The following is a 57,671-nucleotide window of genomic DNA, read 5'->3' on the forward strand; positions in this document are numbered from 1 at the left end:
CCATAAAAAACGGGAACTCTCCTTTTGAGTGGATACAAAAAGGGGGGCACGTCAGAAGTCGCATGGTCCGGGAAAAGTGGAAACAAGACCCTTATTGTACATGGGTATATTCTGGACAAAGACGGAAATAAAAAAGAATGTGATGATCTTGCAAAAAAGTCGATGTTAATGCCGGACAGCAAATATTATAGGGATTGGATCAATGTCTATAATTCAAAACTGACCTGGAAATCTTCTCCCAGTAAAGAAGCGCAATCTCTGATACGGTACGCAAACTGGAACGAACATTGCGTTTATAGTTTCAATAACATTCCGGCTGGAAATTGGATGGTCATTGTTAACATGCAACATTACGTCAAGCCCTACAGGACGTATTACGGAACGACAGTCACGGGCAAAAGCACCTTCGGTCCATTTATTATAAAATTTGCTTTTATTAAAATAAACGAAGACGATTTGATCGTTAAAAAAGATGTTGTCTTCAATGTCGATAAAATTAAAAGTGACGGCAATATCATTTCAAGCGATCATACATCCATAGCGGAGGCTTATGATTCACCAGAAAAATAGAGGAATACAAATTATTTTTCAGTAGTGAAGTCCAGCGCTTCAGGGAAGACATATGGAAGGCGCTGGACGACGATGTTATATTGCACAGTTACCCGGCGGGCATTCCAGGATTTGAAAAAGCTCTTATGAGCAGCTTGCGGCCATGCAAGATATCGTTGCGTGCTGCATTCTCGCAGTCAAATGCCGCACAAGACGGTGCATGCAGACGAAAATCGACGCTAAGCTTAACACGCCGCCGACTGTTCACATGATTATGCTGCCGAAGGGGAGGCTGGTCGAGAGCCGCGTCCATGTCGAGACACGATCGGTCAGGAGAACGGGCATCGTCCGGCAATGGGCCTGGCGAGGGATGAGATCCCGCCTGCTGGCCGACCAGCGCTACGATCATGCACGGCTGTGCGGAGCGATACGAGGCAGGGTGTCCGGTCTGGCGTGGCCCGCCACCGGCACGCTCAGCATGCAATTGCACATTGAGCAAATTTCCCGCTGCGTCGCCCATGGTGCCCATGTCGTCATGCGCGCCCGTTCAGGCGGGGTCGGGTCTGTTCAGGGGCGGGGTGGGGATCTGTTCGGCCAGCCACAGGCGGAACAGTTCCAGCGGCTTGTACTGGGTCTTGTCCTGCGGCCATACCAGATAGTAGGCGGCCTCGCTCTGTTCTTCATAGCTGGGGCCGATCCGTACCAGTGTTCCCGCGTGCAGTTCGGGCTGGATCAGGATTTCGGGCAGTAGCCCAAGCCCGCCGCCAGCGACGGCAATCTGGGTCATGGTATAGAACTGGTCGCACAGCATGCCGTGTATGCGGTCCGCATCCAGCCCCTGGGCGTTGAACCAGCGTTCCCACGCATCGGGGCGGGAGACAAGGTGCAGCAGTGGGGCATCCAGCAGGTCGGCCGGGGTCTGGAACCGGTGGCGGGCGGCAAGGGCCGGTGCGCAGACGGGCGCGATCGTCTCGCCGCAGATGGCGGTGGATTCCGTGCCGGGCCAGTCGGGTATGCCAAAATGGATGGCGGCGTCCATGGGTTCGCTGGCAAAGTCGAACGGGGTGGCGCGGGTAAACAGGTTGACCGTTATATCGGGATAACGGCTTTTGAAGTCAGGGAGTTTTGGCGCCAGCCACAGGCTGCCGAAGGTGGGCACGATGCTCAGGTTCAGCGTGCCGCCCGCAGGTGCGGCCCGCAGCCCCAGCGTGGCGGCGGCAATCTGCTTGAGGGCGGCCCGCACCTCCCGCGCATAGGATTCCCCCGCTATGGTCAGCCGCACGGTCTGGCGTTCGCGCACGAACAGCAGCGCGCCTAGCTGTTCTTCCAGCAGGCGGATATGCCGGCTGATGGCACTTTGCGTCAGGTGCAGTTCCTTGGCGGCGGTGGTGAAGTTCTGGTGACGGGCCGCAGCCTCGAACGAGCACAGCAGCGATATGGGCGGCAGAAAACGTCGTGCGAAGGCCATCGGTTATTACTCTGCGGGTTGGCGGTGCATGTGCCTGGTTGCGGGCACCGCAACACCCCCGTCCATGATCGCTGGTGCGGTCCGGCAAGCCGGGGGTGTGCAGGACCGGGGGGCAGGGGGGGACGCCCCGGGTGCCGTCACGCTGTGTGCGTGATCGCCCCCACACCTGCCAGACCCTGCCGGGGCTGAAAGCTGTTGTGCAAAAAACCCTTTTTACACAATACGGTTTGTCATGGGGGTGTCGGTTGCAAGGGCTTTCAGGTTCTCCAGCAGGATGTTGACGACATTGCGTTCGTAATGTTCGGTCTCCCCCGCGATATGGCTGGTCAGCACCAGATTGGGCACGGACCAGAGCGGGCTTTGCGGGGGCAGGGGTTCCTGATCGAACGTGTCCAGTGCCGCGGCGGCCAGCGCGCCGGAGTTCAGGGCTGCGATCAGGGCGTTTTCGTCCACAACCGGCCCGCGTGCGACGTTGATCAGGGTGGCGCCGGGTTTCATGAGCGCGAATGTGCGCGCGTTCATCAGGTGGCGGGTCTGCTCGGTCAGCGGGCAGGTCAGAATAACGTGATCGGCTGCGGCCAGCCCGGTGGCGATCTCGTCTGCTGCAATTTGCGTGACGCCGGGTACGTCCAGCGGGCGGGGGCTGTGGCGTGTGCCCAGCACCGTCATGCCCAGAACCTGACACAGCCGGGCAATTTCATCGCCAATGGTGCCCATGCCGATCACATACACAACCTTGCCTGCCAGTTCGGTCAGGCGGGGGCGGGGGTCCGTGCCGGTGGTGGCCCAGCGCTGCCGGGCCTGGTTGTCGCGCGCTTCGTACAGGCGGCGGGACAGCGAGAACAGCAGCGCCAGCGCGTGTTCCGCCACGGCGCGGGAATTCACGCCCCGTGCGTTGCACAGCCGCACCCCGCGCGCTTTCAGCGCATCAAGATCGAACTGGTCCACCCCGGAGCTGATGGACTGGATATAGCGCAGCTTGGGGGCCAGATCGAGAAAACGGTTCTGCCACAGCATGGATATGACCAGCACCTCGGTGTCGGGCAGCAGGGGCTCGAGACCGGCGGCGGTGTTGACCTGCCGGCAGGCCGGGGCCTGCGGTCTGCAGGCAAGTTCGGCGCCGATATCGTAATAGACATGGGCGGCCGTAATGGGGGTGCTGAGCGGGGCCATGGGCGTTCTATCCGGTTTTTTAACGTATTTGCCAAAACCTTAGCAGGCTCACGGTCACGGGGCTACCCGGCGCGGATGAGTGCGCGCCACAGACCCGCCCTGCGGCGGGGTCCATTACACCGGGTTTGTGTTACGGTTATAAGATAAGGCAGACCATGCAAGCAGCGGAGCAGGCAGGACATGACACCACGCGCGCGCGTCCATTCCGGCCCCGGTCCGATCATGCGGGCTGGGCAGAGTGCTTACGCCGCAAGCATGTGTCCGGTGCGTGGCGGGACCGCTGTGGCGCGTGGCGGCGCGGCGGTGCCGGGCCGGTTGGGCCTGTTCTGCCTTTTGGCGGGTCTGTTGGCCGGGATCGCCGCTGGCCCGGCGCGGGCCGCAACCCCCTATGACAAGCCCGCTCTGGCACAGGCCGAACTGGGGCACGACACCCATGCCAGTGTTACGGCCGGCGGCCTGTCCGCCGTGGTGGATGTCATGGCGTGGCGGCAGTGCGGGGCGGCCATGGTCTGGCGCCGGCCCGACCCGCAGGCCCCGCCAGCCTGTACCGTCGCGCGGTTGCGCCTGTTCGACCTCAACCACCCCAATACGTTACCCGTCACCTATCTGCTGACCCCCTACGGGGCCGATAGCGGGCTCACAGGGCTGCGGCTTTCGCTCTACCGGCTCGACAACGCATCTCCCCTGCCGCAGGTCATGGTTTCGGCCTATTCCGGCGGAGCGCATTGCTGCGAGATCACCTCCATTTTCGGGCAGAGCGCGGGGGGGCGCTGGAGCACCACCCCGCTGGGCGAGGTCGATGGCGATGCCCCGCCCCGGGTGGTGGATATCGCCCATGACGGCACGGCCCAGCTTGTGGGGCTGGACCAGTCGTTTTTCTACCGTTTCGCGCCATATTCCAATTCCTACACGCCGCTGGTGCTGCAACGTTACCATGACGGGGCGTTGCAGACCGTGACCCGTGACCCGCTTTACAGCGCCTTTATCGCGCAGGATCTGGTGGCGCAGCGGGCGGACTGGGTGCGGGGCGGGCGGGCGGACCCCAACGGGTTTCTGGCCTATCTGGTGGGCACGCGCGCCAATCTGGGCCAGTTGCCACAGGGCTGGCGCGACATGCTCGACCACGCCGCACCATCCCCGCCCATGTTCGGCCTGTCCTTGTGCGATCTGCGCGCGGCCCAGGGCAGGACCGGCCCCGAACCCTGCCCGGAAAAGGAACGCCAGATCCTGCCTTTTCCGCAGGCACTGGCGGGTTTTCTGGTGGCCAATCATTACCTGACCTCCGACCAGGCGGCCATTCTGCCCGTGGTTCTACCCCCTGCTGCCCCGCCGCAGGGTAACGCGTCGGCACTCCCGGCGGGTCAATTCCCTGCTGGCCAACCTCCTGTGGGGCAGTCTCCCGTTGATCAGTCTCCCGTTGGTCATTCCCCCGTTGGTCATTCCCTTGTCGGGCAGTCTCTTGCCGGGCAGGATCAGGCGGCCTTTTCGGGGGCGGATGGGCGGGGGCATGCACGTTACTGGCCCGATTTTTCCTGCAAGCTGCCCCCATGGAACGACGCCATCGCCACCATGCTGTGCCAGAGCAGCGAGGCAGCGCGGCACGAACTCATGTTCGATCAGGTCTATTACGCCCTGCGCCAGACCATGGGGTCGGGGGCGCTGGGCAGTCTGACGCAGGATGTGCTGGCCAATGAAAACGCGGCCTATCAGCGGTGCGGGCTGCCCCTGCCCGGTCAGCCCAGCCGGAGCCTGCCCGCCAATGCCGTGCCCTGCTACGCCGCCGCCATGGACAGGCTGGCCGAGCATTATCGCCAGAGGCTGAGCGGCCCCGCCCGGGAGGAAAGCGCCCGCCCGCTGGAGACGCATATCGCCGTGCAGCACAAGCTGGTGGCGCTGGGCTACCTGCCTGCCGCCATGGTGGAAGATGGCGTTTACGGAGCACCTACCCGCCATGCGATCATGACCTGGCAGCGCATACGCCAGAGCCCCCGTGTGGATGGCCTTCTGTCCGACACGGAGGCGGCGCTGCTGCTGTCCGCCCCCATGGCCCTGCCCCCGCCGTCCGAAATGCTGGCGGACGCCGCCGCCCCGGGCGGCGCTGCGGATACTGCGTCCGATGGTGCCCCGAATGGTGCTCCGAATGGTGGCTCGAATGCTGCTTCCAACGGTGCCCCGGGGAGCACCCGGCAGGCCGCGCAGATGGTGGATAATGCTGCTCCTGAAAGCGGGCCTGAAAGCGTGGAGGAGCAGGGGGAAGATGCCGCCGGGTCCAGCGGTGGGGGCCAGCCTTCGCCGGTGGGGGGCGTTCAGGCGGCGGCAGGGTCGGGGCTGGCGACGGCTTCCGCCACCGGTGCGGTCGGTGGGCCAGAGACAATCCCCGATAGCGGATTTGACGATGCGGCGCAGGACGACGCCACCCCACCCGTATCAGGCCTGTCATCCCTGTCCGGGCCATCCCTGTCCGTATCCGCCCCTTCCGGCGCGGGTCGGCATGCACCGTTCCGGCAGGCGCTGGTTCTTGTGGTGTCGGCCCTGGGCCTGTGTCTCTATTTTGCACCTTTTGCCGTGGCCTGCCGCCGCGATATCGACAGAAAAGGCATGGTGCTGGGTGTCAACCTGCTGCTGGGCTGGAGCGTGATCGGCTGGGCGGTGGCGCTGGCCATGGCACTGTCGGGGCAGAGGCGGCGCAGATCGGGGCAGATCATTCTACCCTAGCGCGTTCGCGCCTGCCTGCGTAAGTGCCAGAGCGGGGTGCCGGAGCGGGGTACAGGGGTGGGTTCCAGTTGGGCTGTCTGGCCGGATCGTCTGGCCGGATCGTCTGGCCAGATCGTTTGGCCGGCCTGTCTGGCAAGGCCGTTCGGTTGGGCCGGCTGGCCATACCGTCCGGCCCCATACCGTCCTGCCGGGCTATCGGGCTGGATTGCCCTGCCGGTGTGTTGTGCCGCCCAGCCTCGTTGGGGCAGCCCTGCGGGGCCGTTCCACTGGGCTGCCTTGCTGGCCGCCTTATGGGGCGGGCAGATCGTGCCGCCTGTTTTTCAGGCCCCACCCTTCAGCAGCGTTTTGCGGAACAGGAACGCCATAAGGGCTACAAAGCCAAGCAGCAGCCCTATGCCTGCCAGTGCTGCCGGCAGGCCTGCCGCCCCGGCCACGAAGCCGACAGCCGCCGGGCCTGCCAGAATGCCCGAATACCCCAGAACGGTAATGGCGGAAACCGCCATATGTTCAGGCATGATCCGCTGCCTGCCCACCGCCGAATACAGCACGGGCACGATATTGGCGCAGCCCGCGCCCAGCAGGACATAACCGGTCAGTGTTGCCTGCCAGAAAGGCGTGAACACCGCCAGCAGCATACCCGCCGCCGCCAGCAGGCTGCCCCCCACGACCAGAACCCGTTCCCCCAGGCGCTCGGTCAGCCTGTTTCCCAGCAGTCGGCCCGCCGTCATGGTGCAGGCAAAGGCAACATACCCCATGCCGGAATACCGCACGGACATATGGCGCACGGTGGCCAGGAAAACCGCACTCCAGTCAGTGGCGGCCCCTTCGGCCAGGAACACCACACAGCACATCAGCCCGATCAGCAGCACCGGCCCACGGGGCAGGACAAGGGCTGACGACTGACCGGTGGCGGATGCGGGGCTGGCCAGCAGGCCGGGCAGTGTCCGCACGCCGATCAGCAGAATTGCCCCAACCCCGACCCACGCGGCACAGGTCGGGGAAAACCCCATGCCCAGCAGGATACTGACCCCTGTGGCCCCCAGCAGGCCGCCCACGCTGAACAGGCCGTGGAATCCCGACATCATGATCCGCCCCGAGGCGCGTTCCACCATGACGGCCTGAATATTGATCGTGCAGTCGATCGCCCCCACACCAGCACCGAACAGGGCAAGAGTGACCGCCAGAACGCCGATTGCGTGAGACGACGCAACAACCGGCAGGCAGCAGCAGACCAGCACCCCCGCGAGCGCGATGATCCACCGGCAGCCCAGCCGGCCGGCCAGCGCGCCGGAGAGCGGCATGGCCAGAACCGAGCCAATGCCGGGGCACAGCAGCAGCAGGCCCAGTTGCGTGTCCGTCAGGCCGCAGCGCAACTGCACGTAGGGAATAATGGGCGCCCACGACGCCCCGGCCAGCCCCGCGATCAGAAACGCGAGCCGTGTCGAACGCTGTGCGAGGGCTGACGCGGGGGAGAGGGTCATGCCCGCGCCCGCAATGCCCCGATCTGCCTGAGCATGGTGGTTGCAACCTCAACCCCGGCAGTCCGGGACCGTGCGCGGGCGCGGTAACGCCGTTCCGACGGCAGGCGTACACCGGGCTGGGACAGGGCGGCGGCAAAAATATCTTCCGCCTGGGTGGTGCCCGTTCCAAACGCCGCCGGGTCGAGGGCAATGAACAGTTCCCCGCCGGGTGGCGGTCCGCCGTCGGTTATGCCAAGGCCCGCCACGGCCTGGCTGCTCAGTTCCCCGATCAGGGGGCCGGCGATCAGTTCCACCATGAGCGACAGGGCAGACCCCTTGTGGCCGCCGAACGGCAACAGCGCGCCGCCAAGGGCCGCCGCCGGGTCCGTGGTGGGCTGGCCTGCCGCGTCCAGCGCCCAGCCCGCGGGTATGTCCTGCCCGGCCAGGGCGCGCAGTTCCACCTCGCCGCGGGCGGTGGCGCTGGTGGCGAAATCGAACACGAACGGCTCGGTACCCGGGCGGGGCCAGCCAAACGCCAGCGGGTTGGTGCCCATAAGGGGGCGGGTGCCGCCATGCGGGGCAACGCTGTTCTGCCCCACCACATAGGCCCATACCACTAGGCCTGCGGCCACGAACGGTTCCACATCCGCCCAGAGCGCGGAAAAATGGTGGCATCTGCCCACCGCCATGGCGGCAATGCCGTTGCGCCGCGTGGCGTCGGTCAGGGCCTGCGTGCCGCACCGCACGGCCTCGGGCGCAAAGCCGCCATCACCGTCAACGCTGATCAGTGCCGGGGCCACCTGCCGCACGCTGGGGCGCGCCGCCGGGTTTACCCGGCCGCTGCGCAGGGCCGCGACATAACCCGGCACACGGTACAGCCCGTGCGACCGGCAGCCATCGGCCTCGGCCCGGGTTACGGTGTCCGCAACGGCACGGGCCTGTGCGGGGTCCAGTCCGTTTTCAACCAGCACCGCCAGTACAAGGGCTTCGATCTCGGGCAGGCTGAGCACGCTGAAAGACATTCCTGTTTCCCTGTCTGCGTTCGGGTCTGCTTCCGGGCTGGCGTCCGGGCCTGTTTTCACGCCTGTTTTCACGCCTGTTTCCGGGTCTGTTTCCGGGGCCGCCGTGCTGTCTGGCGCTGTCATTGCAGCCAGTGGGGCAGGTCCCGCGCCGCCCGGCCGGTTACCGCTGCGTCGGCACACTGCGCGATCGCCCCAAAGCGCACGGCACAGCCTGAAAGCCCCGGCCCGTAATGGGCGTATTTGCCGGAATTGGTCATGACGGTCTGTGTATTGCCCGGAAAAAGCGGGGCCGCAATGGAGCACCAGCACAGGTCGCGGTAGATCTGCACGCCATTGGCCTGCAGGCGGGCGATGGTGCCGTCTGTCGCAAGACCGTCAAAAACATGGCGGCTGGTGGTCAGGATAACCGGCACCCCCGCCCTGCGCGTGCCCAGGGCGTCGGCCAGGGCATGGCATTCCCCGGCGGAGGCATGGGGGCTGCCCACCGCCACAAGCTGGATGTCCTCGCTGCCTTCGTTCAGGCCTGTCCAGGCGGCGCGCATGTCGGCCGGGCCAAGGGTCACGTGGTCGGCGGCGGGGTCGATATGTCCTGCTTCGGGCGTGACCCCTTCGATATGCAGCATGGGGGCTGCCGACGTTGTGCCAAAGGCCGCGCACAGGGCCTTAAGGTCATCCTGTGTGGGGCTGGCCGCCGCCACACCGCGAATGAGCGGAATACGATCGGGTGAGAGCCTGCCCGCCATATAGCCCAGCAGCGGCCAGAATGCGTCGTCCACCCCCTGCGGAACCTCTACTGTAATAATGCGCCGCGCCTGCCGGTTTGCGTCAAGATACACCCCCGCATACGGGGCGCGGCCTGTCAGCGCCATGAACAGGTCCAGATAATCCGCATGTTTGGGTGTGCGGGCCCCCAGAACCGTGTTGGCGAAAATGACCGCGTTCGATTCGGCCCAGGCAATGGCCTCGCCCTGTGCGGGGGCGGTGTCCAGCAGGTAGGGCGCGCAGGTAAAGCTTGCCGTGCAGCCCATGCGCACATAGGCGTCCGCCAGCCGTTGCCCCAGATTGCCGAACTCGGGCGATACGCCCTGGCGCTGCCAGTTGCCATGTTCGACCGAAATTGCGTTGATGGTGGTGGGAATGGCGACATGCGCCCCCATCTCGGCCATGCGCTCGGCAAACGCCAGATTGGCCGGGCCGTTATAGATACAGCCGTCAATATGGCCCTGCACCACGTCCACCAGCTGTTCCGCGCCCTGCTGCTCCGCCATGGTGCAGATGATTTTCATGGCCAGGGCGGCGGCTGTGCCTTTTTCCCCCGCAAGGATCGACCGGTCCCCGGCGTCCAGCGTCAGCGGCACGGCCTGGCGCGGGGTAAAGGGGACGACAAGCCCGTCGGCTTCCACCCCCATTTCCGTAATTCGCGCCTGGTCCGCCTGCGCCAGCATCGCGAATGTGTCCTCCGACACCTGCAGGACGGGAATGGGCCGGTCGAACATCTCGCCCGCGATCATTGCCCCCAGCGTAGCTATGGCTTCGTCCTCGATAAAGACGAGGGCGGCGGGCGCGTTGTCCAGCAGCGCGAGGTCGAGCACCACCCCCGACCCCGTGCAGGACCCGCGTGTCTGGGGCAGCAGCACGATGGCGTCGCGGATGGACGTGCCATGCAGGGGGTGGTGCACATCGATCACCACGCCGCGATGCGGGTCGATCCCGCCCCAGAAGCTCAGTGGCTCCCGCGAGGCTACGATCCGGCCAGAGGCCGTGCCACCAAGAATCCGATGCGCGCGATGGGTCATGGGGGTCATGTATCCGAAAATATATGCGTTTCTGCCAGCGGTCACGATAGGGCCCACACAGCCCGGCCTGCCCCGATGCGGGCGATGCTGCGGGTTCGATCGATCCGGTACCGACACATATATAGCCCGGCCGCCGATAAAAATACAAATATTATGCAAGATGAATGCAAGGCAGGCCCGGTTCGGGGCGGGCATGCCAGTCGGGACCAGTCAAGGTCAGTCGGAGCCGGTCAGGACCAGTCAGGGAAGGAGAGCGGGCAGGAGCGGGGGAGCCCGGATCGTCAGCCCGGCGTCGGACTGGTGTCTGGCTGGCATCTGGCAGGGTGTCTGGCGCAACGTCTGGCAGGGCTGGGCCGTACTGGCGTGTGTCCGGTCGCGCGGCAGGGCTGTGCCGCGTATTTCTGCTATGTGCGGATCTGCGTCGGGCGTTCTGTTCGGCAAGGTTCAGCAACTGGCGCAGATCGTCCGGGTCGATGTCGAACGTGTCGTCCATGGCGGCAAGGGCTGCCTCGATATCCGCCAGTGTCAGGGGTGCGGGGGCGGCTGGCCCTGAGATGGTTCCGCCCGAGGTGCTTCCCCCCAAGGTGCTTCCCCCTGAGATGGCAGCCCTTGAGGTGGCTGCCCCTGGGGTGGCCGCGATCGGGGCAGGTGCCGCTGAAGGGGGTGCCAATGGAGCGGTTGCCACACTGCTTGCCGGTCGGGCAACTGGCGGGGGCGCGCCATGCGGGTAGCGTCGCCGCGTAAGCGTGTGGAAAAGCAGGCCAACCGCGACCAGAACCACGGAGTTCAGCGCCACGGGCAGGAACGGGAACAGCAGCCCGGCCGACAGCCCGGCCGAGGACGGATGAACCAGAACGGCGGTCAGCGCCGCCGCCCCGCCGGGCGGGTGCAGTGAACGGGTCAGAACCATGACGGCAATGGCCAGCGCCACGGCCATGCCCGCCGCAAGTGCCACGTTCGGCACCAGCATGGACACCCCCACCCCCACCAGTGCAGACACGGTGTTGCCGCCCACGATCGACCAGGGCTGGGCAAGGGGGCTGGCCGGCACCGCGAACAGCAGCACCGCAGACGCCCCTATGGGGGCCACAATCAGCGGAAAAGCGGCGCGTGCGACCAGTCCGCTCAGCAGCGCGGTCACGACAATGCCGATCAGCGCCCCGGTGGCGGCCAGCAGTTCCAGCCGCCACGCATGTCGGGCAGGCAGGGAAAGACGCCCCGCCAGACTTTCCATCCACCCTGTCATGCTCGATAACCCTGCATGGTTTTCAGCGCCGGTTGTGGTCTTCCAGCCAGGCGGCCAGCACCACGGCCTCGTTATGCTGCGTGTCCCGCGCCCCGTAAAGCAGCGTTACGGGGCCTTGTGCGGCCAGTGCCATGATCTGGGCCACGGCGGCCGGGTTTGCCTCCAGTTCCGCCCTGTAACGGTCCTGGAAGCCGCCCCATTTTGCGGGGTCGTGGTCGAACCATTCACGCAATGCGGTGGATGGCGCGATATCCTTCAGCCACAGGGTCAGGTGCGCGCGGTCCTTGCTGACACCGCGCGGCCACAGGCGGTCCACCAGAACCCGCGCTCCGTCATCGGGGTGGGGCGGGTCGTACACCCGCCTTACCCGCAGGGTGGGAGCCCCTGTCACGTTACCAGATCCGCATCGCTGGCCGAGCCGAAGAATTCGTAACGGATCTGCTCTTTGGGCAGGCCGCTGGCCTTGAGCACGCCCACCATGTCCCGCATGAACCCGTCGGGACCGCAGATATAATAGGTAGCCTGCGTGTCGACCTGGCCTTTCAGCCAGTCGGGCGTGATCCGGCCTGCATGCCGTGCCAGCGTGGCCGTGGTGTCGGCGGGGGACTGCCGGCTGTAGAACACGTCACCCCGCACACGCCCGGCCCGCGCCAGAGTGCCGACATAATCGCCAAAGGCTTCGGTTCCGGGGGAGCGGGTGGCATGGATATAGCGGATATCGGCCAGCGGCGCCTGCGGCTGGGTCAGCGCGCCCAGCAGCGAGATCATGGGGGTAAGCCCCACCCCGGCACTGAGCAGCACCACCGATGCGGGCACCGGGTCGGCCAGAGTGAAATCCCCCGCCGGGGCCGAAACCTGCAATTCCGTACCGGGCTGCACGCTGTCATGCAGCCATTCCGACACCACGCCGCCGGGCATGCGCCGCACGCTGATCCGGTAGCCGTCCCCGCCAGGGGCGGAGGAAATGCTGTAGTTGCGGCGCTGCGTGCCATGGCCGGGAATGTCGAGCCTGAAGCTCAGATACTGGCCGGGCTGGTGGCGCATGACGGGCTTTGCGTCGGCGGGCACCAGTTCGAACGATGTCACGGTTTCGCTCTCGCGCACCTTGTCGCGCACGGTAAAGGTACGCCAGCCGGTCCAGCCGCCGGGGGCGGTTTCATGCGCGTGGTAGATCTGCCCTTCGCGCCCGATCAGGATATCGGCCAGGAACCAGTAGGCCTTGCCCCAGGCTTCCAGCACTTCGGGCGTTGCCGCATCACCCAGCACATGGGCGATCGCACCCAGCAGCGCGTCAGCCACAAAGGGGTAATGTTCGGGCAGGATGTTCAGCCCCACATGCTTTTCGGCAATGCGTTCGACCATCCCGCCCAGGGCGCCCAGATTGTCGATATGGCGGGCATAGGCCAGCACGGCCAGCGCCAGCGCCTTGGGCTGCTCGCCATCCTTCTGGTGCGACATGTTGAACAGGTCGCGGATTTCCGGTGTTGCCAGAAGGCGCTTGTACATTTCCTGCGTGATGGTGAGGCCGTGGGCCTCCAGCGCGGGAACACAGGCTTTGACGATTGCGCGGGTTGCGTCGTCGAGGGGAGCAGCCATGGTCTTGCCTCTTAAGATGTAAATTACACACACCTTTTATCGCGCTGGAAAAAGATGTCAATAAGATATATCTATTCCCCATGCGCCTGACCCTGCATACCGACTATGCCCTGCGAACCCTGATCTATCTGGGGCTCCACACCGATCGCCTTGTCTCCATCCGCGAGGTGTCGAAGGCGTACGGCATTTCCGAGAACCATCTGGTCAAGATTGTTCACCGGCTGGGCCAGGGCGGGTTTATCGATACCCTGCGCGGGCGCAACGGGGGGCTCAGGCTCGCGCGGCCGGCCGACCAGATCCAGATTGGCGATGTGGTCCGCTACACGGAAGAAGACATGGGCCTGGTGGCCTGCATGCAGGCGGCCCAGCCGGGCGAACAGGGCTGTATTCTGGCCAGGGCCTGCCGCTTGCGTGGCACGCTGGGGGAGGCCCTGGGGGCTTTCATGCAGGTGCTGGACCGCTACACCCTGGCGGACATGATTACCAGCAACGAGCGGCAGAGCCTTGGTGCTGTCCACCATCCCGAACAGGCCCGGAGCATTGTATAAAACAAAAGTGCCTGAATGGATTTTTCTGTTCAGCCTGATGTTTCATGCAAAAACCACCGCCCGTCCGTCTGCCCGCCCGCCCGCGAGCGCGTAAGCGGCATCGGGTCTGTGCCGTAACCGGGGCGTCCGCATAAAATCATCTGGGCGGTTTGTCCCCGGGCCATGCGTGAGCACATCCATGAAGCACAGACGCGGATGGGCGGCTTTCGGGCGGCTTCAAGGGGGAGGTGTTTTATCAATCCGGGCGGAAAGCGGGCATGTCATGAGAATTCGTAGGAATTGAGTTTCCGCATGATAGTTTTATTCCGGATATATTGTCTTTTAAAATATTCCTGTCTTTTATAGATATTTGAACAGGCTTCATTCATTTCCGCGGAGAGTTCATTTTTTCTTTTCCGGGGAAGGCTGCTATCCCATTCTCCCGCCAGATACTGACACATCTTTGCATCATGGAAAAAGGCAGCCACATCAGCAGGAAAACTTTTTTCAGCGTGGGCAATGGCGGGTGGCACATTGACACACTCCAGTATGACAGAAACAAGTATTCCAATGATCGTCCGGCGGGCAGTGCGGTTCCTCTTTCTGCCTAACACCGATTTTAATAACCCCGCATGATTTTGCAGCATTCTGCAGCTCCCGGCCCCGGCTTTATTGAACGTCGATATAAAATCTTCAGCGTTTCTGCGGGCCACAGGTTTTGGTGTATGCGTCATATGCATCGGATAACGGGCCCCGAAACATCGGGCGACGGGTCTTCCATTCCGCTGTCTGTCCGCACGGCTTCAGGCCCATGGGGCAAAGGGCTGGTCATGCACCCTGACGATGTATAAACCCGAAGAGGAAACGGATCGTCAGCTTTTGCTCCAGGCGCATGAAGAGAAAGGTGGGGGAAAAGTTCAGCCTGTTGGGCGTCGTGTGCCTGGTCCGGCACAAGCGGCGTCAGAATCGACCTGCCACCCCGAAGCCAGCCCCACAAACGCCTCACAACGGCTCATATGTCCAACCTGTCTCACATTCTTTTCCTCATAATGTTGTCTGTGACGGCGCTGGTGCCGGTGGCGTGGCTGCCGATCTGGCTTCAGGACCGGCAGCACAAGGCCGTTTTCTGGAGCATGCTCGCCGCCCTGACATTTGTTGTCAGCATGACCTGCCGTGTAACGCTGCCGTTTTTGCCAGCCATTGCCATAGCCAATGCCGGACTGCTGGTTGCCCATAGCCTGATATGGGTCGCCTGCCGCTCCCTGCGCAAAGGGCTGCCGGCGTTCGGTCTGATCGTCGCACCCGCGCTTATCTGGATCGGCCTTTGCCTGCTGCCCTCTTTCCAGGCTGACGTGAACCTGCGCATGTGCGTTTTCGGCCTGGTTGCCGCCAGCCTGAACGGACTGGCGATGCGTGAAGTCTGGCTGATCAGGCGCGGCAATCCCGTCGTCAAAAACTGGCTTCTGGGGGTGCTGGGTATTGAAGGGGCGGTAAAACTGGCCTGGGCGGTGTGGGCTCTGACCCAGCCGGTCGGCAAGGGCCTGATCTTCTCGACCATTCCCGGTTTCATACCCATGCTGGCGGGTATTACCGGGTTTATCATGCTTGTCGGCCCTGCGCTCGTGGCGCTGGACAAAGAACTGTCCGACCTCCATCAGCATGACGCGGCCAGAAAAGACTTCATGACCGGTATTGGCAACCGCCGTTACCTGGAAGAAACGCTCGAAGAGTATTTTGAGCGGGCGGCCCAGAGTGGGCTGCCGCTGTCGCTTGTCATGGTCGATGCAGACCGGTTCAAGGAATACAACGACCTTTATGGCCACCCTGCCGGCGACCGGTGCCTTCAGGCCCTGGTCGGGGTGCTCAAGCTCTGTTGCCGGTCGGGTGATATCGTCGGCCGGTATGGTGGTGAGGAGTTCGCGGTACTGCTTCCCGAAACCGACGCCAACGGCGCTCTGGCAGCCGCGCAGAGAATGCTCCTTGAAGTCCGCGCCTTACGGCTTGAGCATGCCATGGCCCCCACAGGGATTGTTACGATCAGCCTTGGCGTGGCTTCGACAAACGACAATATCGCGCAGATGACGCCAGCCGAGCTGATCAAAATGGCAGACCTGGCGCTGTACAGCGCCAAGCATGACGGCCGCGACAGGGTCGGCATGACCGTGCCGGAGGGCAGTGTGCCAGAAGGGGGCATGCCAGAAGCAACCACGCCAGCGAACACGCCAGAAGCGACCACGCCAGAAGGCCCCGTGTCAGAGGGCAACCTGCCACAAAAATTTCATGACGACGTGTCCGGGAGCGACACAAGACCCTGCACTGCTACAGATCGCGGCCACTAGAACAGAACCAGCGTATTCCAGTGACACACAGCAAATACCCGCGTGGGGCCGTGTTGTCTGTGCTGTCCGGAGTTGGTCGGGTAAGAGTGCACCCAGATGATCAGGCGGTCACACGCGCGCTGCGTTCCTCGGAAAAGGGGCGAACCGGCCTTTGCCATGGACCGTTCCCCGGAGCGCAGGCGTCAGTCTTTCTTGGCCCGCTTCCCGGTCAGGGCGAGGGGGTCTGAAGCCGACAGCGTCATTGAAAAAATTGTTCTGGCCCGAGCACTCGAGGCCTCATGGCGCCAGGCGCGTCTTCAGTCTCGCGACCAGAGACGGAATTACCGTGCGTCTGCCGCCATTGACGTCATTGCCACCCATCCGGTCGACGACGTCGCTGGCCGCCCGGCTTTCGACGTCGATCAAGGCCGCCCGCCTGCTGCTCGAGCGCTTCCTGGAGCGCGGCCTGATCGTGGAAGTGACGCACAGATCCGCGCGCCGGCTTTTCGCGCTCCGGGACATGGAACCGCTCCACGAGGTTGTCCAACCGCGCCAGAAAACAACACCCGGGCGGAAACGTGGTAGGCCCCGCGCCACCGATATGCTCGAACTGCCCCCGGTGGGGGACAGTTCAGTCCGGCGGGCTTTTCAGCCGCTTGAGCGTTAAAGAAGGGTTTTGAAAGGCACTCTCATCAATGGGATTTGAGCCCGGTGACCGAGCTATGCGCGCCGTAAAATAGGCCAAACGAGCATGAGAAATCCCATTATATTATTGATTCACCTAGTGAATCATTAATATTCTATTTATTTAGTTTTTGAATTATTTGAATTCAATTGCTTATCACGCCGAATAATGTCAGCATCAAAATGATCCAGTATATAAGCTACAAGAAGCGTAGGGACATTTACCGATGGCCAAAAAATACGATGACGATGATAGTGGAATACAGCCCCTTCACAGTCCATATAATCTCTTAGCCTTAGCTGTAAATTTAGCAGCTATGGAATTGGCCACAGACAAATTAGAAAATGTCCGACACTATCTTGTTGCTCTTTCTAAGAGTACCAATCAAGACTGTAGCAGCGTGCTAAATCTTCTTGATATTTAACTATACTCCACATGACCCACCCCCTCTTGATATCCACTCAAAAGGAGAGTTCCCTTTTGTATGGTTTGAGGGTGATGGGATGACAAGGAGCCCGGGTGCATCCTTCTCGATCGGACTCTATTTTTCATTGGTTATACTTGAGCATTATTGTGAATAGCACGTTTGGCTTCTTCCTTCGACGTGCAGAATGAAACAACAGGGTGTTTTTCCTTCGCAAACCGGAATTCGGTATATTCGTCGGTTAGATCGACGTGTTTGCATAGCACATGGTCGCCCACCTTGCGATTATGTGGGGGCGTTTCATGATGGTTGAGATCAAACTGCTTCTGTCGATGGGGTGAGAAAAAATTCTGGTTGGTGGGCGTTCTTGTCGGTTGGGGTGTGTATGGTGAAGCCCGGTGGAAGTGCTCCGTCGTGATATCGGCATGCCGGAAGGTCAGTCGGTTTGCATCCGCCGATGCGACGCGAATGGTCCGGGTAGCTGCGAAAGACCCGGCCGCATGCAGCAGGCCGCCCGGAATCAGGGCGTCTGCGGCCGCACCTGCCAGCCCCGCAACAGCGGGGAATGCATGCGCCTTCAGGGTCGCGCTACGAACCGCACGTTCCGTCCGGGTTTGGGGGTGTGTGCCGGTGCTCCATGCACGCTGTCGGGCGGTCATCATGTCAACGCTGTGAACAGCAAGGGCAATAGCGGTCATTTTACTGATTGCCGACCCAAATGTCGAAATGATGCCGACATCTTTATAGCCATCTCAATGGCAAGTGGAATTTGTAATGGTCATGTCTGCTATATGGAAAGCGATTTGACCAACTGTATGACCGAGATGAGGGCGGAAGCCGCCTGTCTGTTCCACTATCGAGAAGCAGACAGGTCGCTATGGCCGGGAAAGCAGAGGGTCGGTTTTGGGAGATAAACGGTGTCTGGAGACTTTCCACTGAACTCAGGTTCAGCAGAAAGACTCTGTTTGCTTGGTTTTTGCAAACATCTTTACCCATTCTGATGGGATCATCTGCACGGGGTCTGCTCTGGTAGACCCGCCGCGCGTTATGTTTCCGGGCGGATCGCCTGGCGCAAAGATCGTCACTTGCGATGATGCCGTTTCGGGTCGCACGATAGGACTGTGACAGCAGCCGTATCTTCAAAATCGTCCGGATGCGCCGTGAGAGGCATGGACACGACATCGTCGCTCCGATGGTCGGCATAGACGAACGTCAAATAATAAGACTGAGCCTCGATCCGAGGATCGCCATTAAACATCTTGTCCCATTCCAGCAGGTCGCGCCGCAGCGGCGATCCGACGTCGCCGCTGCGGGTCCAGACCGCCGACACACAGGTCGAAACACGCTCGACGCGCACGATCAGCCGCCCATTGAGAAACGCTTTTCCATCAAGCTCCTCGTTGAACATCGTGTTGAGATTGTAGGTCAGCTCCTCCAGGGACTCCGGCCTTGCGCCTGCAAGGGCGGTCCCGCCGACACAGACGACGCAAATGAGATACAGGATGGCGCGGATCATCAATTATGCCTTTAAAGTATAAAAAACGCATTATTCTTTATTTGTTCCGAATTCTGCACTCAGTATCAACGATGCATCCTGTGTGCGGTGATGTCTGCTTTATCAAAAATATCCGATAAGAGCGAGCGTCCGACATGTAGGCGGAAGCCGCCTGTCTGTTCCACTATCGAGAAGCAGACAGGTGGGAAAGCGGAAGGTCGGTTTTGGGAGATAAACGGTGTCTGGAGACTTTCCACTGAACTCAGGTTCAGCAGAAAGACTCTGTTTGCTTGGTTTTTGCAAACATCTTTACCCATTCTGATGGGATCATCTGCACGGGGTCTGCTCTGGTAGACCCGCCGCGCGTTATGTTTCCGGGCGGATCGCCTGGCGCAAAGATCGTCACTTGCGATGATGCCGTTTCGGGTCGCACGATAGGACTGTGACAGCAGCCGTATCTTCAAAATCGTCCGGATGCGCCGTGAGAGGCATGGACACGACATCGTCGCTCCGATGGTCGGCATAGACGAACGTCAAATAATAAGACTGAGCCTCGATCCGAGGATCGCCATCAAACATCTTGTCCCATTCCAGAAGGTCGCGCCGCAGCGGCGATCCGACACCGTCACTTCGGGTCCAGACTGCCGACACACAGGTCGAAACACGCTCGACGCGCACGATCAACCGCCCATTGAGAAACGCTTTTCCATCAAGCTCCTCGTTGAACATCGTATTGCCGTTGTAAGACTGTTCCTCCAAAGACTCCGGCTTGGTGCCCGCGTGTGCGGTGCCGCCGATACAGACAGCACAAATCAGGCTCAGGATAGCGCGGATCATCAATATCGTCCTTTCAGCAGAAGCATGGCCTCGTCGTGCCGTCTCCGGACCAGACCACGCAAGACCTTGCCTTTCGAGCGCACCTGCTCCTCAATGATCATGGCGGCCTTGCGTTTGTCGCCGCTGTTGATCGCAGCACGGACACCCGGCCAACCTCTGCCTGGATTGTAGACGAACGAGACGAGGGCATCGAACTCGTTTTGTGTCAGATAAGCTAAAAAGTTAATCAGAACGTAGCCAGAGAGAGACGCGTGACCCCGGCAATTTCCGCAGATCTGAAGCCGATCCGTAGCCGCACTTTTGGCCCGGTTAAGGGTTTTCTGGCTTGGCAGATAGCGTTTGACGACGCTGACGAGTTGGTGTTCGCTCATGACACAGTCAGGGCGGGATGCTGGTTGGTATGCGACATGACGTGTCCTGAAATGCAGACACAAAAAAGTCGCCGGGTCAGGGTGGGTTTTGCGTGTGGCAGGGGTAATCCGCGCCATGGTCTATGCCATGGTGCTTTCGGGAGGATCATGCTTTTGTGGAAAAGTCCAGATCAGTGAACATCACTATCGGAACTGTATCTGATATGTGGCAAAAACCGCGCGCATATACCAGATAGAAAACAGGCTGACCGGATTGCACCCCTATCCGATTTTACGAAATTTTCAGTTACCCGCAAATGTCTGACATGAGGCGGAGGTCGCCTGCCCGCTGTTGTCTCGCTCAGCAGAGTTCTAAACGGGGGAGGTGGAGTGTCCGTTTTCGCACATTAAACGGAATAGACAGCGGATACCGGGAACATCTTTTGTGTATCATACTTCAAATTATCGTTTGTTGAGTATTCTCCCGGCTCGCTGGCCCTTATGATCCTGCCAGTCCTGCAATGAGAAATGGAGAATTCGTCTCATGACTACTCTTGGCCTGGTCGACAGAGAACAGCGTGACATGGTGGCGGCGTTTCCATCATTCGGTTCCGGACGGGGGGATCTGGCGGCATTTCGTCAGACGCTGGTCGAGGGTACGACAGCGCTTCTGAACTCCGCATCGGCCAGGTTTGAAGAACAGTCCGTTCCCGGTCCTGACGGGGCTGCTGTTCGTGTCATCGTGTTCCGCCCATCGGGCACTGCCGGCACGACGCCTGCCATTCTCTATGTCCATGGTGGCGGGATGATTGCCGGCACCCCCGACATGCAGGCCGGTACGCTTGCGCGGCTGGCATCGGAAACAGGCAGCCTGATCGTGTCGGTTGATTACCGGCTGGCACCGGAGGTGCCTTTTCCCGGTGGGCTGGAGGATGTCTATGCCGCACTGGTATGGCTGCATGGCCATGCAGGGGCGCTGGGGGTCGACCCGGATCGTATTACGGTCATGGGGGATAGTGGCGGCGGGTGCCTGGCTGCTGCTACCGCCCTGCTGGCGCGTGATCGCGGGCAGGTACCGTTGCGCGCGCAGGTCTTGATTTACCCTATGCTGGACCTGCGTACCGGTGGGGCGGATGCGCCATCGGACGATCCCACAACGGGGGAATTCGTATGGACACGGGAGCAGAACCAGTATGCATGGTCTGCCGTGCGGGGGGACCTTGCGGCGGATGACCCGGGCCTGGGCTACCTGTCGCCCGCCCTCATGCCCGATCTTGCGGGGCTGCCCGCAACATTGATTGTGACAGGCGCGCTCGACCTGTTTCGGGATGAAGATGTCACGTTCGCGCAGCGCCTGTGGCAGGCAGCGGTTCCGACGGAACTTGTTGTCTATGCCAATGCGGTGCACGCGTTTGACCTGCTGCCGACATCCCTTGGCGCGCGTGTCCGTCGTGATGTGCTGGAAGGCCTGCGCCGCCTGCTCTAGCACCCGCGCCTCATCCGCGTGGATGAGCGGTCTGGAAAATGCACGTTTGTATAGTCTGTTTTTAGAGAATGTTGATTATTGTCCGGTCGAGGGGGCACCTCTTGGGTGGGTTGGTTTCCAGCCCGCCGCCCGCGACCGATGGTGGAAGGTGGTTTACCCGCCCGCAAGCCCAGACATGGCGGATCGTTCCGCCGTTGTGCTGCGGAATAGTCTGGCTTGGTGGGAATAATCCGATTTTCGGATTGGAATCATAAATAAATGCCGTTGGAAAGATTGATCTCCTTCCCGTATCAAGCGGGGGAGGGGATTGCCGATGACACTTGACCAGCTTCGCATTTTTGTCGCCGTTGCCGAGCGCCAGCATGTTACGCGCGCGGCGGAGGCGCTCAATATTACCCAGTCCGCCGCCAGTAACGCCATTGCCGCGCTGGAGGCACGCTACGGGGTGGCTCTTTTCCACCGTGTCGGGCGTGGTATCGAACTGACCGAAGCCGGCGCCCTGTTCCTGCCCGAAGCGCGTTCCGTGCTGGGGCGGGCGTCGGCGGCGGAGCTTGCTCTGGCCGAATACGGCGAACTCAGGCATGGCACGCTGCGTGTCGTGGCCAGCCAGACGGTTGCCAGTTACTGGCTGCCCGCAAGGCTTGCCGCGTTCCACCTGCGCCATCCCGGCATTGCGATCGAACTCAGCATCGACAACAGCGAAGGTGCGGCCCGCCGCGTGCTGGACGGGACAGCCGAACTGGGCGTGGTGGAAGGAACGATCGACGCGCCCGCCCTGGCGTCCTGGCCGGTGGGGGAGGACAGGATGTGTCTTGTCGCGTCGTCCCCCATCGGCCCGGTCGATGACGACTGGCTGCGCGCCGCGCGCTGGATTGTCCGGGAACAGGGATCGGGCACGCGTTCGACGTTCGAGGCGGTGCTGCGTGCGCGTGGTTTCGACCCGCGCGATCTGCGGATCGCGATGGTCATGCCCTCCAACGAGGCGGTGCGCGGCGCGGTCGAGGCCGGGGCCGGCGTTGCCGTTCTGTCCGAATTTGTCGTGCGTCGGGCGCTGGTCGCAGGCGACCTGTACGGGCGTGACTGGGCTATGCCTGCCCGGCCCTTTTATGCCCTGCGGCACAGGGAGCGCTATCGCAGCCGCGCGGCCGATGCGATGGTCGCCATTCTTGAAGAGCAGCACACATGATATGCCCCGATAACGCGCAAAAGCCCGCCAACCCTTTCAGGCCGTTTGCCGGGCTTGCCCACCCGCGCGAGGTCATACGCCAGTTCACGCCGAACTGGTTCGCCGCAACCATGGGCACCGGCATTCTGGCGCTGACCCTGCCCCAGATGTCGGGTATCGGCCCGGCACTTACGCCCGTGGGGCAGGGGCTGTGGTTTCTGGCCATCGGGCTTTTCGTGCTGTTCAGCGGGCTTTACGCGGCGCGCTGGCTCCTGTTCGGGCAGGAGGCGCGGCGTATTTTCGGGCATAATGTCGTCTCGATGTTCATCGGCACCATCCCCATGGGCCTTGCAACCATCGTGAACGGTTGCATCATGTTCGGCATCGGGCTTTTCGGCCCGGGCATGATTATATGCGCGCAAGCCCTGTGGTGGGTGAGTGTCGCCATGTCGCTGGCCTGCGGGGTGGGCGTGCCCTACCTGATGTTCACCCGCCACCGGATCAGCCTGGACGGCATGACGGCGGTATGGCTGCTGCCTGTGGTCGCGGCCGAGGTGGCCGGGGCGTCGGGCGGGCTGCTCGCCCCGCATCTGGCCGATGCCCATGCCCGGCTTGTGGTGCTGGTGGTGTCCTATGTGCTGTGGGGCTATTCCGTGCCGGTTGCGCTCGGCATTCTCGTCATTCTCGTGTTGCGGATGGCGCTGTACAAGCTCCCGCATGAAAGCATGGCCGCATCGTCCTGGCTGGCGCTGGGGCCGATTGGAACGGGGGCGCTGGGCATGCTGGTGCTGGGGGGCGATGCGCCGGCGGTTTTTGCCGCCAATGGCCTTGCGCCGATCGGGCAGGCCGCATGGGGGATCGGGGCCTTGGCCGGTCTTGCCCTGTGGGGGCTGGGGCTGTGGTGGCTGGCATTGGCTCTGTTCATTACCGTGCGCTACTGGCGCGACGGTATTCCGTTCAATCTGGGCTGGTGGGCCTATACCTTTCCCCTTGGGGTGTATACTGCCGCGACCTATCGCCTGGGGGCCACCCTTCACCTGGGTTTTTTCGGCGCCGTCGCCACGGTGCTGACGGCAGCGCTCGCGCTCATGTGGGTGGTTGTGGCGTCCAGAACGCTTGCAGGCGCATGGAAAGGGCATCTGTTCGTATCGCCCTGCCTGGCAACACCGCAATAACCGGCGACACCCGGTCTCATGCGCCGCAAAGGCCGGGACCGGGTGCCGATCAGCTCCCCCGATCTGCCGATCCGATCTGTCTGACCGGTCTGCCAACCCGGTCATAACTGCGCAATCCGCGCCTGCCCAAGCTGCACCGTCCAGTCCGCCCCGCCCAGTGCGTAATGTTCGATCAGAACTGCCCGATCAGCACTGTCCGGTCTGGCTACCCCCAGCCTGCCCGCCTTGACCGGCTGCCCGCACAGCCTGCCCGTTCATGCCCGCCGCGCCGGTGTCAGGCGCGCGATTTGCGGGCTTTGACAACCAGCGTGTCCAGGTTTGAAAGAAAGCGGGAGCGGTCGGCTTTTCCAAATCCGGCGGCACCGGGGGTCGTGACACCGGCCGAGCGCAGGTCCGTCATCAGGTTTCGCATCGCCAGCGCCATCCCGATCGTGTCGCTGTCGAGAAGGCGGCCCTTGGGTTCCAGAACATAAGCGCCTTTGCCCACGCAGCGGGCCGCCAGGGGAATGTCCGAGGTAATGACGATATCTTTCTCCCCCGCACGTTCGGCAATCCAGTCATCCGCGATGTCGGGCCCGGCTTCCACCACGACGCGCTCGATCAGTGCGGAGGCGGGGACTGCGATCATCCTGTTGGAGACAACAAAAACATGCAGGCTGTAACGCCCCGCCACACGATACACTTCGTCTTTGACGGGGCAGGCATCAGAATCAATAAAAATCCGGGTCATGTTTCCTAATCTGCATTGGCGCGCACGGCATTGCAAACCACCCCTGACCTGCGCTGCCGGGCCGGTCTGCATGGTGGCCGCAGGTCCGGTCATGAAGTGTCGGCCCGGCTTCGGGCCCGCAAAGACCTTGTGCGTCTGTTCGCGGCGGTTTTTCCCGCCCCCCGCGTGCGTGCGTCTGGGTCGGCCAGTCCGTGCGGGCTCAGGGGGGTACTGGTCAGGTGCTGCCGTTTTGCATGCGGGGAAAGAACGGACACCCTGCTCCGGCCTGGATGGAAGCGGCACGGATATCTGCCCGGACAGCGGCGGGCTGGCCCGGAGCGATAGCGGGTGCCGGGCAGGGTGCCTGCCGTACCAGGCGGGGTCACACCGGCAGGGCCGTGCCGGGTTGTGCTGGGCAGGGCCGTACCAGGCAGGGCCGGGGCGGCGGGGTTGGCCGGGTGGAGCAACGCGCCATCCCGGCCTTGGTGTTTCAGGCCGTGCCGGCGCCGTATTCGGCGTCGTGGTCGACCAGGGCAATGGGGTAGTCGCCGGTAAAGCAGGCGTCGCAATAGCGTTCGCGACAGTTGCTGCGGCTTTCATGGCCCATGGCGCGATACAGCCCGTCGAGCGAGATAAAGGCCAGGCTGTCCACACCGATCAGTTCGGCCATGGTTTTCAGGTCATGCTGGGCGGCCAGCAGCTTGCTGCGTTCGGGCGTGTCGATGCCGTAAAAGCAGGAATGCTTGGTGGGCGGGGATGAAATGCGCATATGCACCTCCGTCGCCCCGGCGGCGCGCACCATGTCCACGATCTTGCGCGACGTGGTGCCGCGCACGATGGAGTCGTCCACCAGAATCACGCGCTTGCCGTCCAGCGTGGGGCGGTTGGGCGAATGCTTCATTTTTACGCCCAGATGGCGGATCTGGTCGGTGGGTTCGATAAAGGTGCGGCCCACGTAATGGTTGCGGATAATGCCCAGTTCGAACGGTATGCCGCTGGCTTCGGCATATCCGATGGCCGATGGCACGCCGGAATCGGGCACCGGCACCACCACGTCGGCTTCGACATGGCTTTCCTGGGCCAGTTCGCGGCCGATCTGCTTGCGCACGTTGTAGACCGGCAACCCTTCGAGAATGGAGTCGGGGCGCGCGAAGTAGATGTATTCGAACACGCAGAAATGCGGCTTGGTGTCCCCGAACGGGCGCAGGGAGCGAATGCCGCTGTCGTTGATGATGACAAGTTCGCCCGGTTCCACATCGCGCACGAACTCGGCCCCGATGATATCGAGCCCGCATGTCTCGGACGCCAGAACCCATGCACCTTCCCGGCCGTCTTCCCCGGGCAGGCGGCCCAGCACCAGCGGGCGCACGCCCATGGGGTCGCGCACGCCGATCAGCCCTTCCTGCGACAGCACCACCAGCGAGTAGGCGCCCGTCACGCGCTTGAGCGCGTCCATCAGCCGGTCTTCCACCGTGGCGTACAGCGAAATGGCAATAAGGTGGACGAACACTTCCGTGTCCATGGTGGACTGGAACAGGCAGCCCCGGCGGATCAGTTCGCGGCGCAGCATGGCGCTGTTGGTCAGGTTGCCGTTATGGGCCACGGCCAGACCGCCAAAGGCGAATTCCGCGAACAGGGGCTGCACGTTGCGCAACTGCGTGGCCCCGGTTGTGGCGTAGCGGTTGTGGCCGATGGCGCGCGTGCCCTGCAGGCTGGCCATGACACGCGGGTCGCTGAACACGTCGCTGACAAGGCCCAGACCCCGGTGGGAACAGAAGCGCTGCTCTTCCGTGTCGTAGGAGACAATGCCCGCCGCTTCCTGCCCGCGATGTTGCAGGGCGTGCAGGCCAAGCGTTGTCAGGGTGGCGGCGTCACGCGCGTTCCACACGCCAAATACCGCGCATTCCTCGTGCGGGTGGTCGTCATCCGCTGAAAAAGGGGCGGGCAGTCCGCTCAGCATGGCAGCCGACGGCTCGGCCGGGGTTCCGGCCATGGTGTCATGCGGGGTTGCGGATGGGGTTCCGGGCAGGCGGGAATGGAGCGACATAGCTGAGCAGGGGCCTCCGCAATGGGCTGGCTAGGGCCGAAAGGAGCTTACAGGCTGGCGTCATGGCCTGTTGAAAGGTTTGGCGCAACCCTTTTCACGCCAAAATCGGGCAGATAGGGCTGAACCTGGGCGACACCGGACTGGATATAGGGAGTAAGCCTGCTTCCGTCCACCAGGGCCTGCAAATCCTGCGGTTGCAGCAGCCACTCGGCCGCCAGGAACCCCACCACCACGAACAGCGCGCCCCGCACCACCCCGAACGCGGCGCCCAGCAGGCGGTCCGGCCCGTCCAGCGGGGTTGCGCGGACAACGCGCACGATCATGGCGGACACAAGGCCACCCGCCAGCACCACGCCCAGCAGTACCAGCACAAAGGCCACAACCTGCGCACCCAGCGGGGATGCGACATACTGCCCCACCCACCCCGTGAAAACCGTGTGGAAACGCAACGCCGCCATGAAGGCCACCACCCACATGCTCAGCCCCAGGGCCAGGCGCGTAAAGCCACGCCAGAACCCGTGCACTACGGAACAGGCCATAATGGCCAGGGAAATACCATCGAGCAGCGCCATAGCTGCGCCTTATAGCCCACACCGGTCGAAGGAAAGAGAAAAATGACGCAGCCCGGCCCTGCTGCCCGCCCGGCCCCGGTCGGGTTATTCACCCGGCGCGCCCGTCCTGCCCCTTCGGCCTGCCCGTCTGGCTCATCCCGTCTGGCCTACCCCTCCCGGCCCGCCGGTCTGGTCTCTTGTCCGGCCTCTTTGTCCGCACGCCTGTCGTCAGGCTGGTTCCTTTCAGGTCATTTACCTGCCATGCGGCGGTCGGGCGGTGGGGGCGCGTCCAGTCGGTGGCCGATCAGGGCAGCTTGCTGGTGGTAATGCGCCACGGCCGGGGCACCTTGCCACGGGACTTCTTGCGGTGGGGGGGCTGGTTGAGCTGGTGGAGCAGTTCGGCCACTTCAAGACGGCGCAGCAGTTCTGTCCAGACATCGGACGGTTCCACCGCTTCATGCGCCCAGAGCTGTTCCAGCGCGTGCAGGAACGCAGCACTTTCGCGGACGATATCGGCGTGCCTGCCCGCGATCAGGGCCGCCGTGCAGTTGGTGGCATGCAGCCCCACTTTCTGGCTCAGGCGCATCAGGGCGGTATCGACCGTTCTGGCGGTTGTCTCCGGTGCGGGCGGTGCTCCTGCGTGCGTGCCCTTGCCCGCGTTCAGGGTTTTGGCCGGGGCTGGCCCGACGTTCGCGGCGGCTTTGGAGGGCGTAACCTGTGCGGCGGCGGTGCTTACGGCGGCTGCGCGTTTGCGCTGGCCGTTTTTGCCCGTTTGTGGCTTACGGCTGGCTTTGGTGGCAGACCAATGCGCGGGCGGGCGGGACAAGACCATTCCAGCATGATGCGTCGCTTTTCCGCCCGGGGTCAATGTTGCGCTTGCGGATCACTGTTGCGCAAGTGCGCCGCCCCGCCCGCTCTCTCACCCGCAAAGCGGGTGGACGGAATGCGGGGCGCAGGAGTTTGCCAGAGGTGGCTTGCCAGTGGGCTTGCAAAGGGAGCTTACAGTGGGCTGACGGCCCGGGGTTCGGCAGCAGGGATCCTCCGCCAGTATGGAGCCGGCCAGCAGGCTGCTACCGGGGCCTGTCGTCGGGCTTGCCAGAGGGGTCTGCTGGTCGGCTTGCACGTGACCCTGCAAGTGGGTGCCCGATGGGGTTTTTCCATTGGGATGTCTCCAGTGGAATTTCCAGCGCGGTTCCCGGTGGCCCCTGTGGAAGCCCACCGGGTTTCCCCGGCGGGGCGGGGAAACCGCAAGGGCTTGTCAGATGGTGAAATACTTGGCGTGCCTGTTCAGGATGACCAGGGCCGAGGTGGACTGTTCGGGGTGGAGCTGGTCGCCATCGGTCAGCGATACGCCAATGCGTTCGGCGTCGAGCAGGCGCAGTAGGGGGGCCTGGTCTTCCAGCCGGGGGCAGGCAGGGTAGCCGAAGGAATAGCGTGACCCCCGGTAGCCCTGTTGCAGCAGGGCGTCGAGTTCGCGCGCGTCCTCTCCCGCAAAACCCAGTTCCGCGCGGATACGCTTGTGCGTGTATTCCGCCATGGCCTCGGCCATTTCCACCGACAGGCCGTGCAGGTACAGGTAGTCCTGGTAACGGTTTTCCTCAAACCAGTCGCGTGCGATGTCGGAGGCTTTCTGCCCCACCGTGACCACCTGCAACCCGATTACGTCGCGTTCGGGGTCGTTGATGTCGCGCACGAAATCGGCAATGCATTCGCCGTCCGCGCGGGGCTGGCGCGGCAGGGCGAAGCGCGCGGCCTCGGTCACGCCGTCGGGTTCGAACAGCACCAGGTCGTTGCCGTCGCCCGCCGCTTTCCAGTATCCGTAGCTTGCACGCGGGGTCAGGATGTTGTCCTGTTTTGCCAGGTCGAGCATGCGCCGCAGGATGGGGCGCAGTTCCTGCCGGGCCCAGACCAGAAAATCATCCAGCGAGCGGCCCTGTTTGCGAAAACCCCACTGGAACTGGTACAGCGCGCGCTCGTTCAGGAACGGCAGCACCGCCTCGGGTGTGGCTTCCAGCACCCTGGCCCCCCAGAACGGCGGGGTGGGCGTGGTGTCGGTGTTCAGGCGGGCACGGCGTGCGCGGGCTTCGGCCACGTCTACCGGGGCGTAGCCGCGTGTTTCAGCCGCCTCGGGCGTGCGGGCGGTGCGGCGGGACGCCTTGCCTTCGCGCCGTTTCTGGATCGCGGCCAGATAGCCGTCGAAGCCGTTTTGCGCGATCTGGTCCATCAGGGTCAGGCCGTCGAACGCGTCACGGGCATAGGCCACGCGCCCGGTGGGGCCGTAGGCGGCCACGCAGTCTTCTTCCACGTAGTTGCGGGTCAGGGCGGCACCCCCCAGCAGCACGGGCGTTTCCAGCCCCGCGCGGGTGATTTCCTCAAGGTTTTCGCGCATGACCACGGTGGATTTTACCAGAAGGCCGGACATGCCGATGGCATCCGCCTTTTCGCGGCGGGCGGCCTCGATCATGTCGGCCACCGGCACCTTGATGCCAAGGTTGACCACACGGTAGCCGTTGTTGGTGAGAATGATATCCACCAGGTTCTTGCCGATATCGTGTACGTCGCCCTTGACCGTGGCCAGAACGATGGTGCCGCGCTGCTGGCCTTCCACCCGTTCCATATGCGGTTCCAGCCAGGCGACGGCGGCTTTCATGGTTTCGGCCGATTGCAGCACGAAGGGAAGCTGCATCTTGCCCGCGCCGAACAGTTCGCCCACCACCTTCATGCCGTCCAGCAGCACGGTGTTGATGATGTCGATGGGCGCCATGGTCTGCATGGCTTCCTCAAGGTCGGCTTCCAGCCCCTTGCGGTCGCCGTCCACAATGCGGTCCTTCAGGCGTTCGGGCGCGGTTTCGGCCCGCTTGCGCGCCACCGCCTCGGACGCCTTGCGGTCCGCGAACATGGCCAGCAGCGTCTGGAGCGGGTCGTAGCCTTCCGTGCGGCGGTCGAAGATCAGGTCTTCGGCCACCTTGACTTCTTCGGGGGCGATCAGGTGCAGCGGGCGGATCTTGGAGACATGGACGATGGCCGCCGTCATGCCCGCCTTGACCGCATGGTCGAGATAGACCGAGTTCAGCACCGCGCGTGCGGCCGGGTTCAGCCCGAAGGAGATGTTGGACAGCCCCAGCACGATCTGGATATCGGGAAAGGCGTCGCGGATCATGCGGATGCCCTCAAGCGTCCACTGTCCCAGCTTGCGGTCGTCCTCCGCGCCGGTGGCGATGGTGAAGGTCAGCGGGTCGATCATCAGGTCCGACTGGGCCAGACCGTGTGTGGTGCAGGCAAAGTCCACCAGCCGCGCGGCAATGCGCAGCTTGTCCTCGGGCTTGCGGGCCATGCCCACTTCATCGATCGTCAGCGCCACCACGGCGGCTCCGAACTTGCGGGCGAGCACAAGCCGGTCATGGGCCGGGCCTTCCCCGTCCTCGAAGTTGATGGAGTTGATGATCGGCTTGCCGCCATGCAGCTTGAGGGCGGCCTCGATGACCGGGGTTTCGGTCGAATCGATCACCAGCGGCGCATTGACGGAGGAGGTGAAGCGCGTGACCACCTCATCCATTTCCGCGCGCTCGTCGCGGCCGACAAAGGCGGTGCAGATATCCAGCGCGTTCGAGCCTTCGCGCAGCTGGTCACGCCCCAGGGCCACGCAGCCGTCCCAGTCGTGGCTTTCCTGCAGTTCGCGCCATTTTTTGGAACCGTTGGCGTTGCAGCGTTCCCCGATGGAGAAATAGGCGTTTTCCTGGCGCAGCGGCACCTGGCTGTACAGGCTGGCCACGGCGGGCACCCAGTGTACGCTGCGGGGCACGGGAGCGGGGCGGATGCGGCCGCTGTCCTGCGCGCGGTTGCGCAGCATGGCGTCAAGGGCTGCGATATGCGGGGTGGAGGTGCCGCAGCACCCGCCGATCAGGTTCAGCCCGTCCTCGCGGATGAAGCGTTCGACCCAGGTGGCCATCTCCTGGGGGGAAAGGGGGTAGCTGGTCTTGCCGTCCACCAGTTCGGGCAGGCCCGCATTGGGCTGCACGGAAATAAGGCGCGGCCAGTTTTCGGCCAGCCAACGCACGTGCTCGGCCATTTCCTGCGGGCCGGTGGCGCAGTTCAGGCCCATCAGGTCCACATCCAGCGCGTGAATGACCGTGGCGGCCGCCGCAATGTCCGGGCCAACCAGCAGCGTGCCCGTGGTTTCCACCGTAACCTGCACGAACACGGGCAGGGCCACGCCTGCTTCGGCCCTGGCGATCTTGACCCCGTTCACCGCCGCCTTGATCTGGAGCGTGTCCTGGCAGGTTTCGATCAGCACCGCATCCACCCCGCCTTCGATCAGGCCGCGGGTCTGTTCGGCCAGTGCGGCCTCCAGCGTGTCGTAATCGATATTGCCAAGGGATGGCAGCTTGGTGCCCGGCCCCATGGACCCCACCACGTAGCGGGCCCGGCCGTCGGCAAAGCTGTCCGCCGCCTCACGCGCCAGAATGGCGGAATTGCGGTTGATTTCGCGCGTGCGGTCGGTCAGCCCGAATTCGCCCAGCGTAATGGGCGACGCGCCGAAAGTGTTGGTTTCCACCATGTCGGCCCCGGCCTCGAAATACCCGCGATGGATTTCGCGGATCAGTTCGGGGCGCGACAGGGTCAGGATTTCGGTGCAGTTTTCCTGCCCCCAGTAATCGCGCTGCACGTCCAGATCCAGCATCTGGATACGTGAGCCCATGCCCCCGTCGCAGAGCAGAACCTGGTCACGCAGGGCATCGAGTAGGGCGGGGCGAGTGGACATGACAGCACGGAACCAGACAGAAGGGGAAAACGGCAAGGTTGCGGCCAGCGCACGCCATGGTGCGGACCGCAACCCGGATCGGGCGCGCAGCCTGGCAACCCCGGTGGCCGACCGGGCAGGATACCGCCGGCAGCGTGCGGGGGCAGGACCACCGCGTACGCAGCGACAGACACCGTGCGGACAGCACAGGGGCGTGAACAGGCCAGCGCGGCCTTCCTTATTCCAGAGAGTGGTGTTGCTGTCCACAACTGTAGCGGCCACAACGGCTTTCACCCCTGCAATGCGGCGGCCCCCGTCGCGGGGGGTGGATCAATCGGCAAAACAGTGCCACCTTTGAACGGGCTTCCGGCGGGCCGGAACCGGATCGTCGTCTTGACCATAAGGAAGGAGAGGGTGTTGCCCGCAGCGCATTCGCAACCCGTTGACGCCAAGCTGACACATGCCGCAATCTTTCTGGTCCTGACCCTGCGGTCGGGCGCGGTGCAGGATGCGGCAGCCCCCGTCGGCACTCCGTCCGAGGACGAGACCGCCGCCACCGTGCGCGGCCTGTGCGCGGACCTGTCATCCCTGGTGCGGGGGGTGGGCTTTCGGGTGCCCGACGGCCAGTTGTCCTGCGTCATGGGCATTGGCTCCGCCGCGTGGGACCGTGTGCTGGGCCAGCCCAGACCGCGTGAACTGCACCCTTTCCGCGAAATCAGGGGCGTGCACCATGCTCCCTCCACACCGGGGGATTTCCTGTTCCATATCCGCGCCGCGCGGATGGACCTGTGCTTTGAACTGGCCGCCCAGATCGTCTCGCGCCTGGAAGGTGTGGCCAGCGTTACGGATGAAGTACACGGGTTCAAGTATTTCGACGAACGCGACCTGCTGGGCTTTGTCGACGGCACCGAAAACCCGGTCGACCAGGACGCGGCCAACGCCACCCTGATCGGAAACGAGGACGCGGCCTTTGCCGGCGGCAGCTATGTGATCATCCAGAAATATCTGCATGACCTGAAAAAATGGGACCTTATTCCCGTAGAGGTGCAGGAAAAGATCGTGGGACGCAAAAAGCTGTCCGATATCGAACTGGATGACGCGGCCAAGCCCAGCTACGCCCATAATGTCCTGACCAATATCGAGGAAAACGGCGAACAGTTGCAGATCGTGCGCGCCAACATGCCGTTTGGCGATATCAGCAAAGGCGAGTTCGGCACGTTTTTCATTGGCTACGCCAAGTCCCCCAGCCGGACCGAAAAAATGCTGGACAACATGTTCATAGGCAACCCGCCGGGCAATTACGACCGGCTGCTCGATGTCAGCCGGGCGGTGACGGGGTGCCTGTTCTTCGTGCCTACGGGCACGTTTCTGGATAATATCGAGGCAGTACAGGCGGGTGCGGCGGTTGCTCCGGCGGATGGCCAGCCCCAGCCCGTGGCAACCCCCGATGCACCGCCCGTATCGGTTCGGGGGGCGTCCCTTGGTATCGGCTCACTGAAGAACGAGGTCTGACATGAACAATCTTCACCGCGAACTTGCGCCGATCTCCGCCGCAGCCTGGGCGCAGATCGAGGAAGAAGCTTCCCGCACGCTCAAGCGCCACCTTGGCGCACGCCGCGTGGTGGATGTGCCCGAGCCGCAGGGCTATGCGTGCTCCGCCATCAACACCGGCCATGTCCAGCGGCTTGAAAGCCCGGGCACGGGCGTGCAGGCGGTGCAGCGCAGGGTGCTCAGCCTCGTGGAACTGCGCGTGCCCTTTACCCTGACGCGTGAGGCGATTGACGACGTGGAACGCGGCGCGCAGGATTCCGACTGGGACCCGGTGAAGGAAGCGGCAAAAACCATTGCCTTTGCCGAGGACCGGGCCGTGTTCCATGGTTACGCGCAGGCGGGCATACAGGGTATTGGCCCGGGGTCGTCCAATCCGTCCCTGGCGTTGCCGGCCGAACCCGGTGGCTACCCGGAGGTGATAGCCGCAGCGCTTAACGAGTTGCGTCTGGCCGGGGTAAACGGTCCTTATGCGGTGGTGCTGGGCACGGCTGCGTTCGAGGCCGTGAGCGGCGGCAGCGAGGACGGCTACCCGGTCTACCGCCATATCGAACGCATGATCGAAAGCAAGGTGATCTGGGCCCCCGCGATCGAGGGCGGGTTTGTCCTGTCCACCCGTGGCGGCGATTTCGAGCTTGATATCGGGCAGGATTACTCGATCGGCTATACCAGCCACACGGCGGACAGCGTGGCGCTGTACATTCAGGAAAGCTTCACCTTCCAGCTTCTGACAGCCGAAGCGGCGGTGCTGCTGACCCCACCCGCCTGAAGCCCCGTCCCCGGCGCTACCGCACGAACAACCCTGTTCCGGGAAAGGAGAAATCCTTTTTCTGGAACAGATTTTTTCTGATCCTGCGGTTTAAAAACTAGCATCCCGATTTTCCTAATATAATTTGGTTATATATGAGATTAGGAATGGGATTCGATAAGTTGAGGGTTAGATAATATCTTGTAAATATAGGAGCCCATAGAGTGTGTCGTAATCAAGATATAAAGCTACTTCCACCTCCTGCTGCTGCATCTAGCTCAACTCATCTTAGAATAAAAAAAATAAAAATTGAAAATTTTAAAGCAATTAAGTCTTCAGAGTTTTGTTTGAGTAATTTTGTGGTTTTGGTAGGCACAAACGGAAGCGGAAAAAGCTCTGTGCTTCAAGCAATCCATTGGAGTTTACAAAGTTGCCGGAACAAAAAAATTGAACCTCAGAGAGAAGGTAAAGCGTCGACTCTTTCTGAGCTTGATGCCACATATATGCCTTCTCCTGAATATAAAAATGCATCGCATGCCAACGAGTACGGAAATACACAAAACTCTCCGCAAATGAATGTGTATTTTGAAAGTGAGCTAGATAATAAATATCATTGTTTTACAAATACATGGATAAAATCAGCTCGAAATGAGGGTATAAGTGTTCATGCTCCATCAAAAGATAGTTTTATATTAACAATTAGATCTTTCACGCGAGAGGCGTCTGCCTATATACCCGGTTTGGCAGGCATACCTGCTTTTGAAGAAAAAAGATCGAAAAGAATAGTACACAAGCATGCTGCTTCTGGTGATGCCAATACTGTATTGAGAAATATTTTATTATTATTGAAAGAGAAGAAATCAACAAATCATAAAAATTCTCTTGTTGAAATAGAATATTTTATATCAAAAATATTTGGAGAAATTAATTTGGATGTGTCATTTTCTGAAAATGATGATTATAAAATTAAAGCGAATTTTCAGACAAAAGCCATGCGAGATCATGATGTTAGATTGTATAAACCCTTGGAACTAGCCGGAATCGGATTCCTTCAAGTAATACAAATATTTTCATATATTGTGTATTTTAATCCAAGGGTAATATTGATTGATGAACCAGATTCGCATTTACATCCAGATATTCAGGAAAAATTAGTAACTGTTTTATTTGAAGTCTCTGCTGTTTTTGATTGCCAAGTAATAATGACCACACATAGCCCGAATGTAATACGAGCTCTTCCACTTGAATCGTCTTTAATATGGATGAAAAGTGGAAAATCATCCATGGATGAACAAGGAGATATTCGGGAAAGTATGGGATGGGGTCTTTTAGATAAAAAAATCATATTAATTACTGAAGACAAAAAAACAAATATGCTTAATAATATTATTTCGCAATGGCCAGATATACAAAAGAAATGTGTAGTTTGGCCTTCTATGGGAAATTCAAATTTACCAAAACCAGAAATAATTTCTTCGTTAAGAAAACTATTTGGAAAAAAAATAGATTTTATTCTTCATAGAGATTCAGATTTTTTCGTGGAAAAAGATAAAGATTTGTATAAAAAAGCCTATTCGTCGAGAAAATTGCACGTGTGGCTTACGCAAGGGTCAGATATTGAATCTTATTATATCACTCCCCTTGTTATTGCGAAAACATACCATATTTCTAACGAAGAGGCAGAAAACATAATCAAAACTGCTATGTATAATTTGGAAGTAAATAATGCACGAATGACATTTAATAGAAAACGCAATGAAATTGCAAATATTATTGATGAATATAAAAATGGTCGAGAGTGTTTATCTGAAGCAAATCAAGCTCATAATGAGCTTTTTGCACAAAATGAAATATATGTTTTTGTTGGAAAGGATTTGATGGGGGAAATAAGGAAAATTTGTCAGGAAAAAAAGCTCAGAGGAATACTTGGTTCATTTGTGCCTGAAGGAGCTAATATTGCTCAAGATTTAGAAAATATTATTAATTCTATAATATAAAATAATTAATTTCGCAGTGATTTATAGAGATTTATATAAAATTAAATGCTTTAAATATTTCAAGGAAATGGTTCTCGTCTTTTCTGAGATAATAAACCGTCGGGGTGGCAAAGGTACTGTGTGCCGCCCCGACGGTTTGCCCGGGTGCTGTCTCAGACCGCGCGGGCGGCGGCCCGGGCGGCGTTCTTTTCTTCCTCGGTCCAGACCTTGCGTTCGCGCTTTTTCTGCGGCTTGACCTGTTTGACCGGTCCACCCCCCAGAACGGGCGGGCGCATGGTCGAGTTCTGGGCTTCGTCCGAATGCCAGGGGTGGTCCGCCTGCACGATCAGGGCACGCCCGATCTCGCGTTCCACATCGCGCAGCCAGGCGCGCTGTTCGGCATCGCACAGGGTAATGGCAAAGCCGTTGCGGCCGGCACGCCCCGTACGGCCAATGCGGTGGACATAGCTTTCGGGCAGGCTGGGCAGGTCGTGGTTGAAAACATGCGTGACCGTATCGACATCGATCCCGCGTGCCGCGATATCCGTCGCCACCAGAACCTGCGCCGCCCCGGACCGGAACGCGTCCAGCGCGCGTTCGCGCTGGCCCTGTGACTTGTTGCCGTGCAGGGCTTCGGCCGTAATGCCCGCCTCGGTAATAAAGGTGCAGACTTCGTTGGCGATGTTTTTCTGTAACGTGAACACCACGGCCTGGCCCATGTCGGGGGTGCGCAGCAGCTCCAGCAGGGCGGCTTTCTTGTCGGCCGCATTCACGAACATGACCGACTGCTCGATCCGGTCCACGGTGGTCGAGGGCGGGGCGATCTCGACTTTGGCGGGGTCGCGCAGCAAGCTTTCGGCCAGGGCGGCAATGGATTTGGGCATGGTGGCCGAAAGCAGCACGGTGTGCCGGTCGCTGGGCAGGGTCGCCACAATCCGTTCGATCGGCTTGGCAAAGCCCATGTCCAGCATCTGGTCGGCTTCGTCCAGCACCAGCGCTTCAAGCTGCGACAGGTCGCACAGGCCCTGCTCCACCAGATCCAGCAGGCGGCCGGGGGCGGCCACGATAATGTCCACCCCGTCTTTCAGCGCATTGACCTGGTGCATCTGGCTGACGCCACCGAAAATGGTGGTTACGCGGGGTTTGAGATGGCGCCCGAAGCTTTCGAACCCGTCCGCGATCTGGGACACCAGTTCGCGCGTGGGGGCCAGCACCAGCACGCGCGCCCCGTTTGCAGGGGCCGGTCGGGGGGCCATGGCAAGGCGGTGCAGCAGCGGCAGCGCGAAGGCGGCAGTCTTGCCGGTGCCGGTCTGGGCCATGCCCAGCAGGTCGCGGCCCTGCAGCAGCAGCGGGATCGACTGCGCCTGAATGGGGGTGGGGGTCGTATACCCTTCCTCGGCCAGTGCGCTGAGCAGGGGCGGGGCAAGGGCAAGGTCGGCAAATGTCAAGGACATGGTCACGCGGGGGGCGCCTCCGGCGCTGAATAAGGCTGCGCCTGTGCGGGCTTTGCCGGTTTGAAACGCCGGAGTTCTAGGGCCGATGCCATGCCGCGTCAACGCGGGGGTATGTGGGCCGATATGACGGGATGGCGCAAAGGGCTGATACCGCGACAAAGGCGCAGTGCTGGCAGAAGACCGGGCCGGGTGTGTTCCGGTCTGTTCACCCGGCCCGCGTTGGTTGTGCTGGTGTGCGGGTCAGACCGCGTGGGTCACGCCGCCATCCACGCGGATGTTCTGCCCCGTGATATAGGCTGCCCCGTCCGAAGCCAGGAAGGCGATGGTCGCGGCTATTTCCTCGCTGGTGCCGTAGCGGCGCAGGGGCACGTTGTCGCGGCGTTCGTCCGTTGCGGGCAGGCTGTCGATCCAGCCGGGCAGCACGTTGTTCATGCGGATATTGTCGCCCGAATAGGTATCCACGAAAATTTTGGTGAAGGAGGCCAGCCCCGCGCGGAACACGGTGGAGGTGGGGAACATGGCCGTGGGTTCGAACGTCCAGGCGGTGGAGATGTTGATGATCGCGCCGGATTTCTGGCGCAGCATGGCGGGGGTTACAAGGCGCGTGGCCCGTACGACATTGAGAAAATACACCTCCATGCCCTTGTGCCAGTCCTCGTCCGTCAGTTCCAGAATGGGCTTGCGCGGCCCGTGGCCCGCGCTGTTCACCAGCACGTCGATCCGGCCCCAGCGTTCAAGTGCGCCGTCCACAAGGCGTTGCAGGTCGTCCCCGTTCTGGTTGGACCCCGTGACCCCGAACCCGCCAAGCTCATGCGCCAGGGCCTCGCCCTTGCCGGATGAGGACAGAATGCCCACGCGGTAGCCGTCCCTGTGCAGCCGCCGGGCCGCCGCCGCACCCATGCCGCTGCCACCGGCGCTAACAAGGGCTACTTTTTCTACTGACATTGCTTTACCCTGCCTTTGATGAGTATGCGGGGACGGTCCTGTGCCATGCCCCGGCCTGTCTCTTTTATAGGCTGCCCGCCGGCAGGGTGACGAACCAATTAATCATGCGCAAAGCAGTAGAAAAACTATTGGCAGGACGGCCACGCCCGACCGGGTTGCACGGGTGCCCGTAAGGCTGTTGCCATGACCGCGCGGCGCAGGCGGCTGCCATCCCTGACCGGGCTGCGCGTGTTCGACGTCGTGGCCCGGCACCCCAGCTTCCGGCTCGCGGCGGAGGAACTGGGCGTGACACAGGGTGCCGTGGCGCAGCAGATCCGCGCGCTGGAGGCCGAACTGGGCATGAAGCTGTTCGAACGCCACCCCCGCACGCTGGTCCTGACCGATGCGGCACAGGCCTACGCCACAAGCATTCACCGTGCTTTTGAACTGATCGGCGCGGCGACCGAGACCCTGCGCCCGGCCCCCCAGGCCGTGACCATCAGTGTTACGCCCACCTTTGCCGCCAAATGGCTGATCCCGCGCCTGTCCGATTTTACGGCCCACTACCCCGACATAACCCTGCATATTCACGCCAGCGAAAAACTGGCCCGTTTCGGGGCTGACGGGGTGGATATCGCGGTGCGGCAGGCCAGCCCGCCCTTTGGCGCGGGGCTTTCGGCGCGGCTGCTGTTCGCGCAGCGGATCGTGGCGGTGGCCAGCCCGCTTCTGGTTGAAAAACTGGGCCGCCCCGCCTGCGTGGAAGACCTGGCAGCTTACGGCCTGCTGGATGACGCGCATCATTTCTGGCCACGTTTTCTGGAAAAAGCCTTTCCCGACAGCCGCGCCATCTCACCCCGCCAGATTCTGTTCAACCAGACCTCCTTCGCGATCGATGCCGCCATCAGCGGGCAGGGTGTGGCTTTGGCCAACCAGTTTCTGGTTGCGCAGTCGCTGGCCGAAGGCAGGCTGCAACGCCTGTTCGACACGGTGTTGCCTGTCGATGGCGGCTTTTACGTTGTCTGCCCGTGCAGGCCGCCCCCCACGGCCCCGGTGGCCGCGGTGCGGGACTGGCTTGCCAGCATGGCCGCGCGGGAGGAAACATCGCCCGGCCTCTTATCCGGCCCTGTATCTGGCCCTGTATCTGGCCCCGTATCCGGCCCCAGCCCCGGACCCGGAGCGTGATACAGCCTGTCGTGCCGAAGTGTTGGCCGAAGTGTTGGCCAGAGTATTGGCCGGGGCATTGGCCCAGGGCCACGCGGCGGGGCTGGTCGTTGTTGTGCGTGTTGCCAGAACAGGGGGAAAAGTCATGGCGGTAACACCCCGGCGTTCAGCCACCGGCCTGCATGGCGGGCGTATTGCGCTGTCCGTTGCCACCCATCTACCGGCTGACCCGGCCCTGCGGCGCAACGCGGCGGTGGTGCTGGTCGACCCGGCCCCCTCTGGCCCCGGCGTGCCAACCGGGGCGGGGGACCAGCCCCCTGCCGGTGGGCATGATCCATCATGGCCCGCGCCGGAGTGGGGCAGTGGATGGGTCAGTGGGTGGGGCAGCGGGTGGGATAACGGGTGGGCGGCCGTGTGGCGCTGGCAGCCTCCGGCACAGGCGGGAATGGCCCATCCCGGCGGGTGCCTGTGCTGCACCGGGCGCGGCGGGCTGGACCAGTTTCTGCTGGTGCAGGCCCAGAACCAGGCGCGTGGCACCGGCCCTGCTTTTGCGGCCCTTACCGTTCTGTGCCCGGCGGAGCAGGTGGCGGAGGTTTCCAGGGCGTTGCGCGCCTCGGTGTTTCTGGGCGCTTTTTATACGTTCCAACCCGGCTGAAAGCTGGCGGGCGAGCGCGTGTGTCAGGCCTTTGGGCAGGGCGTTGCCGCCCGGCCTGTCCATGGGCGGACTGGTGGGGCGCGGGCTGGAACGGGGCAGAGGCGCGGTGCCGCCCTGTGGCCGAAAAACATCAAAAAAGCACTAAAAAATATCGATATTAAAAACACATTTACAAGATAATTTTTGTGGTTTAATCGAAAAAACACGATCATTAATCGGTGGAATTGGACGTGAAAGCACTATTTATAATGTGTATTAAGGGGTCCTGACCTCTCCCCCCGTCAGTCCGTCCCGATAGTATCCAAACTGATGCTGATCCCCCATGCCGATTGTCAGGCCGCAATCGCACAGGATGAGTATTGCCCAGAGGCCACCCCGAATGCTCCGTTCTTTCAAAAACACGTTTCGTCTTACACCCGCCGTTTCCTCCGTCATGGTGCTGTCATCGCTCGGTGTGACCGGCATCGGGTTTGCGCAGACACGCGATACCACCGCCGAGACAGTCAAAAGTCAGAAAAAGACCGATGCCGCCACCACTGTTGCAAACAGCAAGGTGCAGCCTCATCCCGCGTCACCTGCCCGGCCGGAGCGCGCGGCCGTGGCGTCCGGCGGTATTGAGGAAACGCTCGTCACCGCCCAGCGGCGGCAGGAAAACATGCAAAAAGTTGGCATTGCCATGTCGGCGGTTTCCGGCGCGCAGCTTCAGAACGAACATATTACCTCCCCGTCCCAGATTCCGCAGTTGATGGCGGGCGTGCAGCTTGCTCAGCCAAACGGGCAGGGCGCGTATACGTTTTCCGTGCGGGGCGTGACGCAGAACGACTTCGCGGATCATGAGGAAAGCCCGACCGCCATCTATCTTGACGGCGCCTATGTCAGCCAGATGACCGGGCTTGCGTTCCAGATTTTCGATCTGGAGCGGGTGGAGGTGCTGCGCGGCCCGCAGGGTACCCTGTTCGGGCGCAATGCCACGGGTGGTCTGGGGCAGTTCATTTCCAAAGCGCCGACGGAAAAGCTTGATGGGTACGCCCGTTTTACGTACGGCAGCTATAATGAAAAACGCAGTGAGGGGGCCATAGGTGGCGCCCTGCTCAAATCCGGCAAGATCCTGGGGCGTCTTTCCTTCGTGACCTCCGATCACGATCCCATTTTCCGCAATTCGGCGGGTGGTCCCCGGCTTGAAAACGATCACTCCCGTGCCGGCAGGGCGCAATTGCTGTTCAAACTGCCAGAAGACATAACCCTGCATCTGATCGGCCGTATCGGGGACCAGCATAATCTGGCAGGCGGCTGGGAAAGCCGGATTGCCTACCCCATCGCAAGCGGTCCGCAGGCCGGCTACGGGCGGCTGGGGGGTGCGACCGATGTTCTGGGTTATCCGGGCACGGGGTATTTCAATTCCCGCAACGAAGCGAAAAACTTTGCCAATATCCGCACGTACGAGGCAACGGCCAAACTGAACGTGCCGCTGGCCGCGCGCGTGAACTGGACGACACTGTTCGACTACCAGCATATCAAAAAAGACTACAAGGAAGATTCCGATACGACGCCGGTTGATTATTTCGAATATTTCAACGGCAATGCCACGCGCCAGTTCTCGGTCGACAGCCATGTCGATGGCACGTGGAAAAAACTGCACTGGATCGGCGGTTTTTACTATCTGAACATTTTCGGCAATTATTATCTGGGTGCCACCGGCTCCGCCTATGGCGGCCTGAACGACCGGTACAGCCTGGGCACCAATTCCTACGCGGGCTTCGGTCAGCTCGATTACGCCATAACGCGCCGGTTCAAGCTGATCGGCGGGATACGCTATACGCGCGATATCAAGGATTTCAGTTTCCAGGAAACCTATCCGGGTTACAGTTATACCTTCAACCGTGACACGGTGGGGTCTCTTGCCCATTCCAACACCGGTTTCTGGAGCGGCAAGGCGGAAGCAACCTACCAGGTGCAGCCCAATATTCTGGCTTATGCCAGCTACAATGTGGGGGTAAAGGCGGGCAGCTTCAACGCGCCGCTGGATGCCGGGCTTAATCCCGACAGTTCCAAAATTCCCTTCAAGCCCGAAGAACTGGAAGATTACGAGGTGGGGATCAAAAGCGATCTGCTGCACCGTCACCTGCGGGTCAATCTTTCAGGGTTTTTCTATAACTACAAGAATTATCAGGCGCTGAGCTTCATCAACCTGACCCAGCTCGTGTCCAATGCCAAGGCCCAGTATTACGGGGGTGAGGCCGAAGTGAAATGGGTGCCGGACCGGCACTGGAGTGTCACGCTCAACCTGTCCTACAGCCATGGTGTTGTAAAATCCATCGACCTGAACGGCGAAGGTGCGCGCGACTATCAGCCCGCCAATGCTCCGCGCGGGAGCGGCAACATTACCGTGGCCCATGTCAGCAAGGTTTTCGGCGGCGCCCTGACAGAGCAGATCGACAGCAATTTCATCACCCGTCAGTATTTTGCCCTGACCAACGCGCCCGATACGAAGCAGAAAGCCTACGCGCTGATGAATGTGCGGATGAACTACACGACGCCGAACAAGAAATGGGATTTCAACGTTTCGGTCGAAAACATCACCAACCAGCATTATGCGACAACCATCTACGATCTGGCGGGTTTTCTGGGTATCGCGCAAATCTATCCGGGTCGCCCGCGCTGGTGGTCGGCCACCGTGGCCTATCACTTCTAGCCCGCCGTTTCGCATACAAGGAGTTTGAAAAATGACGACAGTTCCGCTCTGGACCGATGAACAGGTTGAAAACTCACCGCGTGTCAAAGCGGTTTTTGATGACATACGCGCCGTGCGCCAGACCGATTTCGTCAATAATTTCTGGCGCGCGCTTGCCAACCAGCCCGATGTGCTGGAACGGATCTGGGGGCAGATCAAGACGGTCATGATCGAGCCGGGGGAACTGTCCCCCCTGGTCAAGGAACTGCTTTATGTCGCGGTTTCCACCATAAATGGCTGTTCGTACTGCATTCATTCCCATACGGCGGCGGCATGGGCGCAGGGCATGACCCCCGCGATCTATGGCGAACTCCAGGCGGTTATCGGCCTTGCATCCAGCACCAACGCCATTGTGCAGGCGCTCCAGGTTCCGGTCGATCCCCGGTTCGATGTGAAAGGGTAAGGACATGGGTACGGCCTATCTCGCCGCCGAACCGGGCGGTCCTGACGTGCTGCGGCGGGTGGAACTGCCCGATGACGCATTGGGGCCCACGCAGGTCCGTGTGCGGCACACCGCCATAGGCGTCAATTTTATCGATACCTATTTCCGCTCCGGTCTGTATGCCTGGCCCGGCAGCCAGCTTGTACCGGGCAGCGAGGCAGCGGGCGTCGTGGTCGAGGTGGGCCGGGATGTCACGGATTTCGCGCCCGGGGACCGCGTTGTCTATACCACGCCGCTGGGTGCTTACCGGACCGGACGCGCCGTGGAATCAGACCGCCTTGTGCCTCTGCCGCAGAACCTGGACGATACTGTCGCCGCCGCGATTTTTCTTAAAGGGCTGACGGCGCATTATCTTGTCACGGACAGTCATCCTGTCCGCAGGGGCGAGAACATTCTGGTCCATGCCGCGGCTGGGGGAGTGGGGCTTTTGCTGGGGCAGTGGCTTGCCCATCTGGGGGCCAATGCGATCGGCACGGCGGGTGGCCCCGCGAAAACCGCCCTCGCGGCGGGTTACGGTTATGCCCATGTGATCGATTACACGCAGGACGACGTGCTGGCCGATGTGCGCCGCCTGACCGGGGAAAAGCTGTGTGCCGCCGCCTACGATTCCGTAGGGCGGGATACGTGGCGCATTTCGCTGGACTGCCTTGCCGTGCGGGGCAGTTTTGTCAGTTTCGGCCAGTCGTCCGGCCCGGTGGAGGGCTTTCAGCTTGCGGATCTGGCGCGGGGTTCCTTTAGCGCAAGCAGGCCCAAACTGTTCGACTTCATTGCCAGCCCGGCGGAACTGCGCGCGCGTGCCGCGGTTCTTTTCGATCTTGTCGCAAAAGGCGTGCTGAAAACGCAGGAGATCACGGTTCGGCCTCTGGCGGATGTCGTGGCCGTGCATACGGACCTTGAGGCACGCCGTACGGTCGGCTCGACCGTGCTTGTGCCCTGAACCGGCGTTTTTCCAGTTCAGGACCAGAAAATCGCGAAAGTGAAGGACATGACGGCGTTGAGGACACAAAACATTCTGGCCGATGTTGTGGCCGGTATTAAGGCCCCTATTCTGCCCCGTATTTCGCCCGGTATTGTGGTGGCCGGCCTGCTGGCGCTGGCGCCGGGGGTTGCTTGCGCGCAGGCGCAGACCGTCGCCAGCACGCAAGCACCGGCGGACAGTCGCGCGGCACAGTTATACGACCTGATCGGGCATGCCCGGTTTGTAGACCTGACCCACGCGTTTGGCCCCGGCATACCGCACTGGCGCGGCATGGGGGATGAAACGGTCGAGACAAAATATGACTATGACCAGCTTGGTTTTCGTATCCAGCAGTTTTGCCATGTGGGGCAGTGGGGCACGCATCTGGACCCGCCGGTGCATTTTATAAAAAATGCCCGCACGCTCGACAATATTCCGCCCAAGGACTTTTTCCTGCCGCTGGTGGTGCTGGACGTGCATGAGGCTGTGGCCAAAAATCCCGATTACGCGGTGAGCCGGCAGGATATCCTGCAATGGGAGGCACGGAACGGCCCTGTGCCGGCAGGCGCGTTCGTGGCGCTGCGCACGGACTGGTCGCATCGCTGGCCGAACCAGAAAGCCATGCAGAATGTCGATGACAAAGGTGTTTCCCATTATCCGGGGTGGAGCCTGGAGGCGATCAGATACCTGTACGAAACCCGGCATATCACCGCCAACGGGCACGAAACCACGGATACGGAACCCGGTATCGTAACAAGCAAGAACGACTATTCGGTCGAGACCTATATTCTCAGGAACGATCATTACCAGATCGAACTTCTTGCCAACCTTGACCAGCTTCCCGCCAGGGGTGCGCTTATTGCCGTGGGTATTCCCAAGGTGCTGAACGGTACGGGGTTTCCGGTAAGGGCCATCGCCATTATTCCCTGATGGCGAGTCCTGATGGCGGCCCCTGATGGTGGGACAGCATTCCGGCATACGGGGGGCGGGACAAAATTTGCCCTGTCACGCTCCCTGTGCCGGATTTTTATCAGTTTTTTACGTTTTTCGGTCACGTTGGGTCCGTGTTCTCCAGGAACAGTCAAGGGCAAGGCGTGGACGGGACCGAGCATGCACCAGGCCCCATTGGGCGGCCACAAAACGGGCCACACGGGGGGCGACCGCAGGACCGGACGCGCCGCACCGCACAGGACGGTGCGCGGGACGGGGCGGCCCCGCAGGGGGCGTCACCTGCCTATATCCGGCTGCGCGCCGTGGTGGCGGTGGCCCGGTTCCACGGGCTGGAACTCGATATTCACGATTTTGTCGCCGACCCGGCCGAGGCCTCGCCCTCGCCCGCCTCGCTTGTGGCGTGGCTCGACGGTCAGGGGGCGGTGGCGCGGGCCATGCGCATTTCCTGGCGCAATCTTGTCAGAATGAGCAATTCGCCCCCTATCGTGCTGCTGCTGCGCGACGGTGGGGCGGCGATCATGGTCAACACCCAGCCCGCGCGCAACGTGGTCTGGCTGCGCGACCCGCTATGCGACGACAACGCCCCCGCCGTGCCGGTGGACCACGCCCGCCTGCAACGCCTGTGGGGTGGCGAGGTCGTGCTGATCAAGCGCCGCCGTGACGAAAGCGAGGCCGACGCCCCCATCGGCCTTGCGTGGCTGGCGCGCATGGTCCTGCGCGAAAAGCGGTCCCTGCGCGATATCGGCATTGCGTCGCTGACGCTGAGCGTCCTTCAGATCTTCCCGCCCCTGATCGTCATGCAGGTGATCGACCGGGTGGTCAGCTACCGGTCCATGTCCACGCTGGTGTCCATTTCGGGGCTGCTCATTATTGTCTCGTTCTACGAGGTGCTGCTGGGCTATGGGCGGCGCGAGCTGTCCATGGTGCTGACAACCCGGATCGATGCGCGCATTTCCCTGCATGTGTTCGCCCGGCTGCTGGCCCTGCCGCTGGACTATTTCGAACGCCAGCAGGCGGGCAACGTGCTGGGCCGTGTCATGGCCATTTACAAGGTGCGCGATTTCCTGACCGGGCGGCTGATGTCCACGGTGCTGGACCTGTTCACGCTGGTGGTGCTGCTGCCGTTCCTGTTCATGCTGTCCCCCGCGCTGGCGTGGATGACACTGGCCGCCGCCGCCCTGATCGGGCTGATCGTGGTGGTGGCCATGAAACCGGTGTCCCGCATGACGGTGCGCCAGCTCGGGGCCGAACGCGCCCGCGCGGCCGTGCTGTATGAAAGTGTGGCGGGCATTCGCACGCTCAAGACCCTGGCGCTCGAACCCATCCGCCGCCAGTTCTGGGACGAGGCCACGGCCACGGTCATCCGCTGGAAGCTGCGGGTGGGCCGTATGGCCAACTGGCCCCAGACGCTGGCCACCCCGCTGGAACTGTTCATAAACCGCGGTATTATTCTGGTGGGTGCGTATATGGCGCTCAAATCTCCATCCGCCGCAGGTGTTGGGGCCCTTGTCGCGTTCATGATGCTGGGCGGGCGTGTGGCGGCCCCACTTGTGGGCATGGCCCGCCTGCTGGACGAGGTGAACGAGGTCATGGCCTCCCTGTCCGAGGCGGCGTCGGTCCTCAACCAGCCGACGGAAACCCGCGCCCTGACATCGGGCCTGCGGCCGCGTATTCTGGGCGGGCTGTCCTTCGAACACGTGACCTTCACCTATCCCGGGGCGGCCAGCCCGGCGCTGAACGATGTCAGCTTTGCCGTCCCGCCCGGCACCATGCTGGGGCTGGTGGGGCGGTCGGGGTCGGGCAAGTCCACCATCACGCGGCTGTTGCAGGGGGTCAGCCGGTCCTATGTCGGCTCCCTCCGGCTGGACGGGGTGGACCTGCGCGAAATCAACCTCACCCATCTGCGCCGCTCGCTCGGGGTGGTGTTGCAGGACAACTTCCTGTTTCGCGGTACCATCCGCGAAAACATTACCGCGGGCCGTCCGGGCCTGACGCTGGAGGACGTGGTGCGCGCAGCCCGCCTGGCCGGGGCGGAGGATTTTATCGAACGCATGCCCGGCGGTTACGAAACTTTCATCGAGGAAGGGTCGACCAATATTTCCGGCGGGCAGCGCCAGCGGCTGGCCATTGCACGCGCCATCATTACCGACCCGAGGCTGATGATCCTGGATGAAGCGACATCCGCCCTCGACCCGGAAAGCGAGGCCCTGGTCAACGCCAATCTCGAACGCATCGGGCGGGGGCGCACCATGGTCATTGTCTCGCACCGGCTGTCCTCGCTGGTGAACTGCGACCAGATCTGCGTCATGGATCAGGGGCGGGTGGTCGATATCGCCCCGCATGCCGTGCTGCTGCAACGCTGCGCCATCTATCGTGCCTTGTGGATGCAGCAGAACCGCCACGTGCAGGACCAGCCATGGGACGGTCCGCCCGGTGGCCCCTCTGGCGGGCCGCTGGCCCCCGTGGGCATACAGCCATGACCCCGCCCGACCTGCCCGGCGGCGGCCCCGATGACGGGCCCGATGACAGCCCCGATAACGTACCCGGCGGCCTGCCCGCAGACCCGCGACACGGCGCACGCAACGGAGGTCCCGGCCCCGCTGGCGGCTCTGCTGGCGGCCCTGCTGGCGGTGCGGGTGGCAATGCCGGAGGTGGTCCCGGTGGGGGTGCCAGTGACGGTGCCAGCGGGGGTGCCAGTGGTCGGTCTGGTGATGGTTCTGGTGGCAGTTCTGGTGGTGGGTCTGGCGGCAGCCCCGGCGGGGCGGCGGGTGATGGGGCGCACAACAGGGGCCACGACAGGGCGAATGGCGGGGCAACAGGTCCGGCCGGTGATCCTGCTGGTAACCCTGCCAACGGCCCGGATGATGGCCCGGATAATGGTCCCGCCGCTGGCCCTGCTGGCGCAGGTACTGACCGGCCCCCGCCCGATGACATCCTGCCCGACGAGACATTCCTGCGCGCGGCGGATGATCCGTTCGCACCGGGTGACCTGCCTCTGGCGCTGCTGGAATTCCATTCCCCCACGGCGGCGCTTGTCAACCTGCCGCCCACGCCGGCGGCGCGCCATATCGTGTGGATCGTGGGCGGGCTCATGGCATGTTCGCTGCTGGGCATGACGGTGTTCCCGCTCTCGCGCGTGGTGTCCACGCAGGGGCGGCTGGTGTCCAGCCAGCCCACGCTGCTGGTGCAGCCGTTCGATACCTCCATCGTCCGCTCCATTACCGTGGCAAGCGGCGACTTCGTGCACAAGGGTGACGTGCTGGCCCGGCTGGACCCCACGCAGGCCGGGGCCGATAGCGGTAACCTCAAGGTCCAGCGGGCGGAATACCAGGCCGAGACAGACCGCCTGAAGGCCGAGGCCAGCGGCGTGGATTACCGCCCCGACCCCAATGACCCCGCCAGCCTGACGGAGGCGGCGGCCTTCGTGCGCCGCAAGGCGGAATTCGATGCGACGGTGGGCAAATACGCCAACCAGATCGCCAGCCTGCAAAGCGACCTGCAGGGCTACCAGGCCAGTACGGTGCTGTACGCGGCGCGCGCGCGGGTCATGGCGGATGTGCTGGGCATGCGTCAGCAGTTGCAGAAGGAGCAGGTGGGCAGCCGTCTGTCCACCCTGGCCGCGCGCAATGACCTGATGGAGGTCGAACGCGCGCAGGTGGCGGCCCACCAGCAGGCGGATTCCGCCCGCGCGAAGCTTGCCGCCCAGATATCCGAACGCGAAGGCTACCAGCAGAACTGGAAGGCCGAGGTCTACCGCGACCTTGTGGTGGCCGAGCACAGGCTGTCCGAGGCGCAGGCGGGCTACAGCAAGGCGGTCCTGCACGACACCATGGTGCTGCTCCGCGCGGATGAGGACGCGGTGGTGCTGAGTGTTGGCAAGATGTCCGTGGGTTCGGTCGTGACCCCCGCCCAGCCGGTCATGACGCTGGTGCCCACCGGCCAGGGGCTGGAGATCGAGGCCGTCATGTCCGGGCATGACGTGGGGTTCGTGCGGCTGGGCGACCGTGCGCTGGTCAAGTTCGCGACCTTTCCCTACCAGCAGTATGGCGGGGCGGAGGCTACGGTGCGCACCATCAGCGCGGACGCCTTTACCCCCGGCGGCACGGATGGTCCCGGCCAGGGCAACGAGCTGACGCCCGAAAACGCGGCCGAGGCCTTCTACCGCGTGCGGCTGCACATCAACCGCTACACCCTGCATGGCGTGCCCGAATTTTTCCATCCCATGCCGGGCATGGTGGTCTCGGCCGATATCCATGTGGGCAAGCGCACCATCATGCAGTACCTGCTCAACACGATCGTGCCGCTGGCCACCACCGGCATGCGTGAACCCTGATGGCGGGGGTGTTCGCACGGCTTGCGCGGGCGCGCCAGCAGGCCCGCCTGCACGCCCGCCTGCAAACCGTAGCCGCGCTGCGCGAAACCGATCCCTGCGCCGCCTTTGCCGCCAGCGTGGACCTGGCGGGGCAGGGCGTCGCACAGGCCATGTTTTTTGTGGCGCAGGCCTATCTGTCCGGGCAGGGTGCCCCGCCCGATCTGGCCGAGGGCCTGCGCTGGTGCCTGCGGGCCGCGGCCGATGGCTGGGCGGACGCCCGGTTCACCCTTGCGGTGCTGTGCCTGCACGGCCTGCCCGAAGGACTGCTGCCCGGGCTGGAGATGGACCTTGCCCACGGGCGGGACACGGCCCCCCGTGTTTTCGGGGGCGGGCCATCCGCGGCCGCCCGCCCGGCCCCCGACCACGCCGCCGCCCTGCGCTGGGCGGGGCTGGCGGCCGAGTCAGGGCATGCGCAGGCTCAGGCCCTGTACGGCTATGCGCTAACCAGCGCGCCGCCCCCGCTGCGTGACCCCGAACAGGCCCGGAACTGGTACGCACGCGCGGCGGCGGCGGGGTGCGCGCAGGGGCACCTGGGGCTGGGCCTTGCCGCGCTGGATACTGCGACAGCACCGCAGGATTACGCGCAGGCCGCCACCAGCCTGAAAGTAGCGGCCGATGCCGGGCTGGGTACGGCGCTGTACACGCTTGGCCTGCTGCATGATCGCGGTCTGGGCGTTGCGCGGGACAGTGCGTTTGCCGTGGCCTGCTACGCTCGCGCGGCGGAACAGAACATGCGCGCCGCCCAGGCCCGCTACGGCATGGCCCTGCTGGGTGGGCGCGGGGTCGCACGCAATATCACGGCGGGGGAAAGCTGGCTGCGCCGCGCGGCCCTGGCGGGGGACGCCGAGGCCGCCGCCGTGCTGGGTGACGCACGCGGGCGCGGGGTGGGCATGGCGGCCAATCCGGCGGAGGCCGTGGCGTGGTACCGGCTGGCGTCCGAACAGGGGCATGCCGCCGCCAGCCGCACCCTGGGGCTTTTGTACCTGCGCGGGGTGGGTGTCCCGCAGGATGCGGCGGCGGCGGCGCACTGGCTGGCCCGCGCGGTGGAACAGGGTAGCCCGCAGGCGGCGGCGGAACTCGGCAACCTTGTCGCGGCCGGGGTTGCACCCAAGGCCCACGCGCATGACGTCATGCAGGCTTACAGCCATGCCGCCGTGGCGGATGACATGCTGGCCGCCTTCAACCTCGGGCTGGGGCTGGCGCGCGGCATGGCAGGCCCGGACAGTGCGGCCCGCGATAACACGGCGCAGGATAACATGGCCCTGGCGGCGCAATGGCTCAAACACGCTGCCCGTAACGTGGTGAACGCCCAGTACGCCTATGGCCGCCTGCTGCTGGACGGCCCGCCCGCCCCGCCGGAAGAGGCGGCACACATGCCAAAAAACAGGCCCGAAAATACGCCGGATGACACGCCGGAGCCTGCGGCGCGGCGCGGCGCAACGCGCATGTCCGGGAAAGGGCCAGAAGAGGCAGACGGGACAGGGCAGGGAAGTCCAAAGGATGGGCCACCGGGTACATCATCGGATGCGACATCGCGCACGCCTGCGGGCGCACGGTGGGACGTGGCAAAGGGTGAGGCATCGGCTGAAGAACAGCTTATGCCACGGCCCATGCTACAGGATACGCCACAGGGCGGGTCAAAGGGCGGATTACAGGGCAGGTCACAGGGCGCGTCACAAGGCCGGTCACAGCGTGGGCGCACGGACATGCCGCAGGACATGCCGCGCCGCCCGGTTGGGGGCGCACCGCCTGCCGCCCGCCCGCAGGCCGTGCAGCAGGATGTCGCGCAGGGCCGCCTGCGGGCTTCCATGCAGGCTCCCGCGCAGTCTTTCGGGCAGTCTTTCGGGCGGGAGCAGGTCAGGGACCCGGTGCGGGGGCGGCAATGGGTGGCCTGCGCCGCCCGTGCGGGCATGGGCCGGGCCATGCTGGACTACGCCCACCTGCTGGTGGAAGGCATAGGGGGCCCGCGCGACCATGCGCAGGCCCTGCACTGGTACGAAAAAGCGGCTGGCAGCGGTCTGGTCGCGGCCATGTTTTCCACCGGGGCCATGTATGGCGGCGGCCATGACGTGCCGCAGGACCGCGTGAGGGCCCGGCACTGGTTTGCCCGCGCGGCCCGTGGCGGGCACGGTCTGGCGCAGTTGATGCTGGCCCGGTACCTGGCCAGCGGGCTGGGGGGCAAGGCCGACCCGGATGCGGCGCGGCGCTGGTACCAGGTCGCGCAGGCCCAGAACGTGGCCGCCGCCGCGTTGGAACTGGAGCGCCTGAACCAGACCAGCCAATTCCAGACCCGCCAACCCCGTACCGCCGCGCCAGACGGCAACACTGTCTGCACACCCCATGGGCCGCAGGGGCAGGCCGGAGCATCGGCAGAGCCAATGGGGCGGAACACCGGGCCGCAAGCCGGAAGGGAGGCCGGAGGGGAACACCCGCTGGAACACCCAGTGGAAAGCCGGTTTGGCAAGTCCCTGAAAAAACCGGTGAATATTCGAATTGAAAGTTCAGTCGGAACAGTGGCGGACAACCCGATGGAAAGCCCGGTTAATACGTCGGGGGAAAGCGCTGCTCAAACGCAGGGAACGGCTGCCGGGGCAACAGCAGGTCAAACCCCGGCGGATAGCGACCGGACACGCGCTGGCGCGCAGATCGCGCAAGGTGTCCCCGGGGATGCTGCCATAGGGCAGGTCGCGGCCCTGAGGGCAGGTGCCAGCGGTCCGGGTGGGCATGCATGTTCTGTATCGGGGCATGCGCGATCCGGTCCGCGCAGCGGCCCAGATCCCGACCCTGATCTTGACGGCGGTTCCGCAACCGGCGGGGCAACGCGTGATGAACAGGCCGGTTAGGGGGCGCACGGTGCAGGCGGGTTTTCTGCCCGCGCGCGCGCAGCAGGCCCGTGCGCGGGCGGCAAGTGCGGCGGCACAGCAGGCTTTTGCGCGGGGTAACGCGGCATGGCAGGCGGGCCAGGCCGCATGTGCGTGGGACTGGCTGGAACGCGCCAACCGTCTTGCGCCTGATACGCCGCATGTCCTGTTTGCCCTTGCGCTGGCCCGTCAGGCCGCAGGGCGGATGGACGGGGCCATTGCCCTTGTGCAAAACCTTGTCATCCGCGATGATTTTCGCGAAGGCTGGATGCTTCTGTCCTCGCTCTGTCTTGCGCGGGCCAGCACAGACCCCGCGGCAGCGCCCGCCCTGCTGGACCGTGCCGTGCGGGCGGCGGCGCACCTGCTGACCCATTACGCCTGCACGCCCGATATTGCCGGCCTTGTCGCGGCCGGGGCACGGGCCGCGGGTCTGCCCGGCTGGTGCGGGGTGCTGAACGGGCAGGGCCAGCTTGTGCTTGGTCTGCCCGGGGGGCATGTCCCCACCACCCGCCCTTGCTGCCGGGCCACGGCCAGACACGGCCCGCCTGCTGGCGGGACGGCCACTGGGCCTGCCCCCCTGACCACCACGCTGACCGTGCCCCTGACCGCCTGCCCCCCCATAGGCCCCCCCACTGGTCCCTCTGCGCGCCGGTGCGGGTGCATGTGGGCGCGGTACCGCTGTTTCCGCCATCGGGGCTGCATGTCGCGGCATTGCGCCAGTGCGAAGGTCTGGTGGAAAGTAACGGCCACACCCTGCGCGGCTGGGTGTGGCTGCCCCACGACCCGGACAGCGCGCCCGAACTGCGTGTGCTGAACGCGCAGGACGATACGGAGATTTTACGTTTCACAGCATTTGCTTTTCATGATGCCGCCCCGCCGGGCAGGCCGCTGGCCCGGTGTCGCGCCATCGACCTACCCGGCACCAGCCTGCCCTGTTCGGTGCGGGCGGGGGTCGTGCGTGTTGTCGGACCGGATGGGCGTGACCTTGCGGGCAGCCCGCTGTCTGTCGCGGGAGCCGTGGCGGGTGCGGGAGAACCGGGGACGGGGCCTGCTGCCCCCGGCTGCCCCCCTGCGGGCGTCAACCCCGTTCCGGGCCGGGGGCGGGCGGCGCAGGGGCTGCAAAAACCCGTGATGCAGCAAAGAATTGCACGCGGGCAGTCCAGGCAACGCCCTATATCGCATTCCGTCTCACACCCCATGTCCCATCCCGTGTCTCGCGCGGCGACAGGCACTGAGTCTTTCAGCGGGTCCGCTACAGGGTCTTCCACAGGGTCATCCGCCGGGTCATCCACCGGCTCTTTCGCCGGGTCGCCTGCGGGGGCATGCGTGCGGACTGGCCCGCCCGCCGCTATTCCGCCCCCTGCACCTGTGGCGGTGGTGGTGCCGGTCTATGCCGACCGCGCAGCAACACTGGCGTGCCTGCAAAGCCTGCGTTTCGCGCTTGATCTTTCGCATACAGACAGAACGCCCGGCCCGGCGGGCGCGGTGCGGGTGGTGGTGGTGAACGACGCAGCGCCAGACCCGGATCTGTGCCGCGCTGTTGCTGATCTGTGCGCGCAGGCGGGGTTTACGCTGATCGAACGCGCCCGCAATGGCGGTTTTCCCGCTGCCGTGAACACTGGCCTGCGCGCTGTGCCGGGGCATGACGTAACGGTGCTGAACGCCGATACGCTGGTGGCGGGCAACTGGCTGGCCGAACTGCGGCACGTGGCCTACGCTACAGCGCGCACCGGCACGGTCACGCCGTTTTCGAACGCTGCCAGCATATTCTCCTACCCCGGACAGGACGGGCGCAACCCCGTGCCCGATCTGGCGCGCACGGCCTGGCTCATGCGCATGGCCCAGGCGGCCAATGCCGGGCGGGCGGTGCGGGTGCCGACCGCGCACGGGTTCTGCATGTATCTGCGCCATGACTGCCTGGCCGCCACCGGCCTGCTGCGGGAAGATGTTTTTGCCCAGGGGTATGCGGAGGAAAATGATTTCTGCCTGCGCGCCACGGCAGAGGGGTGGTGGCACATGGCGGCGGTGGGGGCGTTTGTGGCCCATGGGGGGGGGGCGTCCTTCGGAGGGATAGGAGCGGCGTTGCGCCAGCGCAACCAGATGGTGCTGGAGCAACTGCACCCCGGCTACCATGCCCGCATTGCGCAGTGGTGCGCGCGCGATCCGCTGCACCTGTCGCGGCGGCGCTTCGATCTGGTGCGCCTGCGCGCCAGTGGACCGCGCCCCGACGGACCGCGTTCCGGCGCGTCGCACACTAGCGCGCTGGACACTAGCGTGCTGGACACCGGCGTGTTGCAGACAGGCGCATTGTATTCTCGCGCGTTGCATCCGGGCGCGCCGCTTCCCGGTGACCCGCACCCCGACGGGTCGCCCTCCAGCGGGTTCCCGCCCAGCGGACAGCCCTCTCGCGCCCAGTCCTGTAATGGACCGCCGTCCAGCGGGTCGTCTGCCAGTGAACTCCATCCCGGCGGGCAGCCTTTTCGTGAATGGTCGCTTAATGAACAGTCCCCCTCTGAACAGTCTCCCAGCGGGCTGTCTCCCAGTGGGCTGTTTTCTGGTGGAGCATCCCCCGCAGGGCCGCGTGCCAGCAGGTTGTCTTCCAGCGGGGCGCCCGCTGTTGATCGACCTCCTGCCAAGCCCGCTCCCGTTTCCGATCGCGCAGCGGCCTGTCCCTTGGCGGAATCTGTCAGCCTGCCCCGGATATCGGGTGTGGCTTCTGCTGTTTCTGCCCGCAGCCGGGTGCCGCGTGCCGCTCCGCGCGCCGTGTTGCTGATAACCCATGCGGCGGGTGGCGGGGTGGAGCGCGTGGTGGCGCGGCGTGCGGCTTATTGGCACGGCAAGGGTGCGCGGGTGCTGGTGCTGCGGCCCGGCGCGCGGGGGTGCAGGCTGGAGGACGGCGCGGGTGATGTATCTGCCCCACAATACCCCGCGCTGGTGTTCCATGGCCCGGCGGATGAACGGCTGCTGGCCCGCCTGCTTGCGGCGGAAGGCGTGGGCCATGTCGAAATCCACCACCCGGCGGGCCATAATGCGGCAACACTGGCCCTGCCCGCCCGGCTGGGCTGCGGGTACGATGTGTTCGTGCATGATTATATCTGGCTGTGTCAGCGTGTGACCCTGCTTGGTCCCGGCGGCCATTATTGCGGCGAACCGGGGCCAGAAGGGTGCGACGCCTGCCTGGCCCGCATGGGCCGCCGCGTGGCGGGGGACATGACGGCTGCCGCCTATCTGGAACGCACCCGTGGGCTGCTGCTGGGGGCGAGGCGCGTTGTGGTGCCATCGGCCGATGTGTCGGCCCGGTTCGCACGCCATTTTCCCGGGCTGGCCATGCGCGTGCAGCCGCTGGAGCGCGACCGGCCGCCGCGCCCCGCAGCCCCCGGACGACAGGCGGCGGGCAAGGGCATGAACAATACCCCGGATCGCAACAAATTTTTACCGGCACAGGGATTTTTTGCAGCACAGGCACAGGGCCATGGTCAGGTCAGGCGGGTGCGGGTCTGTGTGGCCGGGGCGATCGGGCTGGAGAAAGGCTATGACATTCTGCTTCGGGCCGGGCGGGACGCCGCACGGCGGAACCTGCCGCTGGAGTTCGTGCTGGTGGGTTACACGCCGGATGATGAAAAACTGATGCGAACAGGGCGTATTTTTGTAACAGGTCCCTATACGGCGGCGGATGCGGTGGAACTGATCGGCGCGGTAGGGGCCGATATCGGGCTGGTGCCATCCATCTGGCCGGAAACATGGTGTTTCGCGCTGGGCGAGCTATGGCGCGCGGGGCTGCATGTGCTGGCGTTCGATATGGGCACGCCCGCATTGCGTATCCGTGCGGCGGGGGGTGGCACTCTGGTTCCCGCAGGGCTGTCCGCCGCGAAACTTAACGAAATCTTGTTGAAGAAAGTCAAAAGCTGGCAAGAAAACATTTAGTTTTTCTCTGCTAAGACAAAACGCATGAGGCTGATCGAAGCCGCGTGCCCCGCCCGCCGTGATGGAAGACCGTTCATGTCACAGACAATCCAGCAGCGCATTACGGACCTGAAGGTCTCTGGCCATCTCATGACACTTGGTGCGGGGTTGTTCTGTATTACGCAGGGGGGCGGCGGGCTGGTGGCATCCGGTCGCGCGGGTCTGCCGGGGGTGCGTATCAGCCCCGCGCCGTTCTGCGACCCCGGCGCGGTGGATATTGCGACATTCGAGGCTGATGGCTGGCTGGGCGGGCACAGCAATGCCGCCCTGGTGCGCGTCAACCACGGCCCCGCCCAGATCATGATTACCGTGTACCAGGACAGCGCGGCGCAGGCCGGCGCACGCCAGGCCGCCGCCCTGCCCCGCCTGCAGGTGCTGCAACTGGGGCAGGCGGGTGTGCCTGACGGTCCTGCGCAGCCGGGCTGGCCGCAGGCCGGTACGGCGGACGGGGCAGGAACGGTCCTTCCGGCGGGTGGTCCGGTATCTTCTCCGGTGGCAGACCCCGCACAGCCTCCGGCGGCGGAGCAGCATCGCGCTCTGGCCCCGACCGGCCCCGCACCTGCCGCCCAGCGTTCTGGACAGCGTTCTGCCCAGTTTTCTGCCCAGCCTTCTGGCCCGGCCGAATACGGGGCCGACCTGCCAGCAGGGATGGAACAGGCTGGCATGCACCCGGCAGGCTTGGCACAGGACAGCGCTACCCCATCCCGGCCGGGGCGGGGGCGCCGCAAAGGCGATAGGCATGCCCACGGGCAGGGCGGGGGCGCGCCGGGGCCGGGTGTCCCCATGCCAGACCCGCAGGCGGATTCCGCCCCGCAGGGTCAGGCCAACGCGCCCGCCAGCCCGGTGCCCCCCACGGTGGTGGGGGAAATGGGGGCGCATATCCAGTGCCGGGGCGATGTGCATGGCGCACTGGGCCAGTGGATGGGCGAGCCGGGCAGCCGTGTCTGGGTAGAAGGCTTTGGCATTGTTCCCGGCGGCACACTGGGGGCGGCCGATATCGAATATCAGGCCGTGCTGGGCAAAGGGTGGCTTTCCCCCTGGATGGAAGGCGGGGATTACTGCGGCAGCCGAGGCATGGCGCTGCCCGTGCTGGGGCTGGCCGTACGCCTGAAAGGGGATGCGGCCAGCAGGTTTACCTGCCGTGTCAGCGCCAGTTTTACGGATGGCACGCGCGCCGGGCCGGTTGACACGGGCGTGCCGGTCGCGGCTGAAAGCCTTGCCCCGCTGGAGGCGTTTCTGGTGGAAATCCTGCCGGTTACGGTTTCGGCCCCTGTTTTTTCTCCCCCGTTCCCCACGGTGGCGGAGGCCGTGGTTCATGACACCACACCGGCCATGGCCGACATAGCGGGGGCGCAGGCACAAGCCAGCGCCGATCTGGCCGCCCTGCTGCAC

The 57,671-nt window shown here is 63.2% G+C and carries 41 protein-coding genes and 1 pseudogene; 22 read left to right on the forward strand and 20 right to left on the reverse strand.

All coding sequences use genetic code 11. The features are described 5' to 3' along the window. The first annotated feature begins 24 nt into the window (after positions 1-24). Entirely contained in the window at positions 25-570 is a 546-nt protein-coding gene (locus ABF990_RS09935) for a hypothetical protein (protein WP_415501033.1), read from the forward strand. A gap of 526 nt (positions 571-1,096) precedes the next feature. Here the strand turns inward: ABF990_RS09935 and ABF990_RS09940 are convergent. Both ABF990_RS09940 and ABF990_RS09945 read right to left on the reverse strand, forming a co-directional pair. Then, positions 1,097-2,017, reverse strand: coding sequence for a LysR substrate-binding domain-containing protein (locus tag ABF990_RS09940; protein ID WP_415491535.1), 921 nt, complete (start codon positions 2,015-2,017; stop codon positions 1,097-1,099). Between the two features lie 213 nt (positions 2,018-2,230). Continuing rightward, a complete protein-coding gene (locus ABF990_RS09945) occupies positions 2,231-3,190 on the reverse strand; it encodes a D-2-hydroxyacid dehydrogenase (protein WP_415491534.1) in 960 nt (319 codons plus the stop codon). 180 nt (positions 3,191-3,370) lie between these two features. Between ABF990_RS09945 and ABF990_RS09950 the strand changes: the two genes are divergently transcribed. Further along, positions 3,371-5,905 carry a superinfection immunity protein gene (locus ABF990_RS09950; protein ID WP_415506589.1) on the forward strand — a complete coding sequence of 845 codons (2,535 nt, stop codon included), beginning with the start codon at positions 3,371-3,373 and terminating at the stop codon, positions 5,903-5,905. Positions 5,906-6,225: 320 nt separating this feature from the next. Here the strand turns inward: ABF990_RS09950 and ABF990_RS09955 are convergent, their stop codons facing one another. The 6 genes from ABF990_RS09955 to hmpA all read right to left on the reverse strand — a co-directional run bounded on the left by ABF990_RS09955 (position 6,226) and on the right by hmpA (position 13,025). Beyond that, positions 6,226-7,386 carry an MFS transporter gene (locus ABF990_RS09955; protein ID WP_415500871.1) on the reverse strand — a complete coding sequence of 387 codons (1,161 nt, stop codon included), beginning with the start codon at positions 7,384-7,386 and terminating at the stop codon, positions 6,226-6,228. Continuing rightward, a complete protein-coding gene (locus tag ABF990_RS09960; protein ID WP_415500872.1) occupies positions 7,383-8,387 on the reverse strand; it encodes an Ldh family oxidoreductase in 1,005 nt (334 codons plus the stop codon). Before ABF990_RS09960 ends, ABF990_RS09955 begins: the two co-directional genes overlap by 4 nt. Before the next feature lie 119 nt (positions 8,388-8,506). Continuing rightward, a complete protein-coding gene (locus tag ABF990_RS09965) occupies positions 8,507-10,183 on the reverse strand; it encodes an aconitase X (RefSeq protein WP_415500873.1) in 1,677 nt (558 codons plus the stop codon). Positions 10,184-10,334: 151 nt separating this feature from the next. After that, positions 10,335-11,429: an HPP family protein gene (locus tag ABF990_RS09970; RefSeq protein WP_415500874.1), complete on the reverse strand. Its 1,095-nt coding sequence runs from the start codon at positions 11,427-11,429 to the stop codon at positions 10,335-10,337. A 22-nt stretch (positions 11,430-11,451) separates the two neighbouring features. Next, complete coding sequence (locus tag ABF990_RS09975; RefSeq protein ID WP_415492104.1) at positions 11,452-11,820, reverse strand: DUF488 domain-containing protein; 369 nt, start codon at positions 11,818-11,820, stop codon at positions 11,452-11,454. Then, positions 11,817-13,025: an NO-inducible flavohemoprotein gene (gene hmpA, locus ABF990_RS09980; protein WP_415492105.1), complete on the reverse strand. Its 1,209-nt coding sequence runs from the start codon at positions 13,023-13,025 to the stop codon at positions 11,817-11,819. Before hmpA ends, ABF990_RS09975 begins: the two co-directional genes overlap by 4 nt. A gap of 80 nt (positions 13,026-13,105) precedes the next feature. On the opposite strand from hmpA, the gene ABF990_RS09985 reads away from it, so the two are divergent. Next, the gene (locus ABF990_RS09985; protein ID WP_415492106.1) at positions 13,106-13,573 is read left to right on the forward strand and encodes an Rrf2 family transcriptional regulator; all 468 of its coding nucleotides are present in this window, start codon (positions 13,106-13,108) and stop codon (positions 13,571-13,573) included. A 260-nt stretch (positions 13,574-13,833) separates the two neighbouring features. Here ABF990_RS09985 and ABF990_RS09990 read toward each other — a convergent pair whose 3' ends face one another. Further along, positions 13,834-14,286 carry a hypothetical protein gene (locus tag ABF990_RS09990; protein ID WP_415506590.1) on the reverse strand — a complete coding sequence of 151 codons (453 nt, stop codon included), beginning with the start codon at positions 14,284-14,286 and terminating at the stop codon, positions 13,834-13,836. Positions 14,287-14,601: 315 nt separating this feature from the next. On the opposite strand from ABF990_RS09990, the gene ABF990_RS09995 reads away from it, so the two are divergent. Together ABF990_RS09995 and ABF990_RS10000 are read left to right on the forward strand one after the other, a co-directional pair. Beyond that, positions 14,602-15,891 (forward strand): diguanylate cyclase, encoded by a 1,290-nt coding sequence (locus ABF990_RS09995; RefSeq protein WP_415500876.1) that lies wholly within the window; start codon positions 14,602-14,604, stop codon positions 15,889-15,891. Positions 15,892-16,216: 325 nt separating this feature from the next. Further along, on the forward strand, positions 16,217-16,537 hold the full coding sequence (locus ABF990_RS10000; protein WP_415500877.1) for a hypothetical protein: 321 nt from the start codon (positions 16,217-16,219) through the stop codon (positions 16,535-16,537). Between the two features lie 573 nt (positions 16,538-17,110). On the opposite strand, the gene ABF990_RS10005 is transcribed toward ABF990_RS10000, so the two are convergent. The 4 genes from ABF990_RS10005 to ABF990_RS10020 all read right to left on the reverse strand — a co-directional run bounded on the left by ABF990_RS10005 (position 17,111) and on the right by ABF990_RS10020 (position 19,682). Continuing rightward, positions 17,111-17,677: a hypothetical protein gene (locus ABF990_RS10005; RefSeq protein ID WP_415500878.1), complete on the reverse strand. Its 567-nt coding sequence runs from the start codon at positions 17,675-17,677 to the stop codon at positions 17,111-17,113. A gap of 383 nt (positions 17,678-18,060) precedes the next feature. Further along, positions 18,061-18,495, reverse strand: coding sequence for a hypothetical protein (locus tag ABF990_RS10010; protein ID WP_415506591.1), 435 nt, complete (start codon positions 18,493-18,495; stop codon positions 18,061-18,063). A 381-nt stretch (positions 18,496-18,876) separates the two neighbouring features. Beyond that, positions 18,877-19,311 carry a hypothetical protein gene (locus tag ABF990_RS10015; protein WP_415500900.1) on the reverse strand — a complete coding sequence of 145 codons (435 nt, stop codon included), beginning with the start codon at positions 19,309-19,311 and terminating at the stop codon, positions 18,877-18,879. Continuing rightward, positions 19,311-19,682, reverse strand: coding sequence for a glycoside hydrolase family protein (locus ABF990_RS10020; protein WP_415500901.1), 372 nt, complete (start codon positions 19,680-19,682; stop codon positions 19,311-19,313). The genes ABF990_RS10015 and ABF990_RS10020 overlap by 1 nt, the downstream gene beginning before the upstream one ends. A 523-nt stretch (positions 19,683-20,205) precedes the next feature. On the opposite strand from ABF990_RS10020, the gene ABF990_RS10025 reads away from it, so the two are divergent. The 3 genes from ABF990_RS10025 to ABF990_RS10035 all read left to right on the forward strand — a co-directional run bounded on the left by ABF990_RS10025 (position 20,206) and on the right by ABF990_RS10035 (position 23,487). After that, positions 20,206-21,147 (forward strand): alpha/beta hydrolase, encoded by a 942-nt coding sequence (locus tag ABF990_RS10025; RefSeq protein ID WP_415492114.1) that lies wholly within the window; start codon positions 20,206-20,208, stop codon positions 21,145-21,147. Positions 21,148-21,460: 313 nt separating this feature from the next. Next, the gene (locus tag ABF990_RS10030) at positions 21,461-22,333 is read left to right on the forward strand and encodes a LysR family transcriptional regulator (protein ID WP_415492115.1); all 873 of its coding nucleotides are present in this window, start codon (positions 21,461-21,463) and stop codon (positions 22,331-22,333) included. Next, positions 22,330-23,487: a TDT family transporter gene (locus ABF990_RS10035; protein WP_415500902.1), complete on the forward strand. Its 1,158-nt coding sequence runs from the start codon at positions 22,330-22,332 to the stop codon at positions 23,485-23,487. The genes ABF990_RS10030 and ABF990_RS10035 overlap by 4 nt, the downstream gene beginning before the upstream one ends. Before the next feature lie 274 nt (positions 23,488-23,761). On the opposite strand, the gene ABF990_RS10040 is transcribed toward ABF990_RS10035, so the two are convergent. The 5 genes from ABF990_RS10040 to metH all read right to left on the reverse strand — a co-directional run bounded on the left by ABF990_RS10040 (position 23,762) and on the right by metH (position 31,556). Further along, on the reverse strand, positions 23,762-24,217 hold the full coding sequence (locus tag ABF990_RS10040; RefSeq protein WP_415492117.1) for a YaiI/YqxD family protein: 456 nt from the start codon (positions 24,215-24,217) through the stop codon (positions 23,762-23,764). Positions 24,218-24,686: 469 nt separating this feature from the next. After that, positions 24,687-26,156: an amidophosphoribosyltransferase gene (gene purF, locus ABF990_RS10045; RefSeq protein WP_415500905.1), complete on the reverse strand. Its 1,470-nt coding sequence runs from the start codon at positions 26,154-26,156 to the stop codon at positions 24,687-24,689. Between the two features lie 134 nt (positions 26,157-26,290). Next, positions 26,291-26,815 carry a CvpA family protein gene (locus ABF990_RS10050; RefSeq protein WP_415492118.1) on the reverse strand — a complete coding sequence of 175 codons (525 nt, stop codon included), beginning with the start codon at positions 26,813-26,815 and terminating at the stop codon, positions 26,291-26,293. 283 nt (positions 26,816-27,098) lie between these two features. Next, positions 27,099-27,620 carry a phosphoribosyl-ATP pyrophosphatase gene (locus ABF990_RS10055; protein ID WP_415500903.1) on the reverse strand — a complete coding sequence of 174 codons (522 nt, stop codon included), beginning with the start codon at positions 27,618-27,620 and terminating at the stop codon, positions 27,099-27,101. A gap of 432 nt (positions 27,621-28,052) precedes the next feature. Beyond that, the gene (metH, locus tag ABF990_RS10060) at positions 28,053-31,556 is read right to left on the reverse strand and encodes a methionine synthase (protein ID WP_415506592.1); all 3,504 of its coding nucleotides are present in this window, start codon (positions 31,554-31,556) and stop codon (positions 28,053-28,055) included. A gap of 396 nt (positions 31,557-31,952) precedes the next feature. Between metH and ABF990_RS10065 the strand changes: the two genes are divergently transcribed. The 3 genes from ABF990_RS10065 (at position 31,953) to ABF990_RS10075 (ending at position 35,828) form a co-directional block, all read left to right on the forward strand. Then, entirely contained in the window at positions 31,953-33,047 is a 1,095-nt protein-coding gene (locus ABF990_RS10065) for a Dyp-type peroxidase (protein WP_415506593.1), read from the forward strand. 1 nt (position 33,048) lies between these two features. Beyond that, on the forward strand, positions 33,049-33,852 hold the full coding sequence (locus tag ABF990_RS10070; protein ID WP_415506594.1) for a family 1 encapsulin nanocompartment shell protein: 804 nt from the start codon (positions 33,049-33,051) through the stop codon (positions 33,850-33,852). Between the two features lie 203 nt (positions 33,853-34,055). Further along, positions 34,056-35,828: an AAA family ATPase gene (locus tag ABF990_RS10075; protein WP_415491892.1), complete on the forward strand. Its 1,773-nt coding sequence runs from the start codon at positions 34,056-34,058 to the stop codon at positions 35,826-35,828. Between the two features lie 152 nt (positions 35,829-35,980). On the opposite strand, the gene ABF990_RS10080 is transcribed toward ABF990_RS10075, so the two are convergent. Further along, positions 35,981-37,261 carry a DEAD/DEAH box helicase gene (locus ABF990_RS10080; RefSeq protein ID WP_415501030.1) on the reverse strand — a complete coding sequence of 427 codons (1,281 nt, stop codon included), beginning with the start codon at positions 37,259-37,261 and terminating at the stop codon, positions 35,981-35,983. 240 nt (positions 37,262-37,501) lie between these two features. After that, complete coding sequence (locus tag ABF990_RS10085; RefSeq protein WP_415501027.1) at positions 37,502-38,206, reverse strand: SDR family oxidoreductase; 705 nt, start codon at positions 38,204-38,206, stop codon at positions 37,502-37,504. A 183-nt stretch (positions 38,207-38,389) separates the two neighbouring features. On the opposite strand from ABF990_RS10085, the gene ABF990_RS10090 reads away from it, so the two are divergent. The 11 genes and pseudogenes from ABF990_RS10090 to ABF990_RS10140 all read left to right on the forward strand — a co-directional run. Further along, the gene (locus ABF990_RS10090; protein ID WP_415501028.1) at positions 38,390-39,367 is read left to right on the forward strand and encodes a LysR substrate-binding domain-containing protein; all 978 of its coding nucleotides are present in this window, start codon (positions 38,390-38,392) and stop codon (positions 39,365-39,367) included. 124 nt (positions 39,368-39,491) lie between these two features. After that, the gene (locus tag ABF990_RS10095; RefSeq protein ID WP_415506595.1) at positions 39,492-40,001 is read left to right on the forward strand and encodes a hypothetical protein; all 510 of its coding nucleotides are present in this window, start codon (positions 39,492-39,494) and stop codon (positions 39,999-40,001) included. 379 nt (positions 40,002-40,380) lie between these two features. Beyond that, the gene (locus tag ABF990_RS10100; protein WP_415500961.1) at positions 40,381-42,693 is read left to right on the forward strand and encodes a TonB-dependent receptor; all 2,313 of its coding nucleotides are present in this window, start codon (positions 40,381-40,383) and stop codon (positions 42,691-42,693) included. Between the two features lie 31 nt (positions 42,694-42,724). After that, the gene (locus ABF990_RS10105) at positions 42,725-43,135 is read left to right on the forward strand and encodes a carboxymuconolactone decarboxylase family protein (RefSeq protein WP_415491898.1); all 411 of its coding nucleotides are present in this window, start codon (positions 42,725-42,727) and stop codon (positions 43,133-43,135) included. A 4-nt stretch (positions 43,136-43,139) separates the two neighbouring features. Next, the gene (locus ABF990_RS10110; protein WP_415500960.1) at positions 43,140-44,111 is read left to right on the forward strand and encodes a quinone oxidoreductase family protein; all 972 of its coding nucleotides are present in this window, start codon (positions 43,140-43,142) and stop codon (positions 44,109-44,111) included. Positions 44,112-44,168: 57 nt separating this feature from the next. Then, positions 44,169-45,062, forward strand: coding sequence for a cyclase family protein (locus tag ABF990_RS10115; RefSeq protein ID WP_415500959.1), 894 nt, complete (start codon positions 44,169-44,171; stop codon positions 45,060-45,062). 164 nt (positions 45,063-45,226) lie between these two features. Beyond that, positions 45,227-47,563, forward strand: a complete 2,337-nt coding sequence (locus tag ABF990_RS10120) for a peptidase domain-containing ABC transporter (RefSeq protein ID WP_415500958.1) — start codon at positions 45,227-45,229, stop codon at positions 47,561-47,563. Positions 47,564-48,015: 452 nt separating this feature from the next. Next, a complete protein-coding gene (locus ABF990_RS10125; protein ID WP_415491903.1) occupies positions 48,016-49,416 on the forward strand; it encodes an HlyD family type I secretion periplasmic adaptor subunit in 1,401 nt (466 codons plus the stop codon). Then, complete coding sequence (locus ABF990_RS10130; protein ID WP_415491902.1) at positions 49,416-52,298, forward strand: hypothetical protein; 2,883 nt, start codon at positions 49,416-49,418, stop codon at positions 52,296-52,298. The genes ABF990_RS10125 and ABF990_RS10130 overlap by 1 nt, the downstream gene beginning before the upstream one ends. Positions 52,299-52,979: 681 nt before the next feature. Continuing rightward, positions 52,980-56,240: a glycosyltransferase gene (locus tag ABF990_RS10135; protein ID WP_415506596.1), complete on the forward strand. Its 3,261-nt coding sequence runs from the start codon at positions 52,980-52,982 to the stop codon at positions 56,238-56,240. A gap of 819 nt (positions 56,241-57,059) precedes the next feature. Beyond that, positions 57,060-57,533 (forward strand): annotated as a pseudogene (locus ABF990_RS10140) (hypothetical protein); the annotation flags it as partial. Between the last annotated feature and the right edge of the window lie 138 nt (positions 57,534-57,671).

Origin of the sequence: Acetobacter sp. (genome assembly GCF_047723915.1) — a bacterium.
Classification (GTDB): Bacteria; Pseudomonadota; Alphaproteobacteria; order Acetobacterales; family Acetobacteraceae; genus Acetobacter.

Coding starts and splice junctions, on each gene's coding strand:
- ABF990_RS09940 (WP_415491535.1), bottom strand. CDS start 2,017: ATGGCCTTCGCACGACGTTTTCTGCCGCCCATATCGCTGCTGTGCTCG.
- ABF990_RS09945 (WP_415491534.1), bottom strand. CDS start 3,190: ATGGCCCCGCTCAGCACCCCCATTACGGCCGCCCATGTCTATTACGAT.
- ABF990_RS09950 (WP_415506589.1), top strand. CDS start 3,371: ATGACACCACGCGCGCGCGTCCATTCCGGCCCCGGTCCGATCATGCGG.
- ABF990_RS09955 (WP_415500871.1), bottom strand. CDS start 7,386: ATGACCCTCTCCCCCGCGTCAGCCCTCGCACAGCGTTCGACACGGCTC.
- ABF990_RS09960 (WP_415500872.1), bottom strand. CDS start 8,387: ATGTCTTTCAGCGTGCTCAGCCTGCCCGAGATCGAAGCCCTTGTACTG.
- ABF990_RS09965 (WP_415500873.1), bottom strand. CDS start 10,183: ATGACCCATCGCGCGCATCGGATTCTTGGTGGCACGGCCTCTGGCCGG.
- ABF990_RS09970 (WP_415500874.1), bottom strand. CDS start 11,429: ATGACAGGGTGGATGGAAAGTCTGGCGGGGCGTCTTTCCCTGCCTGCC.
- hmpA (WP_415492105.1), bottom strand. CDS start 13,025: ATGGCTGCTCCCCTCGACGACGCAACCCGCGCAATCGTCAAAGCCTGT.
- ABF990_RS09985 (WP_415492106.1), top strand. CDS start 13,106: ATGCGCCTGACCCTGCATACCGACTATGCCCTGCGAACCCTGATCTAT.
- ABF990_RS09990 (WP_415506590.1), bottom strand. CDS start 14,286: ATGACGCATACACCAAAACCTGTGGCCCGCAGAAACGCTGAAGATTTT.
- ABF990_RS09995 (WP_415500876.1), top strand. CDS start 14,602: ATGTTGTCTGTGACGGCGCTGGTGCCGGTGGCGTGGCTGCCGATCTGG.
- ABF990_RS10005 (WP_415500878.1), bottom strand. CDS start 17,677: ATGACCGCTATTGCCCTTGCTGTTCACAGCGTTGACATGATGACCGCC.
- ABF990_RS10010 (WP_415506591.1), bottom strand. CDS start 18,495: ATGATCCGCGCCATCCTGTATCTCATTTGCGTCGTCTGTGTCGGCGGG.
- ABF990_RS10015 (WP_415500900.1), bottom strand. CDS start 19,311: ATGATCCGCGCTATCCTGAGCCTGATTTGTGCTGTCTGTATCGGCGGC.
- ABF990_RS10020 (WP_415500901.1), bottom strand. CDS start 19,682: ATGAGCGAACACCAACTCGTCAGCGTCGTCAAACGCTATCTGCCAAGC.
- ABF990_RS10025 (WP_415492114.1), top strand. CDS start 20,206: ATGACTACTCTTGGCCTGGTCGACAGAGAACAGCGTGACATGGTGGCG.
- ABF990_RS10030 (WP_415492115.1), top strand. CDS start 21,461: ATGACACTTGACCAGCTTCGCATTTTTGTCGCCGTTGCCGAGCGCCAG.
- ABF990_RS10035 (WP_415500902.1), top strand. CDS start 22,330: ATGATATGCCCCGATAACGCGCAAAAGCCCGCCAACCCTTTCAGGCCG.
- ABF990_RS10040 (WP_415492117.1), bottom strand. CDS start 24,217: ATGACCCGGATTTTTATTGATTCTGATGCCTGCCCCGTCAAAGACGAA.
- purF (WP_415500905.1), bottom strand. CDS start 26,156: ATGCTGAGCGGACTGCCCGCCCCTTTTTCAGCGGATGACGACCACCCG.
- ABF990_RS10050 (WP_415492118.1), bottom strand. CDS start 26,815: ATGGCGCTGCTCGATGGTATTTCCCTGGCCATTATGGCCTGTTCCGTA.
- metH (WP_415506592.1), bottom strand. CDS start 31,556: ATGTCCACTCGCCCCGCCCTACTCGATGCCCTGCGTGACCAGGTTCTG.
- ABF990_RS10070 (WP_415506594.1), top strand. CDS start 33,049: ATGAACAATCTTCACCGCGAACTTGCGCCGATCTCCGCCGCAGCCTGG.
- ABF990_RS10080 (WP_415501030.1), bottom strand. CDS start 37,261: ATGTCCTTGACATTTGCCGACCTTGCCCTTGCCCCGCCCCTGCTCAGC.
- ABF990_RS10085 (WP_415501027.1), bottom strand. CDS start 38,206: ATGTCAGTAGAAAAAGTAGCCCTTGTTAGCGCCGGTGGCAGCGGCATG.
- ABF990_RS10090 (WP_415501028.1), top strand. CDS start 38,390: ATGACCGCGCGGCGCAGGCGGCTGCCATCCCTGACCGGGCTGCGCGTG.
- ABF990_RS10095 (WP_415506595.1), top strand. CDS start 39,492: ATGGCGGTAACACCCCGGCGTTCAGCCACCGGCCTGCATGGCGGGCGT.
- ABF990_RS10100 (WP_415500961.1), top strand. CDS start 40,381: ATGCTCCGTTCTTTCAAAAACACGTTTCGTCTTACACCCGCCGTTTCC.
- ABF990_RS10105 (WP_415491898.1), top strand. CDS start 42,725: ATGACGACAGTTCCGCTCTGGACCGATGAACAGGTTGAAAACTCACCG.
- ABF990_RS10110 (WP_415500960.1), top strand. CDS start 43,140: ATGGGTACGGCCTATCTCGCCGCCGAACCGGGCGGTCCTGACGTGCTG.
- ABF990_RS10130 (WP_415491902.1), top strand. CDS start 49,416: ATGGCGGGGGTGTTCGCACGGCTTGCGCGGGCGCGCCAGCAGGCCCGC.